50 protein-coding genes, 8 tRNA genes and 1 pseudogene (2 of these 59 only partly in view) are annotated in these 56,171 nt (G+C 73.2%); 16 read left to right on the top strand and 43 right to left on the bottom strand.

What is annotated here, in order from left to right; all coding sequences use genetic code 11:
* The 11 genes from ruvB to pgsA all read right to left on the bottom strand — a co-directional run.
* Nucleotides 1-915, bottom strand: partial view of a Holliday junction branch migration DNA helicase RuvB gene (ruvB, locus tag BX285_RS16610; RefSeq protein WP_121175535.1) — the 5' portion only. It extends 171 nt beyond the left edge of the window; the window shows 915 of its 1,086 coding nt (coding positions 1-915); its start codon is at nt 913-915; its stop codon lies off the left edge, out of view.
* A gap of 91 nt (nt 916-1,006) precedes the next feature.
* The gene (gene ruvA / locus BX285_RS16605) at nt 1,007-1,618 is read right to left on the bottom strand and encodes a Holliday junction branch migration protein RuvA (RefSeq protein WP_097238686.1); all 612 of its coding nucleotides are present in this window, start codon (nt 1,616-1,618) and stop codon (nt 1,007-1,009) included.
* Nucleotides 1,615-2,190, bottom strand: a complete 576-nt coding sequence (gene ruvC, locus BX285_RS16600) for a crossover junction endodeoxyribonuclease RuvC (RefSeq protein ID WP_121177567.1) — start codon at nt 2,188-2,190, stop codon at nt 1,615-1,617. The genes ruvA and ruvC overlap by 4 nt, the downstream gene beginning before the upstream one ends.
* Nucleotides 2,191-2,349: 159 nt before the next feature.
* Nucleotides 2,350-3,108 carry a YebC/PmpR family DNA-binding transcriptional regulator gene (locus tag BX285_RS16595; protein ID WP_049651428.1) on the bottom strand — a complete coding sequence of 253 codons (759 nt, stop codon included), beginning with the start codon at nt 3,106-3,108 and terminating at the stop codon, nt 2,350-2,352.
* A gap of 78 nt (nt 3,109-3,186) precedes the next feature.
* Nucleotides 3,187-3,807, bottom strand: a complete 621-nt coding sequence (gene pdxT, locus BX285_RS16590) for a pyridoxal 5'-phosphate synthase glutaminase subunit PdxT (protein WP_097240361.1) — start codon at nt 3,805-3,807, stop codon at nt 3,187-3,189.
* A gap of 97 nt (nt 3,808-3,904) precedes the next feature.
* Entirely contained in the window at nt 3,905-4,816 is a 912-nt protein-coding gene (pdxS, locus tag BX285_RS16585; protein WP_063346811.1) for a pyridoxal 5'-phosphate synthase lyase subunit PdxS, read from the bottom strand.
* 129 nt (nt 4,817-4,945) lie between these two features.
* Complete coding sequence (locus BX285_RS16580; protein ID WP_257032868.1) at nt 4,946-5,491, bottom strand: hypothetical protein; 546 nt, start codon at nt 5,489-5,491, stop codon at nt 4,946-4,948.
* A 29-nt stretch (nt 5,492-5,520) separates the two neighbouring features.
* Nucleotides 5,521-5,886, bottom strand: a complete 366-nt coding sequence (locus tag BX285_RS16575) for a 5-carboxymethyl-2-hydroxymuconate Delta-isomerase (RefSeq protein ID WP_097238685.1) — start codon at nt 5,884-5,886, stop codon at nt 5,521-5,523.
* Nucleotides 5,887-5,947: 61 nt separating this feature from the next.
* Nucleotides 5,948-7,132, bottom strand: coding sequence for a glycosyltransferase family 4 protein (locus BX285_RS16570; RefSeq protein WP_097238684.1), 1,185 nt, complete (start codon nt 7,130-7,132; stop codon nt 5,948-5,950).
* Between the two features lie 68 nt (nt 7,133-7,200).
* The gene (locus tag BX285_RS16565) at nt 7,201-8,163 is read right to left on the bottom strand and encodes a phosphatidylinositol mannoside acyltransferase (protein WP_257032867.1); all 963 of its coding nucleotides are present in this window, start codon (nt 8,161-8,163) and stop codon (nt 7,201-7,203) included.
* A gap of 16 nt (nt 8,164-8,179) precedes the next feature.
* On the bottom strand, nt 8,180-8,827 hold the full coding sequence (gene pgsA / locus BX285_RS16560) for a phosphatidylinositol phosphate synthase (protein WP_097238683.1): 648 nt from the start codon (nt 8,825-8,827) through the stop codon (nt 8,180-8,182).
* Nucleotides 8,828-9,095: 268 nt separating this feature from the next.
* Between pgsA and BX285_RS16555 the strand changes: the two genes are divergently transcribed.
* Entirely contained in the window at nt 9,096-11,144 is a 2,049-nt protein-coding gene (locus tag BX285_RS16555) for an elongation factor G-like protein EF-G2 (protein ID WP_097238682.1), read from the top strand.
* Here the strand turns inward: BX285_RS16555 and BX285_RS16550 are convergent.
* Nucleotides 11,132-11,563 carry a thiol-disulfide oxidoreductase DCC family protein gene (locus tag BX285_RS16550; protein ID WP_097238681.1) on the bottom strand — a complete coding sequence of 144 codons (432 nt, stop codon included), beginning with the start codon at nt 11,561-11,563 and terminating at the stop codon, nt 11,132-11,134. The two genes, BX285_RS16555 and BX285_RS16550, sit on opposite strands and share 13 nt — an antisense overlap.
* Nucleotides 11,564-11,768: 205 nt before the next feature.
* Between BX285_RS16550 and BX285_RS16545 the strand changes: the two genes are divergently transcribed.
* On the top strand, nt 11,769-13,415 hold the full coding sequence (locus BX285_RS16545; RefSeq protein ID WP_097238680.1) for a hypothetical protein: 1,647 nt from the start codon (nt 11,769-11,771) through the stop codon (nt 13,413-13,415).
* Nucleotides 13,416-13,494: 79 nt separating this feature from the next.
* Here BX285_RS16545 and BX285_RS16540 read toward each other — a convergent pair whose 3' ends face one another.
* The 4 genes from BX285_RS16540 to BX285_RS16525 all read right to left on the bottom strand — a co-directional run bounded on the left by BX285_RS16540 (nt 13,495) and on the right by BX285_RS16525 (nt 18,020).
* Entirely contained in the window at nt 13,495-14,055 is a 561-nt protein-coding gene (locus BX285_RS16540; protein WP_097238679.1) for an HIT domain-containing protein, read from the bottom strand.
* A 146-nt stretch (nt 14,056-14,201) separates the two neighbouring features.
* On the bottom strand, nt 14,202-16,181 hold the full coding sequence (thrS, locus tag BX285_RS16535; RefSeq protein WP_097238678.1) for a threonine--tRNA ligase: 1,980 nt from the start codon (nt 16,179-16,181) through the stop codon (nt 14,202-14,204).
* Between the two features lie 88 nt (nt 16,182-16,269).
* Complete coding sequence (locus BX285_RS16530; RefSeq protein WP_097238677.1) at nt 16,270-17,433, bottom strand: hypothetical protein; 1,164 nt, start codon at nt 17,431-17,433, stop codon at nt 16,270-16,272.
* 32 nt (nt 17,434-17,465) lie between these two features.
* The gene (locus tag BX285_RS16525; protein ID WP_097238676.1) at nt 17,466-18,020 is read right to left on the bottom strand and encodes a DUF4365 domain-containing protein; all 555 of its coding nucleotides are present in this window, start codon (nt 18,018-18,020) and stop codon (nt 17,466-17,468) included.
* A gap of 172 nt (nt 18,021-18,192) precedes the next feature.
* On the opposite strand from BX285_RS16525, the gene BX285_RS16520 reads away from it, so the two are divergent.
* Nucleotides 18,193-18,960 (top strand): exonuclease domain-containing protein, encoded by a 768-nt coding sequence (locus tag BX285_RS16520; protein WP_097238675.1) that lies wholly within the window; start codon nt 18,193-18,195, stop codon nt 18,958-18,960.
* Nucleotides 18,961-19,042: 82 nt separating this feature from the next.
* On the opposite strand, the gene BX285_RS16515 is transcribed toward BX285_RS16520, so the two are convergent.
* The 3 genes from BX285_RS16515 to BX285_RS16505 all read right to left on the bottom strand — a co-directional run bounded on the left by BX285_RS16515 (nt 19,043) and on the right by BX285_RS16505 (nt 19,933).
* Nucleotides 19,043-19,114, bottom strand: a tRNA-Val gene (locus BX285_RS16515).
* 210 nt (nt 19,115-19,324) lie between these two features.
* A tRNA-Val gene (locus tag BX285_RS16510) sits at nt 19,325-19,396 on the bottom strand.
* A 78-nt stretch (nt 19,397-19,474) separates the two neighbouring features.
* Nucleotides 19,475-19,933, bottom strand: a complete 459-nt coding sequence (locus BX285_RS16505; protein WP_097238674.1) for a TIGR02611 family protein — start codon at nt 19,931-19,933, stop codon at nt 19,475-19,477.
* Between the two features lie 195 nt (nt 19,934-20,128).
* Between BX285_RS16505 and BX285_RS16500 the strand changes: the two genes are divergently transcribed.
* Complete coding sequence (locus BX285_RS16500; protein WP_030056266.1) at nt 20,129-20,542, top strand: SsgA family sporulation/cell division regulator; 414 nt, start codon at nt 20,129-20,131, stop codon at nt 20,540-20,542.
* A 427-nt stretch (nt 20,543-20,969) separates the two neighbouring features.
* Nucleotides 20,970-21,539, top strand: coding sequence for a CGNR zinc finger domain-containing protein (locus tag BX285_RS16495; RefSeq protein ID WP_097238673.1), 570 nt, complete (start codon nt 20,970-20,972; stop codon nt 21,537-21,539).
* A 19-nt stretch (nt 21,540-21,558) separates the two neighbouring features.
* On the opposite strand, the gene BX285_RS16490 is transcribed toward BX285_RS16495, so the two are convergent.
* Complete coding sequence (locus BX285_RS16490; RefSeq protein ID WP_121175534.1) at nt 21,559-22,026, bottom strand: hypothetical protein; 468 nt, start codon at nt 22,024-22,026, stop codon at nt 21,559-21,561.
* A gap of 110 nt (nt 22,027-22,136) precedes the next feature.
* On the opposite strand from BX285_RS16490, the gene BX285_RS16485 reads away from it, so the two are divergent.
* Complete coding sequence (locus BX285_RS16485; protein ID WP_121175533.1) at nt 22,137-22,637, top strand: DsbA family protein; 501 nt, start codon at nt 22,137-22,139, stop codon at nt 22,635-22,637.
* 12 nt (nt 22,638-22,649) lie between these two features.
* On the opposite strand, the gene BX285_RS16480 is transcribed toward BX285_RS16485, so the two are convergent.
* The 3 genes from BX285_RS16480 to BX285_RS16470 form a co-directional block, all read right to left on the bottom strand.
* Entirely contained in the window at nt 22,650-23,498 is an 849-nt protein-coding gene (locus tag BX285_RS16480; RefSeq protein ID WP_121175532.1) for a GNAT family N-acetyltransferase, read from the bottom strand.
* 80 nt (nt 23,499-23,578) lie between these two features.
* A complete protein-coding gene (locus BX285_RS16475) occupies nt 23,579-24,409 on the bottom strand; it encodes an aminotransferase class IV (protein WP_121175531.1) in 831 nt (276 codons plus the stop codon).
* A 26-nt stretch (nt 24,410-24,435) separates the two neighbouring features.
* Nucleotides 24,436-25,497 carry a chorismate-binding protein gene (locus BX285_RS16470; RefSeq protein WP_097238668.1) on the bottom strand — a complete coding sequence of 354 codons (1,062 nt, stop codon included), beginning with the start codon at nt 25,495-25,497 and terminating at the stop codon, nt 24,436-24,438.
* Between the two features lie 350 nt (nt 25,498-25,847).
* On the opposite strand from BX285_RS16470, the gene BX285_RS16465 reads away from it, so the two are divergent.
* The 6 genes from BX285_RS16465 to BX285_RS16440 all read left to right on the top strand — a co-directional run bounded on the left by BX285_RS16465 (nt 25,848) and on the right by BX285_RS16440 (nt 26,482).
* A tRNA-Gly gene (locus tag BX285_RS16465) sits at nt 25,848-25,920 on the top strand.
* A 40-nt stretch (nt 25,921-25,960) separates the two neighbouring features.
* Nucleotides 25,961-26,034: transfer RNA gene (locus BX285_RS16460), tRNA-Cys, on the top strand.
* Nucleotides 26,035-26,068: 34 nt separating this feature from the next.
* Nucleotides 26,069-26,140: transfer RNA gene (locus tag BX285_RS16455), tRNA-Val, on the top strand.
* Nucleotides 26,141-26,184: 44 nt separating this feature from the next.
* Nucleotides 26,185-26,256 (top strand) — tRNA-Val (locus tag BX285_RS16450).
* Between the two features lie 41 nt (nt 26,257-26,297).
* A tRNA-Val gene (locus BX285_RS16445) sits at nt 26,298-26,369 on the top strand.
* Between the two features lie 41 nt (nt 26,370-26,410).
* Nucleotides 26,411-26,482, top strand: a tRNA-Val gene (locus tag BX285_RS16440).
* A 292-nt stretch (nt 26,483-26,774) separates the two neighbouring features.
* On the opposite strand, the gene BX285_RS16435 is transcribed toward BX285_RS16440, so the two are convergent.
* Complete coding sequence (locus BX285_RS16435; RefSeq protein ID WP_121175530.1) at nt 26,775-26,975, bottom strand: hypothetical protein; 201 nt, start codon at nt 26,973-26,975, stop codon at nt 26,775-26,777.
* Between the two features lie 406 nt (nt 26,976-27,381).
* On the opposite strand from BX285_RS16435, the pseudogene BX285_RS16430 reads away from it, so the two are divergent.
* Nucleotides 27,382-28,740, top strand: a pseudogene (locus tag BX285_RS16430) (protein kinase); the annotation flags it as partial.
* 949 nt (nt 28,741-29,689) lie between these two features.
* Here the strand turns inward: BX285_RS16430 and BX285_RS16425 are convergent.
* On the bottom strand, nt 29,690-30,496 hold the full coding sequence (locus BX285_RS16425; protein WP_121175528.1) for an RNA methyltransferase: 807 nt from the start codon (nt 30,494-30,496) through the stop codon (nt 29,690-29,692).
* Nucleotides 30,497-30,585: 89 nt separating this feature from the next.
* Between BX285_RS16425 and BX285_RS16420 the strand changes: the two genes are divergently transcribed.
* Nucleotides 30,586-33,327 (top strand): SpoIIE family protein phosphatase, encoded by a 2,742-nt coding sequence (locus BX285_RS16420; RefSeq protein WP_121175527.1) that lies wholly within the window; start codon nt 30,586-30,588, stop codon nt 33,325-33,327.
* A gap of 41 nt (nt 33,328-33,368) precedes the next feature.
* On the opposite strand, the gene cobA is transcribed toward BX285_RS16420, so the two are convergent.
* The 16 genes from cobA to BX285_RS16340 all read right to left on the bottom strand — a co-directional run bounded on the left by cobA (nt 33,369) and on the right by BX285_RS16340 (nt 53,725).
* Nucleotides 33,369-34,616: a uroporphyrinogen-III C-methyltransferase gene (cobA, locus tag BX285_RS16415; RefSeq protein WP_097238663.1), complete on the bottom strand. Its 1,248-nt coding sequence runs from the start codon at nt 34,614-34,616 to the stop codon at nt 33,369-33,371.
* Nucleotides 34,617-34,726: 110 nt separating this feature from the next.
* Nucleotides 34,727-38,623, bottom strand: coding sequence for a nicotinate-nucleotide--dimethylbenzimidazole phosphoribosyltransferase (cobT, locus tag BX285_RS16410; protein ID WP_121175526.1), 3,897 nt, complete (start codon nt 38,621-38,623; stop codon nt 34,727-34,729).
* Between the two features lie 482 nt (nt 38,624-39,105).
* Nucleotides 39,106-40,362 (bottom strand): precorrin-6y C5,15-methyltransferase (decarboxylating) subunit CbiE, encoded by a 1,257-nt coding sequence (gene cbiE / locus BX285_RS16405; protein ID WP_121175525.1) that lies wholly within the window; start codon nt 40,360-40,362, stop codon nt 39,106-39,108.
* 130 nt (nt 40,363-40,492) lie between these two features.
* Nucleotides 40,493-41,158, bottom strand: a complete 666-nt coding sequence (locus BX285_RS16400) for a GNAT family N-acetyltransferase (protein WP_121175524.1) — start codon at nt 41,156-41,158, stop codon at nt 40,493-40,495.
* Nucleotides 41,159-41,401: 243 nt separating this feature from the next.
* Nucleotides 41,402-42,226 (bottom strand): MetQ/NlpA family ABC transporter substrate-binding protein, encoded by an 825-nt coding sequence (locus BX285_RS16395; protein ID WP_097238659.1) that lies wholly within the window; start codon nt 42,224-42,226, stop codon nt 41,402-41,404.
* Between the two features lie 57 nt (nt 42,227-42,283).
* Nucleotides 42,284-43,012: a methionine ABC transporter permease gene (locus tag BX285_RS16390; protein ID WP_097238658.1), complete on the bottom strand. Its 729-nt coding sequence runs from the start codon at nt 43,010-43,012 to the stop codon at nt 42,284-42,286.
* Entirely contained in the window at nt 43,009-44,034 is a 1,026-nt protein-coding gene (locus tag BX285_RS16385; RefSeq protein WP_097238657.1) for a methionine ABC transporter ATP-binding protein, read from the bottom strand. Before BX285_RS16385 ends, BX285_RS16390 begins: the two co-directional genes overlap by 4 nt.
* A gap of 558 nt (nt 44,035-44,592) precedes the next feature.
* On the bottom strand, nt 44,593-45,108 hold the full coding sequence (locus tag BX285_RS16380) for a GNAT family N-acetyltransferase (protein ID WP_121175523.1): 516 nt from the start codon (nt 45,106-45,108) through the stop codon (nt 44,593-44,595).
* 227 nt (nt 45,109-45,335) lie between these two features.
* A complete protein-coding gene (locus tag BX285_RS16375) occupies nt 45,336-45,593 on the bottom strand; it encodes a sigma-70 family RNA polymerase sigma factor (protein WP_097238655.1) in 258 nt (85 codons plus the stop codon).
* Between the two features lie 107 nt (nt 45,594-45,700).
* On the bottom strand, nt 45,701-47,125 hold the full coding sequence (gene argH / locus BX285_RS16370; RefSeq protein WP_121175521.1) for an argininosuccinate lyase: 1,425 nt from the start codon (nt 47,123-47,125) through the stop codon (nt 45,701-45,703).
* A gap of 171 nt (nt 47,126-47,296) precedes the next feature.
* Complete coding sequence (locus BX285_RS16365) at nt 47,297-47,845, bottom strand: arginine repressor (RefSeq protein WP_049652068.1); 549 nt, start codon at nt 47,843-47,845, stop codon at nt 47,297-47,299.
* A 23-nt stretch (nt 47,846-47,868) separates the two neighbouring features.
* The gene (locus BX285_RS16360; protein WP_121175520.1) at nt 47,869-49,074 is read right to left on the bottom strand and encodes an acetylornithine transaminase; all 1,206 of its coding nucleotides are present in this window, start codon (nt 49,072-49,074) and stop codon (nt 47,869-47,871) included.
* Nucleotides 49,071-49,946 (bottom strand): acetylglutamate kinase, encoded by an 876-nt coding sequence (gene argB, locus BX285_RS16355; protein WP_097240358.1) that lies wholly within the window; start codon nt 49,944-49,946, stop codon nt 49,071-49,073. Before argB ends, BX285_RS16360 begins: the two co-directional genes overlap by 4 nt.
* Nucleotides 49,947-50,143: 197 nt before the next feature.
* Entirely contained in the window at nt 50,144-51,316 is a 1,173-nt protein-coding gene (argJ, locus tag BX285_RS16350) for a bifunctional glutamate N-acetyltransferase/amino-acid acetyltransferase ArgJ (RefSeq protein ID WP_097238652.1), read from the bottom strand.
* A complete protein-coding gene (gene argC, locus BX285_RS16345) occupies nt 51,313-52,341 on the bottom strand; it encodes an N-acetyl-gamma-glutamyl-phosphate reductase (protein WP_121175519.1) in 1,029 nt (342 codons plus the stop codon). Before argC ends, argJ begins: the two co-directional genes overlap by 4 nt.
* Nucleotides 52,342-52,510: 169 nt before the next feature.
* Nucleotides 52,511-53,725 carry a methyltransferase gene (locus BX285_RS16340; RefSeq protein ID WP_121175518.1) on the bottom strand — a complete coding sequence of 405 codons (1,215 nt, stop codon included), beginning with the start codon at nt 53,723-53,725 and terminating at the stop codon, nt 52,511-52,513.
* A gap of 96 nt (nt 53,726-53,821) precedes the next feature.
* Between BX285_RS16340 and BX285_RS16335 the strand changes: the two genes are divergently transcribed.
* Together BX285_RS16335 and BX285_RS16330 are read left to right on the top strand one after the other, a co-directional pair.
* The gene (locus tag BX285_RS16335; RefSeq protein ID WP_097238649.1) at nt 53,822-54,226 is read left to right on the top strand and encodes a VOC family protein; all 405 of its coding nucleotides are present in this window, start codon (nt 53,822-53,824) and stop codon (nt 54,224-54,226) included.
* A 91-nt stretch (nt 54,227-54,317) separates the two neighbouring features.
* Nucleotides 54,318-54,692, top strand: coding sequence for an RNA-binding S4 domain-containing protein (locus BX285_RS16330; protein ID WP_097238648.1), 375 nt, complete (start codon nt 54,318-54,320; stop codon nt 54,690-54,692).
* Between the two features lie 21 nt (nt 54,693-54,713).
* Here the strand turns inward: BX285_RS16330 and BX285_RS16325 are convergent, their stop codons facing one another.
* Nucleotides 54,714-55,220 (bottom strand): FBP domain-containing protein, encoded by a 507-nt coding sequence (locus tag BX285_RS16325; RefSeq protein ID WP_097238647.1) that lies wholly within the window; start codon nt 55,218-55,220, stop codon nt 54,714-54,716.
* Between the two features lie 115 nt (nt 55,221-55,335).
* A protein-coding gene (locus tag BX285_RS16320) for an SAM-dependent methyltransferase (RefSeq protein ID WP_259470551.1) crosses the window boundary here: on the bottom strand, nt 55,336-56,171 show its 3' portion. 70 nt of this gene lie beyond the right edge of the window; only the last 836 of its 906 coding nucleotides appear in the window; its start codon lies beyond the right edge, outside the window; the stop codon is at nt 55,336-55,338.

Genomic DNA, 56,171 nt, shown 5'->3' with positions numbered 1-56,171 from the left:
CTCCGCCACCTCCTCGACCGTCTCGGACTCCTCCCCCACGGCGACCGCGAGTGTCGACAAACCGACCGGGCCGCCGCCGAACAGCCGCAGCAGCGCGTCCAGCACCGCACGGTCCAGCCGGTCCAGACCACGGGCGTCCACCTCGTAGACGTCCAGCGCCTGGGCGGCGATCTCGGGAGTGACCACGCCGTCGTGCCGCACCTGCGCGTAGTCGCGGACCCGGCGCAGCAGCCGGTTGGCGATGCGCGGCGTGCCACGCGAGCGCCCGGCGATCTCGGCGGCGCCGGCCGGGTCTATCTCGACGTCCAGCAGCGCGGCCGAGCGGTGCACCACCCGCTGCAGCTCGCTCGGGGCGTAGAACTCCATGTGCCCGGTGAAGCCGAAGCGGTCCCGCAGCGGGGGCGGCAGCAGGCCGGCCCGGGTGGTGGCGCCGACCAGGGTGAAGGGCGGCAGCTCCAGCGGGATGGCGGTCGCGCCCGGGCCCTTGCCGACGATCACGTCGACCCGGAAGTCCTCCATCGCCATGTAGAGCATCTCCTCGGCCGGCCGGGACATCCGGTGGATCTCGTCGAGGAAGAGCACCTCGCCCTCGGTGAGCGAGGAGAGGATCGCCGCGAGGTCCCCCGCGTGCTGGATGGCCGGGCCGGAGGTGATCCGGATCGGGGCGCCCAGCTCGGCGGCGATGATCATGGACAGGGTGGTCTTGCCCAGCCCGGGCGGCCCGCTCAGCAGCACGTGGTCGGGTGCGCTGCCGCGCTTGCGGGCGGCCTGGAGCACCAGGGACAGCTGCTCGCGCACCCGCTCCTGGCCGATGAACTCGTCCAGCAGCTTGGGGCGCAGCGCCGCCTCCACCGCCTGGTCCTCACCATCGGCGGCCGCCGTGACCAGCCGGTCGGCGGGTTCCGAGTCGTACATCGTCGCGGGCTCCCAAGTCTCCGTGGTCGACGTGGTCGACACGGTCGATACCGTCGATACGGTCGACAAATGGACAGATCGTCAGTTGGCCTCAGCGGGCCCGGTTGAGGCCGCGCAGCGCGAGCCGCAGCAGCGCCCCGACGTCCGGCGTCTGCTGCGCCTCCGCCTCCGGGGTGACGGCCGCGACCGCCTCGTCCGCCTCGCGCGGGGCGTAGCCGAGACCGGTCAGCGCGGAGTGCAGCTGCTCGCTCCACGGCGCCGGGCCGGCCGCGAGCGGCTTCTGCGCGGGCACCGCGCCGTGCGGGGCGCCGAGCTTGTCCTTGTATTCCAGCAGCAGCTTGGCCGCCTTGGCCTTGCCGATGCCGGGCACGGCGACCAGCGCCTTCTCGTCGCCGCCGGCGACCGCGGCCCGCAGCGCGTCGGGGCTGTGCACCCCGAGGATCGCCTGCGCCAGCTTGGGGCCGACGCCCGGCGCGGCCTGCAGGATCTCGAAGACGGCGCGCTCGTCGTCGTCCGCGAACCCGAAGAGGGTCAGCGAGTCCTCCCGGACCACCAGCGAGGTCGCCAGCCGGGCCGGCTCGCCCAGCCGCAGGCCGGCCAGGGTGTTCGGAGTGCACTGCACCGCCATGCCCACCCCGCCGACCTCGACCACCGCCGTCCCGGCGGAGATGGCTGCCACGGGCCCTTGCACGAAGGCGATCACCGGATTGTTCCTCTCAGGGGCGTGGAGCGCGGGGTGGAGCGGGGGGCGGAGCGGGGCGTGGCGCGGGCGGCCAGGACGGCAGCCTCAAGCCGGTTGGTCGCCCCGCCGCGCCAGATGTGGCAGATCGCCAGCGCCAGGGCGTCGGCGGCGTCCGCGGGCTTGGGCGGGGCGTCCAGCCGCAGCAGGCGCTGCACCATGGCCGTGACCTGGGCCTTGTCGGCCCGGCCGGAGCCGGTGACGGCTGCCTTGACCTCGCTCGGGGTGTGCAGGGTGACGGGGATGCCGCGGCGCGTCGCGCAGAGCATCGCGACCGCGCTGGCCTGCGCGGTGCCCATCACGGTGCGCACGTTGTGCTGGGCGAAGACCCGCTCGACGGCGACCAGGTCGGGCCGGTGCTCGTCCAGCCAGGCCTCGATCCCCTGCTCGACCAGGAGCAGCCGCTGCCCGATCTCGGCCTCGGCGGGCGTGCGCACCACGCCGACCCCGGCCATCCGCAACGGCCGGCCCGGCGCGCCCTCGACCACGCCGACCCCGCACCTGGTCAGCCCCGGGTCCACGCCCAGTACCCGCACCACAGCTCTGCCTCCCGTCGACTCGCCACTCACCGGAGTGACCTGCGCAGGCTATCGTTCGGGTCCGACAACGCGACCGACGACACCGGCCCGGCGGTCCTGGGACCACCGGGCCGGGCAGTGAGAACGATCACTCACCGTCGATCGATCGATGCCGTGTCACTCGGCGTCGAGCTGCGCACCGACCTCGTCGGAGATGTCGAAGTTGGCGAAGACGTTCTGCACGTCGTCGCTGTCCTCCAGGGCGTCGATCAGCTTGAGGATCTTGCGGGCGCCGTCGACGTCCAGCTCGACCTGCATGCTCGGGAGGAAGTTGGCCTCGGCCGAGTCGTAGTCGACGCCGGCGTCCACCAGCGCGGTGCGCACGGCGACCATCTTGGAGGCCTCGGAGACGATCTCGAACGAGTCGCCGAGGTCGTTGATCTCCTCGGGCTCCTGGTCGAGGACGACCTCGAAGAGCTTGTCCTCGTCCACGCCGTCGGCCTTGGGGACGATGACGACACCCTTGCGGGTGAACAGGTACGACACCGAGCCCGGGTCGGCCATCGAGCCGCCGTTGCGGGTCATCGCGACGCGCACGTCGGAGGCGGCGCGGTTGCGGTTGTCGGTGAGGCACTCGATCAGGACCGCGACGCCGTTCGGGCCGTAGCCCTCGTACATGATGGTCTGGTAGTCGGCGCCGCCGGCCTCCAGACCGCCACCGCGCTTGACGGCGCGGTTGATGTTGTCGATCGGGACCGAGCTCTTCTTCGCCTTCTGGATGGCGTCGTAGAGGGTCGGGTTGCCCGCCGGGTCGGGACCGCCGGTGCGCGCCGCCACCTCGATGTTCTTGATCATCTTGGCGAAGAGCTTGCCGCGCTTGGCGTCGATCACGGCCTTCTTGTGCTTGGTGGTAGCCCACTTAGAGTGGCCGGACATCGCCAGCTCCTTTACGTCGCCAAAGGGAAATGAACAGAAGAGATCTTACCGGTGTCGCCACCGGTGGTAGGACCGCCGTCACTTCGCGGCGCTGAGGTGCTCCTCGACCATCCGCACGAAGTACCCGTGCACCCGGTGGTCGCCGGTCAGCTCCGGGTGGAAGGAGGTGGCCAGCAGGTTGCCCTGGCGCACGGCGACGATCCGGCTCTCCGGGCCGTCCGCGGCGGGCAGCTCGGCCAGGACCTCGACGCCCGCGCCGACCGCCTCGACCCAGGGGGCGCGGATGAAGACGCCGTGCACCGGCGCGTCGTCCATGCCCTTGAAGGCGATCCCGGACTCGAAGGACTCGTTCTGCCGGCCGAAGGCGTTGCGGCGCACCGTCATGTCGATGCCGCCGACGGTCTCCTGGTCCTCGCGGCCGTCGAGGATCTTGTCCGCCAGCATGATCATGCCCGCGCAGGTGCCGTACACCGGCATCCCGGCGGCGACGCGCTCGCGCAGCGGGCCCATCACGCCGAACAGCAGCGCCAGCTTGGACATGGTGGTCGACTCCCCGCCGGGGATCACCAGCGCGTCGACCTCGGCCAGTTCCTCGGCACGGCGCACCGGGCGGGCGAGCGCGTCGGCCTCGGCCAGCGCCACGAGGTGCTCGCGGACGTCGCCCTGCAGGGCGAGGACGCCGATGACTGGAGTGCTCACGGTCTTCAACCTCAATCGATCGTTACTACGGGAGTACGTGGCGCGGCCCGCCGCAGGCGCCGAGGCGCTGCGGCGGGCCGACTCGGAAGCTGCGGGATTACCAGCCGCGGTTGGCGTAGCGCTCGGTCTCCGGCAGGGTGTCGCAGTTGATGCCGACCATGGCCTCGCCGAGGTTGCGGGAGGCGTCCGCGATGATCTTCGGGTCGTCGAAGAAGGTGGTGGCCTTCACGATGGCGGCGGCGCGCTTGGCCGGGTCGCCCGACTTGAAGATGCCGGAGCCGACGAAGACGCCCTCGGCGCCCAGCTGGCGCATCAGCGCGGCGTCGGCCGGGGTGGCCACGCCACCGGCGGAGAACAGCACGACCGGCAGCTTGCCGAGCTCGGCGACCTCCTTGACCAGCTCGTACGGGGCGCGCAGCTCCTTGGCGGCGGCGTACAGCTCGTTGTTGTCGAAGCCGCGCAGCTTGGCGATCTCGTTCTTGATCTGGCGCAGGTGGCGGACGGCCTCGACCACGTTGCCGGTGCCGGCCTCACCCTTCGAACGGATCATGGCCGCACCCTCGGCGATGCGGCGCAGGGCCTCGCCCAGGTTGGTGGCGCCGCAGACGAAGGGAGTGGTGAAGGCCCACTTGTCCGAGTGGTTGACCTCGTCGGCCGGGGTCAGCACCTCGGACTCGTCGATGTAGTCGACACCCAGCGACTGCAGGACCTGGGCCTCGACGAAGTGACCGATGCGGGACTTGGCCATCACCGGGATGGAGACCGCCTCGATGATCTCCTCGATCATGTTCGGGTCGGACATGCGGGCCACGCCGCCATCCTTGCGGATGTCGGCCGGAACCCGCTCAAGCGCCATGACGGCCACCGCGCCGGCGTCCTCGGCGATCTTGGCCTGCTCGGCGTTGACCACGTCCATGATCACACCGCCCTTGAGCTGCTCGGCCATGCCGCGCTTGACCCGGGCGGTGCCGATCTGCGGCTGGTCTGCGGTGGTGGGGGTGGTGGACACGTGAGACCTCACTCGAAGATGAACCAGTGCTATCGCCCTATGGTAGGCGGACGGAGTGGCACCTCCATGTGCCACCCAGTCCAGCCCGAACGACGGGACACGACAAACGGGCCGTATCCGTGGAACACCCTAAGCAGGCGCCCCCTCGGGCGTGAGGGCGGGCGGCGGGGCGTCGTCCATCTCGAAGGCCATCGGGAACGGGGCCTTCCCGGCCAACCGGAAATACCGCACCAACCGGTGCTCGCGCACCGCCCGCGCCGCCCGCACCGCGTCGTTGTGGAACCGCCGGGCCATCGGCACCCGGCGCACCGCGGCCGTCAGATCACGAACCGCGTCCTCGCCACCCGGCTCCGCCACCAGCGCCGCCACCTGCTCCGGCTCCTCCAGCACCGCCCGCAGCGCCAGGCTCAACTGGCTCTCCGCCACCTCGCGCTGCTCGTCGTCGGCCTGCCGGGCCGCGTGCGCCGCGTCCAGCAGCAGCAGCGAGGCCGCCGGGTCCAGCAGCGAGGACGTCGCCAGCTCCATCGCCACCGAGGCCCGACGCACCAGCTGCGCGTCCAGCGCCGCCCGCGCGGCGTCGATCCGGGCGTGCAGCCGGTCCAAGCGGCCGGCCGTCCAACTCAGGTACATGCCGAAGAGCACCACGGCCACGCCGGCCCAGATCCAGGTAGTCACGGGGCGCAACGCTACCGGGTGTCACCGGCTCAGCCTGCGGCGGTCGTGCTGCGGTAGCTCTCCCGATCGATGTCCGAGATGTTCACCGCGGTGTACAGCCGGGTGCCGGCCGCCGGCGCGACGTGCTCGGCCAGCAGCGCCAGCACGCCCTCGCTGAGCGCCGCCTTCGCCTCCGGCGTGCGGCCCGGGAAGATCTGGAACTCGACGTACACCTGCGCGGCGGGCTCCTCGGCCTCCCCCACCACGAAGTCGTCGCTCGCCCGGAACAGCGTCTTGCACGCCTCCGGCTTGGCGTCGATCGTCTTCACCGCGAGCCGGTTGATCGCCAGGCCCAGCGCCCGGCGGTCGAAGGAACCGGCCAGGCCGGACGAGTAGTCGACGGAGATCTGCGGCATCGTTGCCCCCATGGTTCACAGCGGTACGGTCGCCCGACCCTAACCCCGCGGACAGCCGGGGTCAGTCCCGGGCCAACCCGAACCGGCTCCACCGCCCGCTGCGCTCGTCCTCCTCGACCACCGCTGCGGCCCCCGCCGTGACCGTCTCGTACACCGCCAGGATGTCCGCGCCGACCGTCGACCAGTCGAACCGCCGCACGTGCCGCGAGGCCGCCTTCCGCAGCTCCTCCAGCCGCGCCGGATCGCCCAGCAACCGCAGCGCCGTACGGGCCAGCGCGTCCGCGTCCTCCACCGGGAACAGCTCGCCGGCGTCCCCGCCGTCGAGCACCTGCTTGAACGCGTCCAGGTCGCTCGCCAGCACCGGGGCGCCCGCCGACATCGCCTCGACCAGGATGATCCCGAAGCTCTCGCCCCCGGTGTTCGGCGCCACGTACAGGTCCACGCTGCGCAGCAGCCGGGCCTTCTCCTCGTCGCTCACCATCCCGAGGAACTCCACCTGCCGGCGCACCTCCGGCGCCAGGCCCGCGACGGCCTCCTCCTCGTCGCCCTTGCCCGCCACCAGCAGCCGCACCCCCGGACGCTCGGCCAGGATCCCGGGCAGCGCCGCCAGCAGCGTCGGCAGGCCCTTGCGCGGTTCGTTGATCCGGCCGATGAAGCCGATCGTGCCCGGCTCCCCCTTCGCCGCGTGGCCCATCCAGCGCCCGTCCGGCTCCGCGTCCGCGAAGAAGCCCACGTCCACGCCGTTGGGGATCACCACCGCGTCCCCGCCCAGGTGCTCCACCAGGGTCCGGCGGGCGTACTCCGACACCGCGATCCGGGCCCGCATCTTCTCCAGGCCGGGCTGCAGGATCGGCGAGGCCGCGATCATCGCCCGCGAGCGCGGGTTGGAGGTGTGGAAGGTCCCCACCATCGGCCCGGTCGCCGACCAGGCGGCCAGCATCGACAGGCTCGGCGAGGCCGGCTCGTGCACGTGCAGGATGTCGAAGCGCCCGTCGTGCAGCCACCGCCGCACCCGCGCCGCCGACAGGATGCCGAAGCTCAGCCGCGCCACCGACCCGTTGTACGGCACCGCCACCGCCCGCCCGGCCGAGACCACGTACGGCGGCAGCGCCTCGTCGTCCTCGGCCGGCGCCAGCACCGACACCTCGTGCCCCAGGCCGATCAGATGCTCGGCCAAGTCCCGGATGTGGAACTGGACCCCACCGGGGACGTCCCAGTCGTACGGGCAGACGATGCCGATCTTCACGGGTTCCTCAAGCTCCTTCGGACAGTCGTACCGGCTCAGCACCGGCCGGAACAGCGACCGGACGGGTTTCAGGACCCGGAGGCCTCGGCCGCCGGCTCCGGAGCCGCCTCCGTGCGCACCGCGGCCGCCTCCTTCACCGTCTCACGGACGGGAAGGTCGGCGAGCCAGAACTTCTGCAGCATGTGCCAGTCCTGCGGGTACTCGCGGATCCCGCGCTCCCACACGTCCGCCATCGCCTGGGTCATCGCCTGCGTGCGCTCCTTGCGGTTGCCCTCCTCGGGCACCGCCACCTCGGGGTGGATCCGCGCCCTCATCACCGGACCGTCGTACCAGAGCGTCACCGGCAGCAGCGCCGCCCCGGTCCGCTGGCACAGCGCCGCCGGACCGGCCGGCATCCGGGTCGCCTCGCCGAAGAACGACACCCCGATGCCCGCCTCCGACAGGTCCCGGTCCCCCACCAGGCACACCAGCCGGCCCTCGCGCAGCCGCCGCGCCAGCGTGCCGATCACGTTCACCCCGCCACCGGTCAACGCCAGGACCTCCATGCCCTGGCCCTCCCGGAACGCCACGAACCGGTCGAACAGCCGCTCCGGCTTCAACCGCTCGGCGACCGTGGTGAACGGGTAGCCCTGCTGCGCGACCCAGGTACCCGCCAGGTCCCAGTTCCCCATGTGCGGCAGCGCTATCACCGCGCCCCGCCCGGCCTCCATCGGCGCCCGCAGGTGCTCGAAGCCCTCCACCCGGACGTCCCGCGCCACCCGCTCCCGGCTCCACACCGGCAGCCGGAACGACTCCATCCAGTACCGCAGGTAGGAGCGCATCCCGGCCCGCGACAGCGACCGCAGCGCCGCCTCCTCCAGCCCCGGCCGGACCCGGCGCAGGTTCGCCTCCAGCTGCAGCACCCGCTTGCCGCGCTTGCGCCACGCGTAGTCCGCCAGCCGGTCGAACAGCCCCCGCGCCACCGGCTCCGGCAGGTGCTTCAGCACCCCCCAGCCCAGCGCGTACGCCCAGTACACCAGTCGGTCCGTCACCGCAGGACGCCCCCCATCAGCTCCCGGCCGCCGCTCGGTCGGCCTCGAACGCCTCGCGGCGCACGGTCAGCATCCGCTGGAACACCGTCACCAGGCTGCCCGCCGCGACCAGCCACAGCGCCACCGGCAGCAGCCACTCCACGTACGGCACACCGAACTTGTGCAGACCCGCGACCCCGGCCGCCACCAGGCTCGCCACCAGCCGCTCGGCCCGCTCCACCAGCCCCGACACATCACACGGCAGGCCCTGGCTCTCCGCCCGCGCCTTGGTGTACGACACCACCAGTCCGCTCGCCAGGCAGAAGATCGCCACCGCGCACAGCAGGTTGTCGTCACCCTTGCCCGCGTACCACATCGCCAGCCCGCCGAAGATCGCCGCATCCGCGACCCGGTCCAGCGTGGAGTCCAGGAACGCCCCCCACTTGCTGGTCCGGCCCAGCTGGCGGGCCATGTTCCCGTCCACCAGGTCGGAGAAGATGAACAGCGTGATCGTGATGGTGCCCCAGAAGAACTCCCCACGCGGGAAGAACACCAGCGCACCGGCCACCGAACCGGCGGTACCGATCAGCGTCACGGCGTCCGGGCTCACGCCCAGCCGGATCAGGAACGCGGCGAACGGGGTCAGAACACGTGTGAAGAAGGCACGCGCGTATTTGTTGAGCATGGCCTTCCCAGCCGCTCCGATCTACCGGATACCCGCCTGGCGCAGCACGCGCGGCAGACGGCCGAACGGATCAGCCCGTCCGGCGCACCCATCGTAGCCACGCCGACGACACGCTCCGCCGCACGCACCGCGGCGCACCGGCCCCCGCCCACCGCACGCATCCGTCCGGTCACCGAGTGGCCGACCGACCAGCCCTACGACACGCGCCGCCGTGACACCCGCCCCTAGACTGCGATGGACAGCCTCGGCGCCACGGGAGGAGACCCCGATGCCCGACCGCAGCACGGCACGAGCCGGCCAGGCACCCGCCGTCACCGGCCCCCGGGACCTGCGCAACGTCGTCCTGATCGGTTCCAGCGGTGTGGGCAAGACCACCCTCGCCGAATCCCTCGCCCTCGCCGCCGGCGCCACCGGCCGGGCCGGCCGCGTCACCGACGGCACCACCGTCTCCGACCACGAGGACATCGAGCACCAGCAGCAGCGTTCCGTCCAGCTCTCGCTGCTCCCGCTCGAATGGAAGGGCGTCAAGATCAACCTGCTCGACCCGCCCGGCCACCCCGACTTCACCGCCGACCTGCGCGCCGCCCTGCACGCCGCCGACGCCGCCGTCTTCGTCGTCTCCGCCACCGACCCGGTCACCGCCCCCACCCGCGCCCTGTGGCGCGAGTGCGCCGCCGAGGGCATCCCCCGCGCCGTCGCCGTCGCCAAACTCGACCTCGCCCGCACGAGCTTCGACGACATCCTCACCGCCTGCCACGACGCCTTCGACCTGGGCCCCGACACCCTCCGCCCGCTCTTCCTGCCCGTCCTCCACGACGGCCGGCCCGACGGCAGCGTCGACCTGCTCACCGGCGACACCTACGGCGACGCCAGCCCGCTCCCCGAGACCGGCCCCGCCCACGACAGCCTCGTCGAGGCCATCTCCGGCCAGGACGACACCCTCATGGAGCGCTACCTCGCCGGCGACACCCTCGACACCGACTCCCTCGAAGCCGGCCTGCGCCGCGAAGTCCTCGCCTGCGCCCTCCACCCCGCCGTCCCCACCAGCGAGAACGGCCTGGGCGCGACCGAACTCCTCGACCTCATCGCGCACACCTTCCCCGACCCCACCGAACGCACCCGCCCGGCCCCCGACTGCGACCCCGACGCCCCGCTCGCCGCCCAGGTCGTCCGCATCACCGGCGACGCCTACGTCGGCCGGATCAGCCTGCTGCGCCTGTACGCCGGCACCCTGCGCCCCGACACCAAGATCCACCTGCTCGGCCCGGCCCACACCGCCGGCCAGGACGGCGACGAACGCGTCACCGCCCTCACCAGCCCCTTCGGCAAGCTCCAGCGCCCCGTCCCGCACGCCGTCGCCGGCGACCTCGTCTGCGCCGCCAAACTCACCACCGCCCGGGCCGGCGACACCGTCCACGACCCCGGACACCCCGTCGAACTCGACGGCTGGACGCTCCCCGAACCCCTGCTCCCGATCGCCGTCGAAGCCCACAGCAAGGCCGACGACGACAAGCTCTCCCAGGCCCTCACCCGCCTCAGCGCCGAGGACCCGGCGCTACGCCTCGAACAGAACCCCGACACCCACCAGCTCGTCCTCTGGTGCACCGGCGAGGCCCACGCCGAGGTCGTCCTCGACCGCCTCCGCACCCGCCACGGCGTCCACGTCGACACCGTCGAACCCAAGGTCGCCCTGCGCGAGACCTTCGGCACCGCCGCCGCCGGCCACGGCCGCCTCGTCAAACAGTCCGGCGGCCACGGCCAGTACGCCATCTGCGACCTGGAGGTCGAACCCCTCCCGGCCGGCTCGGGCTTCGAGTTCCAGGAGCACGTCGTCGGCGGCGCCGTCCCCAAGCACTTCATCCCCTCCGTCGAGAAGGGCGTCCGCGCCCAGCTCGCCAAGGGCATCGCCACCGGACACCCGCTCGTCGACGTCCGGGTCACCCTCACCGACGGCAAGGCCCACTCCGTCGACTCCTCCGACGCGTCCTTCCAGAACGCCGCCGCCCTCGCCCTGCGCGACGCCGCCGAACACGCCGTCATCCGCCTGCTCGAACCCGTCGCCGCCGTCAGCGTCCTGCTGCCCGACGACTACCTCGGCGCCGTCCTCGGCGACCTCTCCGCCCGCCGCGGCCGCGTCCTCGGCACCGAGACCGGCGGCCACGGCCTCACCCTGCTGCGCGCCGAGGTCCCCGAACTCGAACTCGTCCGCTACCCGGTCGACCTGCGCTCCCTCACCCACGGCACCGCCGAGTTCTCCCGCGCCTACCTGCGCCACGAACCCATGCCCGCCGCCCTGGCCGAGCGCTACACCGACTGAGCAGCCCCGGGCCGGTTCGGCAGCGCGCACGCCGCCGTACCCCCCGGCAGCCGGTGCCGGTTGCGCGCCACCCACCGGTAGGCCAGCGCCGCCACCGGCCGCACCGGCGCCGCCGTCAACACCGCGCCCAGGTACGCCCACGCCCCGCCGGAGCGCATCAGCAGCCGCGCGACCGCCTGCGCGCCCCCGTACACCCGCCCGGTCGGCGTCACCCACAGCACCTCGCGCTCCGCCCGCTCGGCCGACACCTCACCCCGGCCGCCCGCGAGCGCGTCCAGCCCCGCCAGATCCGCGAACTGGAACGCCACCGCCTCCCAGCCCCCCGAGGCCAGCGTCTGCCGCAGGTACCGCTCGGCCCACCGCACACAGGACGAACAGAACGCGCAGTCCCCGTCGAAGACCAGCACCGGATCCTTCACCGCGGCTCCCCTTTCCTCGATTCCCCCACCATCCTCCTCCACCCCGTCCCGGCCCGCCCCGGCGGGTATCGACCGCCCTCCAACCGGGCATCATGCCTCCCGGGCCCGGCACGGCTCGATCGTGACGGTACTTCAGACGATCATCGGCGCCGGGGTGGCGCGGCACGGTAACCTGCCGCTGACAAGGGGAGGAGGGGACGCCACCGTGACCACGCTCGACATGACCCCGGGTGCGCAGATACCCCGAACGGACGCCGGCCCGCAGACCGCCGTCACCCAGGCGCTCTCCTCGGCCGCCTACCGCGACGGCGAGGTCGGCGCCTTCGTGGAGGCCGTCACCGACGCCACGGAGAAGAAGGGCCGCTTCGCCCTCTTCCGCCCCAACGCCGGCGAGGCCTTCAGCAAGGCGCTCGTCTCCCGCGCCCTCGGCAGCAAGCGCAAACCCCTCGTCCCGTCCTTCGGCGTCGACACCCGCCAGGTCGTCGAGCACTGCCTGGCCGCCGAGGAACTGCGCCACACCCGCGACCGCAAGCTCACCGGCATCACCCTCCTCACCGGCCTGCTCGCCCTGCCCGGCACCGTGCTCTGGCTCGCCGCCTTCCAGGTCCGGGCCTGGCTCAAGCGGGACAACCCGAAGAACGCGGCCGTCTACGGCGCCATCACCCTCGTGCTGGCCGCCGTCCTGGCCGTCATCCTCACGGTGCGCCCGCCGGCCACCGGCCCGCTGGGCGTCTACCTGCGGGTCACCATGCTCGCCCCGGTCATCGGCTGGTACCTCGCCCGCCGGGTGGTCCTGCGCTCCGCCAAGGACCTGCGCGCCCGCTGGCAGTCCCTGGTCGAGGGCAGCGCCGTGGCCGCCACCGTCGCCAAGGCCGTCCCGCGCGACGACCTCGACAAGAAGGCCGTCGACCTGCGCGACAAGCTGGGTCGGCTGGACGCCGAGCAGGAGACCAACGTCCAGCACTACGCCGTCCCCAAGGGCATCCTGGGCGCCGGCCGCCGCTGGGGCGAGTGGCGCCTGGCCGACACCCTCCACCCCGCCGAGGGTCACGCCGACTTCCGCGCCTTCCACCCCTGGGACCTGGTCCGCCGGATCTCCTCCCACCTCAAGGGCCTCGGCGTCAGCCACGTCGCCAACAGCGGCATCCCCAACGTGGCGATCAAGCAGTGGGTGGTCTTCGACATCGGCGCCGGCGCCGACGAGATCAGCCGCCCCGGCAACGCCGACATGGACGGCGACCGGATGCGCGACTTCGCCGTGCAGAGCATCGCCGACAAGCAGACCTTCCCGGGCGGCCCCCGGCACTACCTCGCCACCCAATTCATCACCCACGACGGCAAGCTGGTCATCACCTTCACCGTCACGGTCACCCTGCTCGCCAACGTGCTGACCATCTCGGTGGCCGGCTACGCGCTCGGCCCGGTCAAGGGCGTCTTCTTCGACAAGCCCAAGGACAAGGAGAAGACGGTCAACAAGACCGTGAAGTTCTGGGAGGAGCGGACGGTCAAGCTCCCCCTGATCGACAACGACGAGGTCGTCCGCCAGGCCGTCCGGGCCCCCTTCTACCGGATGCCCGGCCTGCTCGGCTGGCTCGGCGGCGGGCTCGGCCTGCCCGAGCCGTTCGGCCTGCGGCACGTCTGGGTCGGCCGTGCCTGGGACAGCCGCACCATGATCGACAACGCCATGAACGCCTCCGTGCCGGTCCTCAACGCGGTCCACACCGCCACGCTGGAGTTCCTGCAGGAGCACGACCTCGACGCCGACCGCTTCTTCAAGAACCGCACCTCGATCATCAAGTCCGAGGCGCAGGGCAGCCGGCCGTACGACGTCGACACCTTCAACGCCGGCTGAGCCCGTACGCACACCCGCACGCACGGAGAGGGGCCCGCCACCGAACGTCTCGGTGACGGGCCCCTCCTCGTACCCGGGGTCAGCCCTGCGGCCAGACCTCGGCCAGCATCTTGCGGGTGTCCGCCAGCAGCTGCGGCAGCACCTTGGTGTGGCCCACCACCGGCATGAAGTTGGTGTCACCGCCCCAGCGCGGCACCACGTGCTGGTGCAGGTGCGCCGCGATCCCGGCGCCGGCCGCGGCGCCCTGGTTCATCCCGATGTTGAACCCGTGCGCCCCGGAGGCCGCGCGCAGCGCGGTCATCGCCTTCTTGGTGAAGTCGGCCAGCTCGGCCGTCTCCGCCTCGTCCAGGTCGGTGTAGTCGGCCACGTGCCGGTACGGGACCACCATCAAGTGGCCGCCGTTGTACGGGTACAGGTTCAGCACCGCGAACACGGCGCTCCCCCGGGCGATGACGAGCCCGTCCTCGTCGCTCAGCGACGGGATCGAGCAGAACGGACAACCGTCGTCCGGAGCCGGGCCGGTGGGCTTGTTCTCACCCTGGATGTACGCCATCCGATGGGGGGTCCACAGGCGGCGGAAGCCGTCCGGCTCACCGACGCCCCGCTGCAGTTCCGGCTCAGTCGTCATGCTGATCAGCATATTCGCCCGACCGGGCTTGCAAAGCCGCGCGGGGCAGACTCATCGAGAGCCTGCCCCGCACATCCCCGCCAGGGCGGGGCCTGCCGCACCTGTCGGATCTCCACGATCCAACTCGACGGATTTCCCCCGCTCAGACAGGGACCACGTCACACCTGGACACGGCGCGCCACAGCATCGACGATTTCGGCGATGGCCTCGTCACGGGGCACGCCGTTCTTCTGCTCGCCGTTGCGGTAGCGGAAGGAGACCGCACCCGCCTCGACGTCGTCGTTGCCGGCGATCAGCATGAACGGGACCTTGGTCTTCTGCGCGTTGCGGATCTTCTTCTGCATGCGGTCGTCCGAGGTGTCGACCTCGACCCGGATCCCGTGCTTCTTGAGCTCGGCCGCAACCTCCAGCAGGTACGGCACGTGCTCGTCGGTGATCGGGATGCCGGTCACGGTGACCGGGGCCAGCCACGGCGGCATGGCGCCGGCGTAGTGCTCCAGCAGCACCGCGAAGAACCGCTCGATCGAGCCGAAGAGCGCGCGGTGGATCATGACCGGCCGCTGACGCGAGCCGTCCGCCGCCGTGTACTCAAGATCGAAACGTTCGGGCAGGTTGAAGTCCAGCTGAATCGTACTCATTTGCCACGTCCGGCCGATGGCGTCCCGCGCCTGCACCGAGATCTTCGGGCCGTAGAAGGCCGCGCCGCCCGGGTCCGGTACCAGCGGCAGCCCCTGCTTCTCGGCCACGCTCGCCAGGACGGCGGTGGCCTCCTCCCAGGTCTCGTCGCTGCCGACGTACTTGACCGGGTCCTTGGTCGACAGCTCCAGGTAGAAGTCGGTCAGACCGTAGTCGCGAAGGAGGTTGAGCACGAAGGTCAGCGTGGAGTCGAGCTCCTCCGCCATCTGCTCGCGGGTGCAGTAGATGTGAGCGTCGTCCTGCGTGAAGCCGCGGGCGCGGGTCAGGCCGTGCACGACGCCGGACTTCTCGTAGCGGTACACCGTCCCGAACTCGAAGAGGCGCAGCGGCAGTTCGCGGTAGGAGCGGCCGCGCGCATCGAAGATCAGATTGTGCATCGGGCAGTTCATCGGCTTGAGGTAGTAGTCCACGCCCTCGTCGAGCTGCATGGGCGGGTACATGCCGTCCGCATACCAGTCGAGGTGGCCGCTCTTCTCGAAGAGCTTCCCCTTGGTGGCGTGCGGGGTGTAGACGAACTCGTAGCCCTCTTCCTCGTGCCGCTTGCGCGAGTAGTCCTCCATCGCCCGGCGGATGATGCCGCCCTTGGGGTGGAAGACGGCGAGGCCGGAGCCGATCTCCTCGGGGATGGAGAAGAGGTCGAGCTCGTTGCCGAGCTTGCGGTGGTCGCGCTTCTCGGCCTCGACCAGGAAGTCGAGGTGGGCCTTCAGCTCGTCCTTGGTCGGCCAGGCGGTGCCGTAGATGCGCTGGAGCATCGGGTTCTTCTCGCTGCCGCGCCAGTAGGCGGCCGCGTTGCGCATCAGCTTGAACGCCGGGATGTGGCGGGTGCTGGGCAGGTGCGGGCCGCGGCAGAGGTCGCCCCAGCACTGCTCGCCGCTCTTGGCGTCCAGGTTGTCGTAGATGGTGAGCTCGCCCGCGCCGACCTCGACGTCGGCGCCCTCGCCGGCGGTGGCCGCGGAGCCCTTGAGGCCGATCAGCTCCAGCTTGTACGGCTCGGCGGCCAGCTCCTCGCGGGCGTCCTCGTCGGTGACCACGCGGCGGGAGAACTTCTGCCCGCGCTTGATGATCTCCTGCATCTTCTTCTCGATGGCCTTGAGGTCATCGGGGTGGAACGGCTTCTCGACGTCGAAGTCGTAGTAGAAGCCGTCCTTGACCGGCGGGCCGATGCCGAGCTTGGCCTCGGGGTAGAGCTGCTGCACGGCCTGGGCCATGACGTGCGCGGTGGAGTGGCGCAGGATGTCGAGGCCGTCCTTGCTGTCGATCGCGACCGGCTCGACCTCGTCGCCGTCCTGGACGGCGTACGCGAGGTCCTTGAGCTGGCCGCCGACGCGGGCGGCGATGATCGAGCGGTCGTCGGCGAAGAGCTCGGCGGCCGTGGTGCCCGTCGTCACCACGCGCTCTTCCCGATCGGGTTCGCGGCTGATGATTACCCGGACGTCCGTCACCGGTCTCTCCTGACGTGCTGGATTTCAGAGGACGCAACACTGCGCTGCGCGTGACGATGGTACCGAGAGCGCCGCCCCCACCGTCCACCTACGTCCCCGCTCCCCCTTCCTCGCCCGCCTCGCCGAGCGACTTCAGCAGCCGCTCCCGGTCGCCCTCCTCCCAGCCGCACAGTTCCAGGCCGTGCGCGCGGGTGAGCCGGCGGAAGCCGCCGTGCCGCTCCAGCCGCCCCGAGACCCGCACCGGCAGGCCCGCGAGATGGGCTTCGGCGGCCAGCCGGTAGTCGGGGTCGGGCAGGCGGAGCTTGAGGTCGCGGACCTCGGCGCCGCCGAGCACGCGCAGCCGGACCGAGCCGGGCCCGGCTGGGTCGTTGCGCTTGAGCCGGGTGACCACCCCGATCACGGTGACGGCGACGGCGGGCTCGATCCGCTCCAGCAGCTCGGCGGCCTCGGTGAGGGCGGGCAGATCCCCGGGGGAGAAGTCGAGGACGATCCGGCGGTCCCCGAAGCCGCCCGGGATCCCGGCGGCGGGCGACCAGGCGACGGAGAGCCGGGCCGCCGTGGCATCGCGGACCAGTTCCTCGACGGACTGGACGAGTTCCCGGCTGACCCCGGCCTGGACGGCGTTCTCGAAGGCCTCCGGCCCGCCGCTGACCCGGCGGTAGTCGACCGCGTCTCGCAGCGACTCCAGGGCGCGGACGAGGGTGGTGACGGCGGCGCGGCCCTCGGGGGCGGGGGTGTACGCAGTGAGGGCGGCGCCCTGTTCGACCACCAGGACGCGGTCCAGGAAGTCCCCGGCCAGGGCGTCCAGCCGGGCGCCGAAGTAGGCGGCCCGGGTGCGGGCAGCCTTGGCCCCGGCGGCGAGCATCCCGCGGGCCGCCTGCCGGAGCCGCTCGGCGTCGTCCCAGGAGGCGACGTCGGCGGGGCCGGGCGGTTCGCGGTGCCAGCGCAGTTCGTCGCCGGGGACGGCGAGGGCGAGCAGGATCGAGCGGGCGGAGGGGGTGCGGGAGCGGGAGAGCGCCGTGACGGCGTCGGCGAGGAGTTCGACCGCGTCGTCGAAGCCGTCGCCGGCCGGGACGAGCAGGCTGGTGCCCGGTTCGCCGTCGGGCGGGGTCCAGCGTCCGTACCGCGCCGCCGGGCCGCCGCGGCGGACCCAGCCGTGCCGGGCGAGCAGGGTGGCCAGCACCGCGGGGTCGACGGTGGCCGGGTCGGGCAGGGGGCGGGCCGGCTCGCCCGGTCCGTGCGGCGGTGTCATGGGGTCGACTCCTCGCTGCCTGGGCCGGGCCGTCACGGGCTGCCGCCCGCGCCGACCCTGGCCATGATGTCGCAGAGCGCCCGGTCGTCGAAGACCTTGTCGGTGGGCACCCGGACGTTGGTGCGCCGCTGTCCGGTGACCGGGTGGCCGGCCAGGTTGACCCAGTAGCAGCAGTGGCGCAGTTCCAGGGCGTCCGGGCGGGCCCGGAGCCAGTGGTCGACCCGGCTCGGCAGCAGCATCACGACCAGGATCCGGGGGACGGCGACCCGGGCCCGGGCGAGCTTGCGCAGGTGGTCGTTGTCCAGGGTGAAGCTGAAGAACCGTCCGGCCGGGTCGGGGGCGATCTGCTGGGTGGCCTTGAGCTGGATCTTGATGGTGACCTCGTCGTCCACCTGGTGCGCCCGGGAGCCGTGGTTGACCTGCCAGTCGATGCCGTTGTCCGGGAACGGCTGGGAGAGCGAGCAGCCGGCCGCGGCGGCGACCGCGTGCAGGTAGCCGACCTGCAGGGTCTCCATGCAGGCGGTGACCGCGAGGTTGCCCCGCAGGACGGCCGCCGCCCCCTCGGGCTGCGGCTGTGTCAGTGCCATCGCCCCCGTCGCCTCCCCCGGGCTCCGGGCCCGTCCGGATTCGAACGGCGCCAGTCATACGAAACGGGACGGTCATGGGCAGGATCCCCGGCGGGGCCTGGGCCAAACGGGTTGAAGCTGCGTCAGAACCGGGTATCAACAGGGCGCGGCAACGCTCGTCTGAGGGGCAGTCATGCAGCAGCTCTGGTACACCGGCCCACTCGCCTCCTTCGACACCGAGACCACCGGCGTGGACGTCGAGACCGATCGGATCGTCTCGGCCGCCCTGGTCGTCCAACTCGCCCCGGGCGCACCGGTGCGGACCACCACCTGGCTCGCCGATCCGGGCGTCCCGATCCCGGACGGCGCCCGCGCGGTGCACGGCATCTCCGACGAGCAGGTGCGCGCCCACGGCCGCCCGGCCCGGGCGGTGGTGGCGGAGGTCACCCGCGCGCTGGCGGCCGAGGCCCGGGCCGGGCATCCGCTGGTGGTGATGAACGCGCCGTACGATCTGACGCTGCTGGACCGGGAGTTGCGCCGCCATCACGGGCTGACGCTGGGCGGCGGGCTGGAGGGGTGCAGCCTGCTGGTGGTGGATCCGCGGGTGCTGGACAAGCACGTGGACCGCTACCGCAAGGGCCGCCGGACGCTGACCGACCTGTGCGCCCACTACGGCGTGGAGCTGGCCGGGGCGCATGACGCGGCGGCGGACGCGACGGCCTCGCTGACGCTGACCCGGCGGATAGGCGCCCGCTACCCGGCGGCGCTCGGCGGTCTGACGGCGGCCGAACTGCACCTGCGGCAGACGGTCTGGCACGCGGCGCAGGCGCGCGGGCTGCAGAGCTGGTTCGACCGCTCGGGCGCGACGGAGCGGGTGGACCTGTCCTGGCCGCTGCGACCGGCCCGGTGCGGCTGCGGGCGCCGGCTGGAGCAGGAGCACGTGTGCGAGGCGGCGGCCTAGCCGGGCGGCTCCCGGGCCTCCGGCCCCTGGACGCGCCGCAGGCCCTGACCGGTTTCCTGGTCAGGGCCTGCGTGCTGTCCGGTGGGCGATACTGGGATCGAACCAGTGACCCCTTCGGTGTGAACGAAGTGCTCTCCCGCTGAGCTAATCGCCCGGGCAACGAGAAGAACCATAGCACCATTCGGGGGTCGTCGTACAACTCGCCCCTTCCGGGGTGCGGCCGGCACATCCGCAGAACTCGCGCTCCACGCGGAAGATGACTGTGCCTCAGCCGATTACGGACGGCCCTTCAGGAGGATTCCGAAAATACACGTGAGGCCCAGCCGATAATCGGCTGGGCCTCACGTATCACAATGCATTCCGGTGGGCGATACTGGGATCGAACCAGTGACCCCTTCGGTGTGAACGAAGTGCTCTCCCGCTGAGCTAATCGCCCGGGTGCAGGGAAAACATTACCGCATCCCGGAGGGTGGTCCGAACACCCTCCCGGCCCACGGCCCCGGGCCCTGGCGGCTCACCTCTCGTCCAGCCTCCAGGGCACGACCAGGCCGTACCGGGCGAGGTACCAGCCGCCCGCGCCGACGAGGACGGCCAGCCCGATCGCGGTGACCGTCAGGTTGCGGCGGCGCACCCGCGGATCCATGGCCCGGTGGGCGGCCTCGGCGACCTTGCGGCGGGTCCAGCGCAGGACCAGCCGGGCCCAGGCGAACTCGGTGGCCCAGATCCCCATGCCCAGGAAGATCACCACCCAGCCGGGTCCGGGCAGCGGCAGCATGACCACGCCGAGCCCCACCACGGCGAGGCCGGCCAGGAACACCGCCACCTGCCAGGCCCGGTGCAGCGCCGGGGAGCGACGGACGAAGGCCGGAGCCCGCGAGCCCGCCGCCCGGCCACCGCCGACCGCCGCGTCATCCGCCGCAGCCGGTTCACCCGTTCTCGTGTTCCCGCCCGTCTTGTCGTTTCGCACAGTCATGCCAGGAAACTAACCAAGAAGTACCTCGCTAATGCCGGGCCCGGCCGCACCGCGGCGATTCCGCAATGCGCCGTAAGGGGTACGACTCGCGCCCGAATCGGGACAGAGGGGTTTACATCGGTCTTGGGGGTGGGATGGTCCGTTCGCCGACGTGCGATTCCCCGAGCGCACACTGAGCGAAAGGCCATGGCGCTTATGAACACCACGGTCAGCTGCGAGCTGCACCTGCGCCTCATCGTGTCCAGCGAGTCCTCACTGCCCGTCCCCGCGGGCCTGCGCTACGACACCGCCGACCCCTATGCCGTGCACGCCACGTTCCACACGGGCGCCGACGAGACCGTGGAGTGGGTGTTCGCCCGAGATCTCCTCGCGGAGGGGCTGCACCGACCCACCGGTACCGGCGACGTCCGGGTGTGGCCGTCGCGCAGCCACGGGCAAGGGGTGGTCTGCATCGCACTGAGCTCTCCGGAAGGAGAAGCCCTGCTGGAGGCCCCGGCCCGGGCGCTTGAGTCGTTCCTCAAGCGGACGGACGCCGCCGTGCCCCCCGGCACCGAACACCGTCACTTCGACCTCGACCGGGAGCTGTCCCACATCCTCGCCGAAAGCTGACCCCGCCCGGAGGCGGTCACGCCCCGCCGACGGCGGGGCCGCACCCCCTGCCGTCATCGCAGCCGTCCTACTCGGGGGCACGGCAGCGGACTCAGCCGCGCACGACGCGGTCTCGGGGCCCGGTGGCGGCCCGCTCCCACCGGAGCGGGTCCGCAGCACCGAAGGCGCCCGGCACCGAGGCCGGTCATCCGTACGGGTGGCCGGCCTCGGTGCCGGGCGCCGACGTCTTTCATGGGCCGCCCGCAGCCACCCGGTCGGCGCCGCTTCGAAACCGGGTGCCGGGGCGGCGCCCGGTTTCGGATGCTCTGCCGGGATCCCGCACAAGCCTTCGAAAGAACACGCCGCCCTTCTGGCACAAGGCCCGGTATGGTCTGGGGTAACCGTGGACGCGGGGTATCGGAGTCCCCCTGCGCGAGGAGCCCCCAACGTGCTGATCACCCATGACACCGAGTGCGCGCTGAGCATCCTCGTGGAGCTGCTCAACACCGCACCCGAGGTGTGCGGCGCCGAGCGGCTGCCGGACGTCGCCGCCCTGGACGCCTTCGTGGTCGGCCAGGAGATCAGCGAGATCGACTCGCTGACCGAGGACGACCTGCAGCGGGTGCACGAGCTGCGCACCCGGCTGCGCGAGGTGTTCCGGACGGAGTCCACCGAGGAGGCCGCCGAACTCGTCAACGCGATCGTCGCCGCCGCCGGCACCACGCCCCGGCTCACCGACCACGACGGCCACGACTGGCACATCCACTACTTCGCGCCGCACGCCGCGCTCGGCGACCACCTGGCGGCGGAGCTGGGCATGGCGCTGGCCTTCATCCTCATGGCGGGCGAGCGGGAGCGGCTGCGCCGGTGCGAGGCGCCGGACTGCGCGCGGGTCTTCGTCGACCTCTCCCGCAACCGCTCCCGGCGCTACTGCGACAGCCGCACCTGCGGCAACCGGCTGCACGTCGCCGCCTACCGGGCGCGGCAGCGCTCGGCGGAGGCCGTCCCCTCCGCCTGAGGGCCGGCCGGCCGCGCGCTCAGATCCCGCGCTTGCGGAGGATCTCCTCGATGTCGGCGAAGTCGCCGAGGCCGTCGTTCCGCTTGTCTCCGGCCTGCTTCCCGGCCGCCTTGGGCGCCTGGGGCTTCGGCGCCAGTGCGGGGCGATCGGGTGCCGGGCCGGCGGCCGCGGGGCGCTCGGGCGCGCTCTCCGGCGCGGTGCCGCGGCGGCCCACCCAGCGGGTGGTGACCAGCAGGAGCGCGGAGACGCCCAGCAGCACGATGCCGGACCACACCCGGGGGTCGAGGACCAGCTTCGCCGCCCAGTCGGTGAACGCCCGGCCGATCGTGCTCGCCAGCGGGAACAGGCCGGTCAGGTAGAGCCCGGCAGGCAGCAGGGCCACCGCGAACCAGCGGGTCGCCGAGAGGAAGCGCCGCCGGTAGGCCCGCAGGCCCGCGACGGCCACCCCGCCTGCCGTGAGGATGAAGCTGATCGTCGCACTCAGCACGAGGCCACCCCTTCGCGTCCGGTCTTCCTGGTCATCGGTGCCTCCCTGTCGGTCCGCCCGCGGGCGCACCGCCGGCCGGAGCGGACGCCCACAGGTGGAACACTGGGGGAATGATCGATGGTTCCCTCCCCCGCCTTGAGTTCTGGTGCGACCTCCAGTGCCCGGACTGCCGCACCGCGCTGGACGACGTACGGGCGCTGCGTGCGCAGTACGGCGACGCACTGCCCGTGGAGCTGCGGCACTTCCCGCTGGAGAAGCACAAGCACGCCTACGCCGCCGCCGAGGCGGCCGAGGAGGCGTTCGCCCAGGGGCTGGGCTGGCCGTTCGTGGAAGCCCTGCTGGCCCGGGTCGAGGAGCTGGACGCGCGCGGGCAGCAGGCGCTGCTGGACGTCGCCCGCGAGGTCGGGGCGGACGTCGAGGAGGTCGACACCGCGCTGATCGACGGCCGGCACATGCTGACCGTGGACGCCGACCAGGCCGAGGGGAAGGCGATCGGGGTCAGCGGCACGCCGACGTACGTGATCGGCGGCAAGCGGTTCGACGGCGGGCAGAGCCAGGACGGGCTGCGGGACGCGATCGTGGCCGTCATCGAGGCGGCGAAGGCTTCCTGACGTCATGTCAGGTCACAGCTGCTTGCCGTAGACGCGCTCGGTGACCCGGTAGCCGAGCGAGGTGTAGAGCCGGATGGCGCTCTGATTGCCGGGAAAGACGTTGAGGCCGACGTTGCGCACGCCGACGGCCAGGCACTCGCGTTCGGCGAGCAGCATCAGGGTGCGTCCGTGCCCCTGGCCCCGGCGGGCCGGGGGCACCTCGACCATCATCACCCAGGCGAGCGGTTCACCGTTCGGCAGGTCGCGCACGCGCAGCTGCACCCAGAGCGAACCGTACGACCCCTCGGCCGCATCGGCGCCGAAAAGGTGGCCGAGGACCACGCCGGGGGTGTCCGCACCCTGCGGCAGGAGGTTCTCCGGTCCGCCGGCCGCGCGGGCGCGGGCCTGCTCCTCGGTGAGGCCGGAGTTCACCAGCCAGCGGACGTACCGCTCGGTGGAGCGGTGGAGCCAGGCCTGGAGCTCGGCCGGCCGGTCGAAGGGGCGCACGCCCACCCCGGCGGGGAGGCCGGGGGCGGCGACCAGCTGCTTGGACATGATCAGGGCCCGCTCGACGTAGCCGAGGGTCACGGCGAGTGCGCGGGCCGTCGGCGCCGACTCGGGGATGTTGACGTCGACCCGGGTGCAGCCCCAGGTGCGCAGCACCTCCTCGGCGGCCAGCCCGCCGAAGGTGCCGCGCCCCCGACCGCGCCCCTCGGTGACCTCCAACTCGGATATTTTTCCCCCGAGTTGACTACCCAACGGATCGGCGGTGGTGCGCAGCGCACCGACCGGGTGGCCGTTGGACAGGATCCGCCAGCGTCTGGTGCGGCCGCCGGCCGCGGTGGGTGTCTCCGGGCCCTCGGGGCGCAGCGTGGTGGTCATGCGGTGGTCCTTTCCCCCTGCCGGGGAGGTTATCCACGGGCATGCCCACGCGGCCGGTCCGGCCTCCCGGAGCGTGCGGATCAGGGGTCGAGGTCGTCGCCGCTGCGCTCGGTGAAGACGGCCATGGCCTTGGCGGTGACGGGGCCGATGCCGGGCAGTTCGCGGTCGTCGACGCGGGTGACGGCCTGGACGTCGCGGGTGGTGGAGGTCAGGAAGATCTCCTCGGCGTCCTGGAGGACGTCGAGCGGGAGGTCGGCCTCCTCGGCGTCGCACCAGTCGATGACGAGCTGCCGGGTGATGCCGGCCAGGCAGCCGGAGCCGAGGGTGGGGGTGAGCAGACGGCCGTCGATGACCACGAAGACGTTGGAGCCGGTGCCCTCGCAGAGCCGGCCGGCGGTGTTGGCGAACAGGGCCTCGGAGGCGCCGGCGCGGTGGGCGGCGGCCAGGGCGACGACGTTCTCGGCGTACGAGGTGGTCTTGAGGCCGGCGACGGCGCTGTGCTCGTTGCGGCGCCAGGGGACGACGGCGGCGGCGGTCTCGTCCGGTCGGCGGTTGAGGGCGCCGAGGGCGACGACCAGGGTGGGGCCGTCGGTGCCGCGCTCGGAGCCGAGCGGGGCGTTGCCGCCGGTGTAGGTGACCCGCAGGCGCCCGAGCGGCTCGGGGTTGGCGGCGAGGACCTGGGCGCAGGCCTCGCGGACCAGGTCGTGGTCGGGGTCGGGCAGGCCGAGGCCGCGGGCGGAGCGGGTGAGCCGGTCGAGGTGGCGGGTGACCGCGAAGGCCTCGCCGTCGACGGCCTTCATGGTCTCGAAGACGCCGTCGCCGGTGGTGAGGCCGTGGTCGAGGACCGAGACGGCGGCGTCGGCGGAGTCGACGAGAGTGCCGTTGACCCAGCTCGTGGTGCGCTTGTGCATCGGGGGCTGCTCCTCAGCGGTGGGGCTCACGACCCGGTCGGGTCGGGTTCGCTGCCCGACGCTATCGCGACCAGGCGGGCGGCCTTCAGTTCGGTTTCCGCCCACTCGCGTTCGGGGTCGGAGCCCCAGGTGATGCCGGCGCCGGTCCCGAAGCGCAGGACGGGCGCACCGGGGTCCGTCCGGTCGAGCCAGAAGGTGCGGATGCCGACGGCGAGTTCGGCCTCGCCGCGGTCGGCGTCGACCCAGCCGACGGCGCCGCAGTAGGGGCCGCGCGGGGCGGTCTCCAGGGCCTCGATGATCCGCAGGGCGCTGGACTTGGGGGCGCCGGTGACGGAGCCGGGCGGGAAGGTGGCGGCGAGGAGTTCGGGCCAGCCGGCGTCCTCGCGCAGGGTGCCCTCGACGGTGGAGACCAGGTGGACCAGGCCGGGGTGCTTCTCGACGGCGCAGAGGTCGGGGACGGTGACGCTGCCGGTCTCGCAGACCCGGCCGAGGTCGTTGCGGACGAGGTCCACGATCATCACGTTCTCGGCGTGGTCCTTGTCGAGGAGGTCGTGCTCGGTGCGGCCGGTGCCCTTGATCGGTCCGGAGGAGACGGTGCGGCCGGTGCGGCGCAGGTAGAGCTCGGGTGAGGCGGTGGCGATCTCGACGCCGTGGGCGGGCAGGCGGATGGTGCCGGCGTACGGGGCGGGGTTGCCGTGGGCGAGGAGGCCGGTGAGGGCGTCGATGTCGCTCAGGGCCGGGTCGGGCAGCGGCGCGGACAGGACGCGGCAGAGGTTGGCCTGGTAGACCTCACCGGTGGCTATGTACTCGCGGATGCGGCGCACGCCCGCGGTGTAGGCGGTGCGGTCCATGGAGCTGTGCCAGCTGCCGGCGTCCGGGCCGCGCCAGCCGGCGCCGGAGGGCGGGGCGGGGGCGGGGCGGACCTCGTCGAAGCGGGCGCAGGTCAGTCGGCCCTCGAAGTCGTAGGCGACGGCCCAGTGGCCGGAGGAGTCGAGGGCGGCCGGGTCCGAGGTGACGTCGCGCAGTCCGGTGGCCAGGCGGCCGCCGAAACGGGCGAGCGGGGTTCTGGGGTCGGGGTGGCCGGACACGGTTCTCCTGCGCGGTGGTGCTGGGCGGCGGTGCCTGAAGTGTAGGTCGGGGGCGCGGAGCCGGCTCGGGCGCCGCCTCGCGCGCCGCCTCGCGCGACCGGGTGCGGGCGCGGGGCGTGAGCAGTTCCGGACGTCGCCCGGGTGTGCGCCGGGGGGCCTGCGGATGATCGTCCGGGAGCGCCGCAGGTGGCAGCCGGTGACCGCCCGGGAGGGCTGACGGAACGGCACGCGACGGGCACCCCCTCGGCACGCTGCGGGAACGGATTTTTAGCTGGCCCGGGAATCCGCTAGAGTTCAACACGTCGCCAGGGAGCGCAGCCGGGAAAAACGGCGAAGACCCCGGGAGACAGGCGGACGTGGCTCAGTTGGTAGAGCATCACCTTGCCAAGGTGAGGGTCGCGAGTTCGAATCTCGTCGTCCGCTCGATGGAGAACAGTGTAAGATCGTTCTTCATGTGTTGCCTGGTGGAGTGGCCGAGAGGCGAGGCAACGGCCTGCAAAGCCGTGTACACGGGTTCAAATCCCGTCTCCACCTCCAAGAGGCTCACCCGGTTCGTCCGGGAGACCTCCCCGCGCGATTAGCTCAGCGGGAGAGCACTACCTTGACACGGTAGGGGTCACTGGTTCAATCCCAGTATCGCGCACAGTAACGGGCCCTTCGAGGCCTGCTGCAAGACTGCCTCACCAGGCGCGATTAGCTCAGCGGGAGAGCACTACCTTGACACGGTAGGGGTCACTGGTTCAATCCCAGTATCGCGCACGTCGGATCCTCCGGGATCTGCTGCAGGACCGCCTTACCAGGCGCGATTAGCTCAGCGGGAGAGCACTACCTTGACACGGTAGGGGTCACTGGTTCAATCCCAGTATCGCGCACGTCGGGCCCTCCGGGGCCTGCTGCAGGACCGCCTCACCAGGCGCGATTAGCTCAGCGGGAGAGCACTACCTTGACACGGTAGGGGTCACTGGTTCAATCCCAGTATCGCGCACAGTAACGGCCGGGGCCGTGATCCGTCGGGATCACGGCCCCGGCCCTTTTGCGTCGGCTTCTCGTACAGGTGCCGGACGTACGGACGTAGACGTGGAAGAGCCGCGTACGGACGCCCTCACCGACGTCCGTACGCGGCATCTCCGCCTGCCGGGGCGCTCTGCGTACCGCTCTCGCCCGTCCGCGTGTCATCGCGGCCGCGGCCTCCCCGGCGGCACCGCTCCCCGTCCCCAGGGGACCGGTGCCCGTTCTGTGGCCGCCCCGGAGGGACGGCGTCCTTCTGCAGCTCCTCGTCAGCGGCTGATCATGTCCGCGACGGCCTGGGCCTGGTTCGCCATCTGCTCCCATCCTCCGAAGAGGAGCACCAGGAGCACCGCGCACGGCAGGGCCATGGCCAGCGCCACCGCGGGGTGCCGGGTGGGCTGCTCGGTGGTGGACCGGGACTGGAGGGAGGCCGGCCGACGGCGGGACGTTCCCGTGATCTGCGGTGCCATGCCCTTACTCCTGATCCGGTCGAGTCTGGCGCGGTGGACGGCTTACCTCGGGGGACGAGCTCCCCGTCCACCGCTGGACACAACGCTATTGGCCAGGGGGTCCTCCGGACGTCATGCCGTCGTACTGTTCCTCGGACGTCCCGGAGGATGACGCCCGGACGCGGGGACTACTACCGCAGGGGGAGGGAGGGTTGACCCGACCCCCGGGGGAACCCTGAGGGGTAACCCCGAGAGGCGATCCGACACCCCTCTGACCTGCGGGTCAACGCAAGATCAGACAATCCCACGGCGGCTTGAGGTGTTGCGTATCAGCACACCGCAGCGGGCAGTCCGTAAGCTGTGCCAGACAGGAACTGACGACGGCCCAACCGACGGGGCCTCACCCACAGGCTGACGGGGACGGAACATGGCGATGATGCGGCTGAGGCGTGAGGACCCCCGCATCGTCGGGCCGTACCGCCTGCACCGGAGACTGGGCGCCGGCGGCATGGGCGTGGTGTACCTCGGCTCCGACCGCCGCGGGCAGCGCGTCGCCCTCAAGCTGATCCGCGCCGAACTCGCCGAGGACCTGGAGTTCCGCACCCGCTTCGCCCGCGAGATCGCCGCCGCCTCCCGGATCCGGGGCGGCTGCACCGCCCGCGTCGTCGGCTCGGACATCGAGGCCGACCGGCCCTGGCTGGCCACCGCCTACGTGCCCGGGCCCTCGCTCTACAAGCAGGTCGGCGACGAAGGGCCGCTGAGCTGGCCCGAGGCCGCCCGGATCGGGGCCGCTCTCGCCGACGGGCTGGTCAAGGTGCACGAGGCGGGCGTCGTCCACCGGGACCTCAAGCCGTCCAACATCCTGCTCTCCCCCCGCGGCCCGCGGATCATCGACTTCGGCATCGCGTGGTCGCGCGGCGCCAGCACCCTCACCCACGTCGGAACGGCCGTCGGCTCCCCCGGCTTCCTCGCACCCGAGCAGGTGCGCGGGGCCGCCGTCACGCCCGCCACCGACGTCTTCGCCTTCGGCGCCACGCTCGCGTACGCCCTCACCGGGGACACCCCGTTCGGATCCGGGGCCTCCTCCGAGGTGATGCTGTACCGGGTCGTCCACGAGGAGCCCGACCTGTCGGCAGTACCGCCGCAGCTGGCGCCGCTGATCCGGGCCTGCCTGGCCAAGGAGCCCGCCGAACGGCCCGGGGCAGCAGCCCTGCACGAGCGGCTCAGCGAGCTGGCAGCGCGCGGGGCGGCGGCGGGGGCTGTCGGTGGCGCGACGCGAACGGCGCGTCCGGGCCGCGGGGCGTCCGCGCCCGCCCCCCAGGACGGTGCCCGCCAGAACGTTCCGGCGCCCGGGCGCTCGCCCGAGCCGCCCGCCTCGGCGCGAGCCCGGGCGGCGGCCGGTCGACCGGGGGCGCAGGCGTCCGGCGGCGCGGGACGGCGTCCCCAGGGAATGGGCGCACCGCTCCCCCGGCCCGAGCCGACGCCGGTGACCCGTCCGCTGCGGACGGACCGTCCGGACCGATCGCAGACGCCGCCCTCCGCGCGCCCCGGCACCCGCGACCGGGCCCGGCCCCGGGAGCGCCAGCACACCCCCGCCCCCGGCGGGCGGCCCGGCAGCGCGCGGCAGCGGCTGCTGCGCCAGCGGCTGGTGGTCTTCGTCACGGTGACGATCGGGGTGGCGCTGGCCATCGCGGCGGCGCAGGGGTGCGAGAACCGGAGCGACCAGGGGCTGCGGCCGCCGGCCGGGGCGGTCGCGAGCGCGAAGGCCGGGACGGGCGGTGGCGGCGAGCAGGCGGTGCCGGGGACCTCGGTGGACGTCGCCCCGCCGCCCTCGGTCCCTCAGCCCCCGGTCCCTCAGCCCTCGGCCACGCCGCTCCCCGTTGCGGCGCGCAGCGGCGCGGCTGCGGACGGCGCGTTGACGCCACCGCAGGGGCCGGTGCCGGCGGTCGACTGGCCGAACCGCAGCTACCCCGACGGGGCGGGCGGGCCCGCCATCGCGCTGAAGGACGGACACTCCGTCGGAGCCGGGCCCCAGGTCGCGCTCAGCGCGGTGCTGCCGGCCCGGTACAAGAGCCTGCCGGCCGCAGTCGTCGTCCTGCGGCGAGCAGAGGGGTCGGCGCCGGTCGACCTCGTCCAGCTCTACACCTTCGCCGGGGACACCCCGGTCGCCACCACCTCCCGCACCTCGGCGGCCGACCCGCAGGCGACGGCCGCCTGGCGGCTCGACGGCAGCACGGTCGTCCGTGAGGAGCGCGTGGCCGCCACCGGCGCGGTCACCTCCACCCGCTACACCGTCCGCGCCGACGGCACCCTCGACGAGTCCTGGCCCGGCGCAGGCGCAGGAGCCTCCGGCGGCCTCACCCCGCCGCCTGCCGCCGCCCCGGCCCCGCCCACGGCAGCCGCGGGCTGAGCTGCGGAGCAGGAAGTCGGATCGGCCGACTTCTGGTGGTACCCGGACTCCCTGGGGGGAGCCGAAGACAGCATGGCGACCCGGAGCGGGCTGGGCCTGCACCAGAAGTCGGGGTGGGCGGCTTCTGCGGACGTGATGGCGGCGGGCGGGGCCGGTGGCCGGGAGAGGTCGGCAGGCCCTGGCTGCGTAGGAGGTCGGATCGGCCGACTTCTGGTGGTGCTCGGGTACCCGGAGCGGCTGAAGGCAGCAGCATGGCGGTCCGGAGCGGGCGAAGCCTGCGCCGGAAGTCGGGGTGCGCGACTTCTGGGTGGCAGGGGTCGGGGGGTCAGGGGGTGGTGACGGCGTAGAAGGCTACGGCGGCGGCGGCGCCTACGTTGAGGGAGTCGATGCCGTGGGCCATGGGGATGCGGACGGGGTGGTGGGCGGCGGAGATGGCCTGGGGGGTGAGGCCGTCGCCCTCCGCGCCGAGCATCAGGGCGGCCTTGGGGAGGCGGTGCGGGGTGAGGGTGGCGAGGTCGACGGCGTTGTCGGCGGGGGTGAGGGCGAGCAGGGTGAAGCCGGCGGCGCGGACCGTGTCGAGGGCGGCGGGCCAGGGGTCGAGGCGGGCGTACGGGACCGCGAAGACGGCGCCCATGGAGACCTTGACGGCGCGCCGGTAGAGCGGGTCGGCGCAGTCGGGTGAGAGCAGGACGGCGTCCATGCCGAGGGCGGCGGCGCTGCGGAAGATCGCGCCGAGGTTGGTGTGGTCGACCAAGCCCTCCAGGACGGCGACCCGCCGGGCCCCGGTGAGGAGGTCGGCGGCCTCGGGGAGGGGCTTGCGTTCCATCGAGGCGAGGGCGCCGCGGTGGACGTGGTAGCCGGTGACGGCTTCGGCGAGCCCGGGTTCGACCACGTGGACCGGTGCGTCGGCCTCGGCGATGACATCGGCCATCACGTCGAGCCACTTGGCGGTGAGCAGCATCGACCGCATCCGGTAGCCGGCGGCGAGGGCGCGGCGGATGACCTTCTCCCCTTCGGCGATGAACAGGCCCTCGGCGGGTTCGCGGCGGCGGCGCAGTTCGACGTCGGTGAGGCCGGTGTAGTCGGCGAGGCGGGGGTCGGCCGGGTCGGTGATGGTGCTGGGTTCGGACATCCTGCGATCTTGCCAAGCCGGGGTGGTGATGGCCAAACGGCCGATGGGACGGGGTGGTCCCGGGCTGGCGGGAGTGCAAATATGACCGTATGGCCCGTTATCCGGGCCGATCCTGGGTTCCGTCGGCCTCTGGCGCCACTGGCTCCACCGGCTCCACCGGTGGGCGCCCACACGGTCGGCCACAGCTGCCGCGCGCTAGGCGACGGTGGCCGGTGTGGCACCGGTCGGTGGCCGGGCAGGTGTTCGCGCTGCAGATCCTGGTTGTGCTGCTGCTGGTCGCGGCGGCCGTGGTGGCGCTGGTGGTGCAGTCGCACCGGGACGCCGACAACGAGGCGCGCAACCGGTCCGTGGCGGTCGCGCAGACCTTCGCCCACTCGCCGGGCATGGTCGAGGCGCTGCGCTCCCCCGACCCGACCGCGATCCTGCAGCCGAAGGCGCAGTCCGCGCGGGTCGCCTCGGGTGTCGACTTCATCGTGGTGCTGAACAACCAGGGGATCCGCTACACCCACCCGAACCCGGCCCGGATCGGCCAGAAGTTCGTCGGCAACTACGAGCCGGCGCTGCACGGCCAGGTGGTGACCGAGCACATCAACGGCACGCTCGGGCCGCTGGTGCAGGCGGTGGTGCCGGTGTACGCGCCGGACGGCCAGGTGGTCGGGCTGGTCTCGGCGGGCGTCACGCTGGCGCACGTCAGCACGGCGAGCGAGCGCCAGCTGCCGGTGGTGCTGGGTGCGGCGGCGGGTGCGATCGGGCTGGCCACGCTCGGTTCGGCACTGATCAGCCGTCGGTTGCGGCGGCAGACGCACGGGCTGGGCCCGGTCGAGATGACCCGGATGTACGAGCACCACGCGGCCGTGCTGCACGCGGTGCGCGAGGGCGTGATGATCGTCGGCGGGGACGGGCTGCTGCTGCTCTGCAACGACGAGGCGCGGCGGCTGCTGGACCTGCCGCCGGACGCCGAGGGCCGCCCGGTGACCGAGCTGGGCCTGGAGCCGGCGCCGCTGGAGCTGCTGACCGGCAACCGCCAGGTGACCGACGAGGTGGTGCTGTCCGGGGAGCGGCTGCTGGCGGTGAACGTCCGGCTGACCGACCGGGCGGGCGGACCGCCCGGCTGCGTGGCCACGCTGCGTGACTCCACCGAGCTGCTGGCGCTGGCCGGCCGGGCCGAAGGCGCCCAGCGGCGGCTGCGCCTGCTGTACGACGCCGGGGTGACGGTGGGCAGCACGCTGGACGTGACGCGGACGGCCGAGGAGCTGGCGCAGGTCGCGGTGCCGCGGTTCGCGGACATCGTCACGGTCGACCTCGCGGAGCAGGTCCTGGCGGGTGAGGAGCCTCCGGCGGGCGCGCTGCTGGGGCAGATGCGGCGGGCGGCCTGCGCCGCGGTCCGGGACGACGCGCCGTTCTACCCGGTCGGCACCGTGCTGGAGGTGGTGCCCGAGACCCCGCTGGCCGGGGCCCTGAACAGCGGCGAGCCGGTCCTGGAGCCGCACCTGTCCGAGGCTCAGGAGTGGCGCCAGCAGGATCCCGAGGGGGCGGCTCGGGCGCTGGCGTACGGGGTGCACTCGCTGGTGCGGGTGCCGCTGCGGGCGCGCGGAGTGCTGCTGGGGGTGGCCCGGTTCTGGCGGGCGCAGCGGGCGGAGCCGTTCGAGGCGGACGACCTGGCGCTGGCGGAGGAGCTGGTCGCGCACGCGGCCGTGTGCATCGACAACGCCCGGCGCTACACCCGGGAGCACGCGATGGCGGTGACGCTGCAGCACAGCCTGCTGCCGCGCAGCCTGCCGGTGCAGAACGCGCTGGACGTGGCGCACCGCTACCTGCCGGCCCAGGCCGGGGTGGGCGGGGACTGGTTCGACGTGATCCCGCTGCCGGGCGCGCGGGTGGCGCTGGTGGTCGGGGACGTGGTGGGGCACGGGCTGCACGCGGCGGCAACGATGGGCCGGCTGCGCACGGCGATCCACAACTTCTCGACCCTGGACCTGCCGCCGGACGAGCTGCTGGGGCACCTGGACGAGCTGGTGAACCGGATCGACCAGGACGAGGCGGCGGGCGGGGACAGCGCCGGGCTGACCGGGGCGACCTGCCTGTACGCGATCTACGACCCGGTGTCGCGGCGCTGCACGCTGGCCAGCGCCGGGCACCCGCCGCCGGCCGTGGTGGACCCGCAGGGCCGGGTGGTGTTCCCGGAGCTGCCGACCGGGCCGCCGCTGGGGCTGGCGGTGCTGCCGTTCGAGACCGCGGACCTGGAGCTGGCGGAGGGCAGCCGGCTGGTGCTGTACACGGACGGCCTGGTGGAGGACCGCGAGCGGGACATCGACGAGGGGCTGGACCTGCTGAGCTCGGCGCTGTCCGGGCCGTCGCGCACGCCCGAGCAGACCTGTGCGGACGTGCTCGGGGCGCTGCTGCCGGCGCATCCGCAGGACGACATCGCGCTGCTGGTGGCGCAGACCAGGGTGCTGGCGCCGGACCGGGTGGCGGAATGGGACGTGCCGTCGGACCCGGCGGCGGTGGGGGCCGTCCGGGCGGAGGTGGCGCGGCAGCTGGAGGGCTGGGGACTGGACGAGGCCGCGTTCGTCACCGAGCTGATCCTGAGCGAACTGGTGACCAATGCGATCCGGTACGGCTCCGGGCCGATCCGGGTGCGGCTGCTGCGGGACCGTGCGCTGATCTGCGAGGTGTCGGACGGCAGCAGCACCTCGCCGCACCTGCGGTACGCGGCGACCGAGGACGAGGGCGGGCGCGGGCTGTTCCTGGTCGCGCAGTTCGCGGACCGCTGGGGGACGCGGTACACGGCGACGGGGAAGGTCATCTGGACGGAGCAGCCGCTGGAGTAGGAAGTCGGACGGGCCGACTTCCCACTCCGAAGGCGCTCCCGCTACTGCTGGAAGGCGGCGGCCAGGACGTTGACCACGTCGCCGATGACGATGACCGCCGGGGGCTTGACGCCCTCGGCCTCGACCACGGCGGCGACGGTGCCCAGGGTGGCGTCCACCCGGCGCTGGGCGGCGGTGGTGCCCTCCTGGACGATCGCGACCGGGGTGTCCGCCGAGCGGCCGTACTCGACCAGCCGGGCGGCTATCGCGCCGATCTTGTCCACGGCCATCAGCAGCACCAGGGTGCCGCTCATCTTCGCCGCGGCCTCCCAGTTGGTCAGCGAACGCTCGTCGTCCGGGCCGACGTGGCCGGAGATCACGGTGAACTCGTGCGTCATCCCGCGGTGGGTGACCGGGACGCCGGCCGAGGCGGGGACGCTGATCGAGCTGGAGATCCCGGGCACCACGGTGACCGGGAGGCCGGCCTCGGCGCAGGCCAGCAGTTCCTCGCCGCCGCGCCCGAAGACGTACGGGTCGCCGCCCTTGAGCCGGACCACGAACTTGCCGGCCTTGGCGTGCTCGATCAGCGTGCGGTTGATCGCCTCCTGGGCCATGAACCGGCCGTACGGGATCTTCGAGGCGTCGATCACCTCGACGTGCTCGGGCAGTTCGGCGAGCAGCTCGCGCGGGGCGAGGCGGTCGGCGACCACCACGTCGGCGTCGGCGAGCAGGCGGCGGCCGCGCACCGTGATCAGGTCAGGGTCGCCGGGGCCGCCGCCGACCAGGGCGACGCCGGCGCCGTGCGAGCGGTACTGGCGGGCGGCCAGCGAGCCGTCCCGCAGGCCGTCCACGATGGCGTCGCGCAGGGCGGCGGAGTGGCGCGGGTCGCCGGTGAGGACGGCCACGGTGGCGCCGGCGTCGCGGCCGCTGGCCGGGGTCCAGGCGGTGGCGGCGGAAGCGTCGTCGCTGCGGGAGCAGAACACCCGCTCGCGCTCGGCCTCCGCGCTGACGGCCGTGTTGACCGTCGGGTCGTCGGTGGCGACCAGGGCGTACCAGGCACCGGTCAGGTCGCCGTCCCGGTACGGGCGGGCGTGCCAGGTGAGCTCGCCCGCGTCGGCCATGGCCTGGACGGCCGGGGTGGTCGACGGGGAGATCAGGTGGAGGTCGGCCCCGGTGGCGATCAGGGCGGGCAGCCGCCGCTGCGCGACCTGACCGCCACCGACCACGATGACGCGGCGGCCGGCCAGCAGCAGTCCGACCGGGTAAGGGGTACGGCCCTCGGTGCTCGGGTGCGGGTTGGGCGCGGTCATCGGCGGTGCTCCTGATCGGGGGGTGCGGGTGTGGGGGGAGGGGAGGGCGAGACGCCGCTCCGCGGGCCGGCGCGCCCTCGGGCCGGTCCGCGGAGCGGTGACGGAGTGCGTCAGGCCTTCTCGGTGACCCCGGCGGAGTCGAAGGTGGCTACATCGTGCATCGCCCGGGCCGCGCTCTGCACCAGCGGCAGGGCCAGCAGGGCGCCGGTGCCCTCGCCGAGGCGCAGGTCCAGGTCGATCAGCGGACGCAGGCCGAGCTTCGCCAGCGCGGCCTGGTGACCGGGCTCGGCGGAGCGGTGGCCGGCGATGCAGGCGGCCAGGACCTCGGGGGCGATCGCCTTGGCGACCAGTGCGGCCGAACCGGCGATGACGCCGTCCAGGATCACCGGGGTGCGCAGCGAGGCGGCGCCCAGCAGGAAGCCCGCGATGGCCGCGTGCTCCAGGCCGCCGATGGCGGCGAGGACGCCGATCGGGTCGGCCGGGTCGGGCCGGTGCAGCGCCAGCGCGGCGCGGATGACCTCGATCTTGTGGGCGTGGGTCTCGTCGTCGATGCCGGTGCCGCGGCCGGTGACCTCGGCCGGGTCGAGGCCGGTGAACACCGAGATCAGGGCGGCCGAGGCGGTGGTGTTGGCGATGCCCATGTCGCCGGTGACCAGCGCCTTGTTGCCCGCCGCGACCAGGTCGCGGGCGGTCTCGATGCCGACCTCGATGGCCTGCAGGGCCTCCTCGCGGGTCATCGCCGGGCCCTGGGTCATGTCCCCCGTGCCGGGGCGGACCTTGCGCGGCAGCAGACCGGTGGCACGGCCCTGCTGGACGGCGTCCGGCAGCTCGGCGGCCACGCCGACGTCGACCACGCAGACCTCGGTGCCGATCTGCTTGGCGAAGGAGTTGATCACCGCTCCCCCGGCCAGGAAGTTGCCGACCATCTGGGCGGTCACCTCCTGCGGCCACGGGCTGACGCCCTGGGCGTGCACGCCGTGGTCACCGGCGAAGATCGCCACGCAGGCGGGCTCCGGGATCGGCGGCGGGCACTTGCGGGACAGGCCGCTCAGCTGGGCGGAGATGATCTCCAGCATGCCGAGCGAGCCGGCCGGCTTGGTCATCCGCTTCTGCCGGTCCCAGGCCTCGCCGAGCGCCTTGGCGTCCAGCGGGCGGATGCCGCGCAGGGTGTCGGCGAGCAGGCTCTGCGGCTCCTCGCCGGGCAGCGCGCGGTTGCCGTACTGCTCCTCGTGGACGACCCAGGACAGCGGGCGCTTCTTCGCCCAGCCCTGCTGCTCCAGCTCCGGCTCGCCCGGGAAGGAGTCGACGAAGCCGACGCACAGGTAGGCGACGACCTCCAGGTGCTCGGGCAGGCCGAGCTCGCGGACCAGCTCCTCGTCGTCGAAGAAGCTCACCCAGCCGACGCCCAGGCCCTCGGCGCGGGCCGCCAGCCAGAGGTTCTCGACGGCCAGGGCGGCCGAGTACGGGGCCATCTGCGGCTGGGTGTGCCGGCCCAGGGTGTGCCGGCCGCCGCGGGTGCGGTCGGCCGTCACCACGATGTTGACCGGGGTTTCGAGGATCGCCTCGATCTTGATTTCCTTGAACTGCTTCGCCCGACCCTTGGGCAGCGAGTCCGCGTACGCCTCGCGCTGGCGCTCGGCCAGGGCGTGCATGCGCTTGCGGGTCTTGCGCGAGCGGATCACCACGAAGTCCCAGGGCTGCGAGTAGCCGACGCTGGGCGCGGTGTGGGCGGCCTCCAGGACCCGGATCAGCACCTCGTGCGGGATCGGGTCCGGGCGGAAGCCGTTGCGGATGTCGCGGCGCTCGCGGATCACCTGGTGGACGGCCTCGCGGCCGGCCTCGTCGTAACCGGGGGCGGCCGGGCCGCGGGGCTCGGCGGGCTCCTCGGGGTGCGGCTGGTCCTGCGAGACCTGCTGGTCCTGCTGGTCCTGCGGCTCCGGCTGCTGCGGTTCCTCGGGCGAGGGCTGCTCGGCGGCGGGCTGCTCGGCCTGCTGGTCGGCGGGCTGCTCGGCCTGCGGCTCCTCGGCGGCGGAGGCCCCGGGGGCCTGCTCCTGGCCGGGCTCGACGGGCTCGACGGCCTCGGCGTTGTCGGCTGCCGCGATCGGCTCGGCCGCGGCTTCGACGGGGGCCTCGGTCGGCGCCTCGGCGGCGGGCTGGACCTGCTCGGCGACGGCCTCGGCCGGGGCCTGCTCGGCAACGGCCGCGGCGACGACCTCCGTGACGGCCTCGACGGGAGTCTCGGCAGCCGACTCGGCCGCAGCCTGCTCGGCCGCGGTCTCGGCCGACTCGGTGACGGCCTCCGGCGCGGTCTCGGCGACGGGCTGCTGCTCGGGCTCCTGCACGGCGGCCTCTGCGGCAGCCTCGGCAGCCGGCTCGGCCACAGCATCGGCGGGAGCCTGCTCCGCCTGAACCGTCTGCTCGGCCTGTACGGCCTGCTCGGTGACCGGCTCGACGGCGGTCTCCGCCGGGACGGCCTCCTGCTGCTGCGGCTGCTCGGCCTCCGTGCCGGACTCGCCGACGACCTGGCCGGACGGCATCTCGCCGGTGCCGGCGGCAGTCTCGGCCACCGGCGCGACGACGGCCTCGGACACGGCCTGGACGGCCTCGGCACCGGGAGCGGCCTGGGCCTCCTGGACCGCCTCGCCGCCCTCGGCGGCCTGCGGCGCGTCGGCGGCCGCTATGGGCGCGGGCTGCTGCGGCGCCGTCTCCTCGGCCGCCGGAGCCTGCCCGGTCGCCTCGACCTGGGGCAGGCCGTGCGGGGTGGGTGCGGCCAGGAAGGCGGAGATCCTGCGCGGCTGACCGGCCTGGGCGCCGGCCTCGGGCTGAGCGGCATCCTCGACGGCAGCACCCTCGGCGACAGCGCCCTCAGCAGCGCCACCCTCGACGGCGACCGGCTCGACGGCGACGGGCGCGGCCTGGGCGGCCTCCGCCACGGCCGGCTCGGCCACGGCGTCCTGCGGCGCGACAGCGACGGTGACAGCCTCCGAGACAGCCTCGATCATGGCCTCGGGCACCGTCGGGGCCGGGGCGGCGTGCGCGCCCTGGACGGCCTGGGCCGCGTCCGGCAGCTCCACGACCTCGACCACCTCGATCGCCCCGATCGTCTCGACGGCCATCACGGCCTCGACCGGCTGCGAGGCGAGCGGCACCTGCACCGCCTGCTGGGCGTCCTGCGGGTGCGGCAGCTGCTGCCCCTCCGTGACCGGAACGACCGACGGCACCGGGGCCGTCGGGGCCATCGGGGCCGCCGGAGCGGCCTGCGGCACGGCGGCCGGCGCCGGGGCGGCGGCCTCGGGCACCGGCGGCCGGCCGACGACAGGGATGCCGTGCGCGGGCGTGCCGCCCTGCGACGGGCCGCGGTCGGCCAGCGAGCGGACCGGGACCTGGCCGGTCATCAGCGACGGGTCCGGGATCGGCGGGCCGGCGTGCAGCGGGCGACGCGGCTGCTGAGCCTGCGTCATCGGCTGCTGCCCCGACGGCTGCACCTGGACGGGCTGCTGCAGGACGTGCTCGGCGCCGAGCACCGGCGGGTCCACCGGCGGCCAGGACGGCTCGACCGGCATGCCGTCCTGCTGCGGCGCGAGCGGCAGCTGGTCGGCCGGGACGGTCGCCACCGGCTCGCCCCAGGACCCCTGCGGGCCGGGCATCAGCAGCACGTCGTCCTCGTCGTCCAGGCCGTCCGGCTGGTCGAGGAAGTGGAAGGCCGGGCGCGGGGCCCCCTGGTCGAGGGCCCAGCCGTCGCCGGGGACCCCGGGAGAAGGCACGCCGGAGACACCGGGGACGGTGAAGCCGGGCTGGCCCTGCGGCGGGATGACGCCCGCGCCCTGGGGCACCGCGCCGGGCATGCCGCCGACCGGGACCGCCTGGCTCGGGATCGCACCGCCGTCGGTCGCGAGGCCCTGCAGGGGGGCAACGCCCGCGACGCCCTCCGGTCCGCCGAGCGGGGCGGGCCCGGTGTGCGGGTGCTCCGGCAGTCCCTCGCCCGGGACGTGGCCGCCATCGGTCATTGTCAAAGCTCCTTCCAGGCCGCTGCCGCGCCCTTGGCGACACGATCACCGACCGCAGCGCCCATCCGCACGGGCCGGGCCTGGCCGACCCGCCCCTCAACCACACGCGGCCGCCGCGCCGTGGCGCTGCGGCCCAAGTCCTTCGGGCGCGCTGCGGCACCCGGCCCGGCGCACCACCCCCAAGGGGCGGCACATCGTCTGAAACAACGACAACCCGGAGCAACCGGCACGACCGCACCGGACCCTACGGCATTCTCCAGGTCCGGCACGAGGCCCGTCGAATTGCCCACACTCCGAGCGGAATCGGGTTGCACCCCGTCAATAAGGTGACAAACCGACCGAATCGGGTGGGTCGCCGACCGCTGCAGCCGCCCAGGACGTCACACTACCGGCCCGGCGCTGTCACCTCTCGAATCGGTGTCCGGATGCGACCTGGATCACCGTCGCCGCCACCGGACGGCCCCGGCGCACGCCCCAGGCCTTCACACGATCTGCTCACCCCAGAGCACCAGCACGCCGGTACCGCCCGCCCCCAGCTCCAGTCCGCCGCCCTCCCCCGCAGGTCGCAGCGGGGTCGACTGCAGCAGCGCGCCGTCCGCCCGGTAGCCGGCCTCACCGATCGCCCGGCGGACCTCCTCCGCCTCGGTGAAGGTCCGGGGCAGCGCGACGAACCGCTCCGGCCTGCGGGCCAGCACCGCGCGCACGACGTCCGGGCCGCCGGACTCCACCACCGCCGCGTCCGGCTCGGGCAGGCCGCCCAGCACCTCGGGGCCGCTGCCGTACACGGCCTCCACCTCGACGCCGTACCGGCGGGCGTTGACGGTCAGCCGGGCGCAGGCCGAGCGGGAGCCCTCGACCGCGACCACCGCGGCGCCGAACCGCGCCGCCTCCACCGCGAGGGCGCCGCTGCCCGCACCGACCGACCAGACCAGGTCCCCCGGACGTGCACCCAGACGGGCCAGCACCAGGGCGCGCACGTGCGCGGGGAGCGCCTCCGACGCGCCCGCCTCACCCCCCGTGCGCCCGGCGCCCGCGTAGGCGTCACCGGGGAGCGCCCAGCCGCGTTCCGCGCCGGGGTAGCCCACCGGGCGCCCCGCCAGCCAGCCGGCCGCCTGGTCCACCGCGGCGGCCTGGGCGGCGCCGCCGATCACCAGCACCACGTTCGGGTCGCGCCAGACGTGGTCGGCGATCCGGTCGGAGGTGAGGACGGTGACGTCCTCCTCCGGGGTGCCGAGGGCTTCGCAGACCACGAAGGTCCGGTGCACCCCGCGCAGCATCAGGGCGAGTTCGGCGGGCCCGGCGCCCGGGGCGGTGAGCACCGCGACCTTCGGGTGGGCCCGGCAGATGTTGGCCGCGCGTCGCAGTCGCCCGCCGTGGGCGCTGACCACCTGGGCGTCCTCCCAGGGCATGCCGGCCCGGGCGAAGGCGGTGGCGACGGAGGAGACGGCGGGGAGCACCTCCAGCTCCAGGCCGTACTCGGGGCGGCGCAGGGTGCGCACCACCCCGAAGAAGCCCGGGTCGCCCTCGGCGACCACGACGGCGGCACCGCGGTGCTCGGCGATCCGGCGGGCGGCGTGCCGGATGTCGCCGAGGGCGATCCGCTCGGCCGCCTCCGGCACCGGGAGGGCGTTCAGTTGGTAGGGGGCGCCGGCCACCAGGGTCGCCGCGGCGAGGGCCGCACCGGCGGCCTCGGTCAGCGGCGTGCCGTCCCACCCGATGACCGTGATCCGGTCAGCCATCTGCGGCCGTTCTCCCTCGACTCGGTGCGCCACTCGGTGCGCCGTCGTTGCGGCGCCGGTGGAGAGGCTACCGGGTGTCGTCCCCCGGACGCCGACATCTCGTACAGATGTCCGTACGGCCGGGGGCGGGTCAGTCCCGCAGCACGTAGCGGTGGTCGCCGTGCCAGCCGTCGCGGTGCAGTTCGGGCGACTCCAGGTCCTCCGGGAGCAGGCTCCACAGGATGAGGTCGCTGCGGCTCTCTCCCCCGGCCTGGCGGCTGGGAGGTGCCCCCACCAGCAGCTCGCCGGACTCGCCGCGCACTATCCAGGCGCTGCGCAGCACGCCCTCGCTGATGCCGCCGACCTTCTGGGCGACCTGCTGGGCGGCGGTGTTCCCGGCGGCGGTGCGCAGTTCCAGGCGCAGGAAGCCGCGGTCCTCGAACAGCCACTGGGCGACGCCGAGGACGGCCTCCGGGGCGTACCCCTCGCCGCGGGCCCAGGCGGCGGTGACGTAGGAGATCTCGGTGCTGCGCAGGCGCCAGTCGGTGTTGCGCAGCTCGACCAGGCCGACCAGGCGCTGGGTCAGGTGCTCGGTGACGGCGAGGACGATGCCGCGGCCGGCGGCCCGGTGGGCGGGGGCGAGGGCGCGGGCGAGTTCGGCCGCGTACTCCTCGGTGAAGGGGTGCGGGAGGTCCGTCCAGGCCCGCACGAGGTCGTCGGCCATCATCGTGGCCAGACCGGGGGCGTCGTCCTCCGCAAGGGGTCGCAGCAGCAGCCGTTCGGTGCTGATGGCGGTCTCGGGGAAGCTCGCTGCCATGCCGTCTCTCCTCGCCGGGTCGTGAACACAACACCGTACGCCTCCGTCGCGCTCCGGGTACCACCCGGTGCGCCGCCCGCACGACGGTACGTCAGAACGCCGTCGCCCGGGGCGTCCCGGGTGCATACTGCCCGACCGGGCCCCCGCCGAGGTGCGGCGGGGGCCCGGTCGTCGGGGCGTATCGCGGTACGACGGAGCGGTGCGAGGGAGCGGTACGCCCGAGCGGTCCGGCGGATCGGCGGATCAGAAGGCCGGGATGACCGAGCCCTGGAAGGTGTCGTTGATGTACTTCTTGACCTCGTCGGAGTGCAGCAGCTCGGCGAGCTTCTTGACCCGCGGGTCGTCCTCCTTGCCCTTCTTGACGGCGAGGATGTTGGCGTACGGGTTGCCGTCGGCCTTCTCCAGCACCAGCGCGTCGGTGGCCGGCTTCAGACCGGAGTCGAGCGCGTAGTTGCCGTTGATGACGGCGGCGTCGAGGTCGGCGACGGAGCGGGGCAGCTGGGCGGCCTCCAGCTCCTTCCACTTGAGGTTCTTCGGGTTGCCCGTCACGTCGGCCGGGGTGGCGGTGGTGGTGACGCCGTCCTTGAGGGTGATCAGCTTGTTGTCGGCGAGCAGCTTGAGCGCCCGGCCCTCGTTCGTGGCGTCGTTGGGCAGGCCGATGGTGGCGCCGTCCGGCAGGTCGGTGATCGCCTTGACCTTCTTGGAGTACAGGCCCAGCGGCTCCAGGTGCACGGGCTCGACCGAGACGATGGTCGTACCGTGCTTCTTGTTGAAGTCCTCCAGGTACGGCACGTGCTGGAAGTAGTTGGCGTCGGCCGAACCGTCCTGCACCGCCGTGTTGGGGGTCACGTAGTCGGTGACCTCCTTGATGTCGAGCTTGAGGCCGGCCTTGTCCGCGAGGTTGTCCTTGACGAACTTCAGGATCTGCCCGTGCGGGGTGGGGCTGGCCACGACCTTCAGCGGCGCGTTCGGGTCCGAGGAGGACGAACCGGAGCTGCTGCAGGCGGCCAGCGAGAAGGCGAGGCCGGCGGTGGCGAGGACACTGGTGAACTTCACAACGGTGCGCACGAAAAGTGCCTTTCTGCGTGATTCGGGGAGCCGCGTCCGGAGTCGGACGAGGGAGGTCTAGGAGCCGACGAGGTCCTTGTCGGGAGTCGTCGGGGTGCGGCCCAGCAGGCGGGTCCGGCCGCCGGAACGGCCGCGGTTGGCCAGGCTGCGGACGGCGAAGTCGCCGATCAGCTGGACGGCGGTGACGATGATCACCAGCTCGGCCACGATGACCCACATGAAGGCCGTCTCGAAGCGCTGGTAGCCGTAGTTGACGGCGAGGGTGCCGAGGCCGCCGCCGCCGACCGTGCCGGCCATCGCGGAGTAGCTGACCAGCGTGATGACCGTGGTGGTGATCGAGGCCACGATGCCGGGCAGCGCCTCGGGCAGCAGGGTCTTGCGGACGATCGTCCGGGTGCTGCCGCCCATCGACTGGACCGCCTCGACCAGGCCGCGGTCGACCTCGCGGACGGAGGTCTCGACCAGGCGGGCGAAGAACGGGATGGCGCCGATGGTCAGCGGCACGGTCGCCGCCTGCCAGCCGATCGAGGTGCCGACCAGCCAGCGGGTGAAGGAGATCAGGGCGATCATCAGGATGATGAACGGCACCGAGCGGGCGATGTTCACCACGAAGCCGATGGCCTTGTTGACGGCGCGGTTGGCCAGCAGGCCGCCCTTGTCGGTGAGCACCAGCAGGACGCCCAGCGGCAGGCCGAGCAGCACGGTGACGAACGCGGACACGCCGACCATCTGGAAGGTCTCCTGCGTGGCCGGCCCCATCAGGGCCCACATCTGGTCCCAGGTCATGCCACCGCTCCGTTCGCCGCGCCGATCACGTCCACCTGCAGGCCCTGCTCGCGCAGGTAGCCGATCGGCACCACGTTGTCCTGGTGGCCGCCGGACAGCTCGACCCGCATCCGACCGACCATCCGGCCGGCGATGGTCTCCACCGCGGCGCCGAGGATGTTGATGTCGATCTGGTAGGTGCGGGCCAGCTGGGAGACGAACGGCTGGGCCGAGGTGTCGCCCTGGAAGGTGATCTCCAGCACGGTGGAGCCGGGGTGGCCGGTACCGAACTCGCTGAGCGGGAACAGCTCGCGGGCCAGCTCGGAGCCGGGCTCGGCAAGCAGCTCGGTGAGCTCGCCGGACTCGACCACCCGGCCACCGCGCATCAGGGCGGCGGAGTCGCAGACGGACTTGATGACGTCCATCTCGTGGGTGATCAGCAGGACGGTGAGGCCGAGCTGCTGGTTGAGGTCGCGCAGCAGCTTGAGGATCGAGCGGGTGGTCTCCGGGTCGAGCGCCGAGGTGGCCTCGTCGGAGAGCAGCACCTTGGGGTCGCCGGCCAGGGCGCGGGCGATGCCGACGCGCTGCTTCTGGCCGCCGGAGAGCTGGTTGGGGTAGCTGCGGGCCTTGTCGCCCAGGCCGACCAGGTCCAGCAGTTCGGCGGCCTTGCGGCGGCGCTGGGTGCGGTCCAGGCCGATGATCTCCAGCGGCAGCTCGACGTTCTGCTGCACCGTCCGCGAGGACAGCAGGTTGAAATGCTGGAAGACCATGCCGATCCGGCGGCGCGCCTCGCGCAGTTCCCGTCCCGCCCGGTTCTCGCCGCCGGACAGCGCGGTGAGCTCGACCCCGTCCACGGTGACGGTGCCGGAGGTCGGACGCTCCAGCATGTTCACGCAGCGGATGAGGGTGGACTTGCCGGCACCGCTGGTGCCGACGACTCCGTAGACCTCGCCCGGGCGGACGTGCAGGTCGACACCGGCGAGGGCGGTCACCTCGCGGCCTCGGGAGCGGTAGACCTTCGTGAGGTCCGTGGTGGTGATCACAGCGGCTTCCGTGGGTCGGGGGCGGGCGGCGTGGGTCGACCGGCCGACCGGATTGCGGTCGGCGGTGTCCTACGGCGCTTCGCCAGGAGGATCCGGACCTGCCACCCCTTGATCGTGACCGTTGGACGGCCGGGCCGCGCGACGGCGTGGCCCTTACGAGTCACCGGCGCCCGCGGGTGGGCGGGCACGGCAAGGGGAGGGGTCCGGAGAGGAAGGGCGCGCTCGCACGGGCGGGAGCGACGCCGGAGTCTCGCTTCGGGGCGCGAGGGGAAGGCACCTCAGGGGGCGCCGGGGGCGATGGCCCTCAGCAGTGACACATTCGACGGCACATGGCACGCTCACCTGCCGGCAGCGTGCCGGTGGGGGTCCAGTTCGTCGTCGCAGTCATGTGAGCCAGTAAAACAGATGGGCGGAAGTACGCCCAATTGTTTGACGCCGCTGTCCGCAATGCGGACACCTGTGGCCCTGACCAGCGAGGATACGGCTCGACGCCGCCACCGGATCGTCCGGATGGTGGCGGCGCCGAGGGGCGTGGTGCGGGCGGCGGGGCGGGCGGGCTCAGGCCGTCGCGGCAAGCGGGGTGTCGGCGAGCGGCGTGGCGACGGGCTTCTCCAGGTGGACGAAGCTGAGCCGGCTGCTGACCTGCTCGACCCGGGTCTGCCGGTAGCCCTGACGGGCGTACAGGCGCAGGTTGCCCAGGCTGCGGTGGCCGGTGTGCAGGCGGTAGGCGCTCACCGGACCCTCCTCGGCCAGGCGGCGCTCCAGCGCGTCCAGGAGGCGGCCGCCGAGGCCGTGACGCTGCATCCGCGGGTGGACGACCAGACGCCCTATCCGACCGACGCCGTCGGCACCGATTCGGCCGCGGACGGTGCCGACCACCTCGTCGCCCAGCCGGGCGACCAGGAAGTGCTGCTCGGCCAGTTCGGCGCGCAGGCTCTCCAGGCTCTGTGTCAGGGGCTCCAGGGCCCAGTCTCCGTACAGCTCGGCCTCGGGTTGGTAGCCGAGGTACTGGAGCTTGAGGATCTGCTCCGCATCGTCGGCCTCCGCGGCCGAGATGATCACGCTCATGCCCATGTGGAGGGGCCTCCCCAGTCGTCGTGCCCGGCGCGCAGAGGGTGGCGCGCTCACGCTCAGTATCCGAGCGATCGCGTCACCGTCAAGAGCTGCGTTCGCCAGCGCTCTACCCGGGTGTCAGCTTCCCTCAACCTTCGGAGGGTCGGACGTGGCGAGGGTCACTCGGGGACGGAGGGGGCGGAGGGGGCTGATGAGGTGGAAGAGGGGCCGGGCCGCGGCCCCGGGGGTCATGGATAGCGCTCCGCGTGGAGCAGGGTCCGCAGGCAGGCCAGGCAGCGGGAGCGGGTGGGGCCGATGGAGCCGCGGGGCATGCCGAGGCGTTCGGAGAGCTCGCGGTAGGTGGGCGGCGGGTCCTCGGCGAGGGCGGCGATCAGCTCCGGGCAGCGGCCGGGCAGCGCGGCGACGGTCTCGCGGACCGCGCGGCGGCGGCATTCGGCGAGGTAGACGTCCTCGGCGGAGGGAGCGGCGGGAAGGGTGGTGCACACACCGTGCATGACGGCCCGGGGCTGGGCCGGTTACGCCCGGGCCGGGGCGCGGACGCCGGAGGGGCGCGCCGGTCGGACCGCCGCGCCCCATCCGTGCCGACCTCCGGTCAGCCCCGGGCCCATTCCTGCTGCCGCGCCAGGTCCGCCTTCACCTCGGCGAGCTGGACCGCGACGGCCGAGGGGGCGGTGCCGCCGCGCCCGTTGCGGGAGGCGATGGCGCCGTGCACGCTGAGCACCGACCGGACCTCGGGGGTCAGGTGTTCGGAGATCGCGGCGAACTGCTCGTCCGTCAGGTCGGACAGTTCGATGCCCTCCGCCTCGCAGACCTTGACGCAGGCCCCGGCCACCTCGTGCGCGACCCGGAACGGCACGCCCTGCTTGACCAGCCACTCGGCGATGTCGGTGGCGAGCGAGAAGCCGGCCGGGGCCAGCTCCTCCAGCCGCTCCCGGTGCACGGTGAGGGTGGCCATCATCCCGGTGAACGCGGGCAGCAGCACCTCCAGCGTGTCGCAGGAGTCGAAGACCGGCTCCTTGTCCTCCTGGAGGTCCCGGTTGTAGGCCAGCGGCAGCGCCTTGAGGGTGGCGAGCAGGCCGGTCAGGTTGCCGATCAGGCGGCCGGACTTGCCGCGGGCGAGCTCGGCGATGTCCGGGTTCTTCTTCTGCGGCATGATCGAGGAGCCGGTGGAGAAGGCGTCGTGCAGCGTGATGAAGCCGAACTCCTTGGTGTTCCAGATGATCACCTCCTCCGCGATCCGGGAGAGGTTGATGCCGATCATCGCGGTCACGAAGGCGAACTCGGCGACGAAGTCGCGCGAGGCCGTGCCGTCGATGGAGTTGCCGACCGAGCCGCCCTCGAAGCCGAGGTCGGCGGCGACGGCCTGCGGGTCGAGGCCGAGCGAGGAGCCGGCCAGCGCCCCGGAGCCGTACGGGGAGACGGCGGTGCGGGCGTCCCACTGGCGCAGCCGCTCGGCGTCCCGGCCGAGGGCCTGCACGTGCGCGAGGACGTGGTGGGCGAAGAGCACCGGCTGGGCGTGCTGGAGGTGGGTGCGGCCGGGCATCGCGGTGTCCGGGTGCGCCTCGGCGAGGTCGACCAGGGCCTGCTGGAGGTCGAGCAGCAGGGCGCCGATGGTCCTGGCGTGGTCCCGCAGGTACATCCGGAAGAGCGTGGCGATCTGGTCGTTGCGCGAGCGCCCGGCCCGCAGCTTGCCGCCGAGGTCGGGGCCGAGGCGCTCCAGCAGGCCGCGCTCCAGGGCGGTGTGGACGTCCTCGTCGGCGACGGTGCCGGTGAAGGTGCCCGCCTCGACGTCGGCGAGCAGCTGGTCCAGGCCGGCCAGCATGCCGGCGAGCTCGTCGTCGGAGAGCAGGCCCGCCTTGTGCAGCACCCGGGCGTGGGCCTTGGAGCCGGCGATGTCGTACGGCGCGAGGCGCCAGTCGAAGTGGACCGAGGCGGAGAGCTTGGCCAGCGCCTCGGAGGGGCCGTCGGCGAAGCGCGCGCCCCAGAGGCGGACGTCGGCGGACTGGTCGGCGGTCATCGCGTCGAGCTCCTTACGAGGGGACGTGCAGGCGTACAGGTTTACGGCGTTGGGCATAAGTATGCACGAGGGTGCATGAAACGCCAACCCCGGCCGGTGGACGGGGTCGGCGCTCGGTGGACGCTGTCGGTGGTGCGGGCTGCTGCCCGTGGGTGCTACTGCCGGTGCGGGCTACTGGGCCTTGGCCTGGGCGAGTTGCATGAGGTGGTCGGCGAGCGCCTGGCCGCCGGCCGGGTCGCGGCTGATCAGCAGGACGGTGTCGTCGCCGGCGATGGTGCCGATGATCTCGAACACCTCGGCCTGGTCGATCGCCGAGGCCAGGAACTGGGCGGCGCCCGGCGGGGTGCGCAGCACCACCAGGTTGCCGGAGGCCGTCGCGGAGACCATGAGCTCGCCGGCCAGCCGGGCCATTCGGCCCTCGCTGGCCGACTCCCCCATCGGTGCGCGCGGCGTGCGGTCGCCGCCCTCGGCCGGGACGGCGTAGATCAGCGCGCCGTCCCGGTTGCGGATCTTGACCGCGCCCAGCTCGTCCAGGTCCCGGGAGAGGGTGGCCTGGGTGACCACGAGTCCGTCGTCGGCGAGCAGCTTGGCGAGCTGGCTCTGCGAACGCACGGGCTGGCGGGTGAGCAGGTCCACGATCCGCCGGTGGCGCGCCGTGCGGGTCTGCGGGACCTGCGGCGTCGGGCCGGCGGCGGAGGGGCCTGAGTGGGAAGCGGTCATGTGATTATTCTCCCGGACGACCGTCAACTCGCATCGGCCGGGGCGCCCTCGCGCACCGTCCGGAGGATGCCCGGCAGTGCCGCGAGGAAGGCGTCCGCCTCCTGCTCGGTCAGCACCAGCGGCGGAGCCAGCCGGACGGCGTCCGGGACGGCCGCGTTGACCAGGAAGCCCGCGTCCTGGGCCGCAACCTGGATCGCGGCCGAGACCGGCTCGGTGAGCACGATGCCGAGCAGCAGTCCGGCCCCGCGCACGTGCGAGACCAGCGGGTCGCCGATCGCCTCGACGCCCTGGCGCAGCCGCTCGCCGAGCTTGCGGACGTGCTCCAGCAGGCCCTCGGACTCGATGGTGTCCAGCACCGCGAGCCCGGCCGCGGCGGCCACCGGGTTGCCGCCGAAGGTGGTGCCGTGCTGGCCCGGGGTGAGCAGGTCGGCGGCCTCGCCGAAGGCGAGCACGGCGCCCATCGGCAGACCGCCGCCGAGCGCCTTGGCGAGGGTGACGACGTCCGGCTCGACGCCCTCGAACGCCTGGTGGGCGTACCAGTGGCCGGTGCGGCCGACGCCGGTCTGGATCTCGTCCAGGACCAGCAGGGTGCCGGTGGCCCGGGTGATCTCGCGGGCCGCCCTGAGGTAGCCGTCCGGCAGCGGGATCGCGCCGTTCTCGCCCTGGATCGGCTCCAGGAAGACGGCGGCGGTCTCGGTGGTGACGGCCGCGCGCAGCGCCTCGACGTCGCCGAACGGGACGTGGGTGACGTCACCGGGCAGCGGGCGGAACGGGTCCTGCTTGGCGGGCTGGCCGGTCAGCGCGAGGGCGCCCATGGTCCGGCCGTGGAAGGCGCCCTGGAGGGCGACCAGGTGGGTGCGGCCGGTCCGCCGGCTGATCTTGAACGCGGCCTCGTTGGCCTCCGCGCCGGAGTTGCAGAAGAACACCCGGCCGTCCTCCCGGCCGTCCAGCGCCAGCAGCCGCTCGGCGAGGGCGATGGTGGGCTCGGCCATGAAGAGGTTGGAGACGTGGCCGAGGGTGGCGATCTGCCGGCTCACCGCCTCGACGACGGCCGGGTGGGCGGTGCCCAGGGCGTTGACGGCGATGCCGCCGAGCAGGTCGGTGTACTCCTTGCCGTCGGCGTCCCAGAGCTTGCTGCCCGCGCCGCGCACCAGCGGGATCCGCGGGGTGCCGTAGTTGTCGGTGAAGGTGTGCTGCCACCGGCCGGTGAGCTGCTCGTTGTGCGTCATGCCAGTCCCCCGGTCACGGTCGGTTCGTCGTCCGGCACGACCATCGTGCCGATGCCCTCGTCGGTGAAGATCTCCAGCAGCAGGCTGTGCTGCACCCGACCGTCCAGCACGCGGGCGGTGCCCACGCCGGAGCGGACGGCGCGCAGGCAGCCCTCCATCTTGGGGAGCATGCCGCTGGCCAGCTCGGGCAGCAGCTCCTCCAGTTCGCTCGCGTTGAGCTGGCTGATCACGTCGTCGGAGTGCGGCCAGTCCTTGTAGAGGCCCTCGACGTCGGTGAGGACGACGAGCATCTCGGCGCCGAGCGCGACCGCCAGGGCGGAGGCCGCGGTGTCGGCGTTGATGTTGTAGACGTGGCCGTCGGCGCCGCGCGCGATCGAGGAGATGACCGGGATCCGGCCGTCGGCGATCAGCGCCTTCACCGCGCCGGCCTCGATGTTGACGATGTCCCCGACCAGGCCGATGTCCACCTGCTCGCCGTCGACGACCGCGTAGCGCTTGACGGCCGTCATGGTGTGCGCGTCCTCGCCGGTCATGCCGACGGCGAACGGGCCGTGCTCGTTGAGCAGGCCGACCAGCTCGCGCTGCACCTGGCCGGCCAGCACCATCCGGACCACGTCCATGGTCTCGGGGGTGGTCACCCGCAGCCCGTTGGTGAAGTTGGACTCCAGGCCGAGCTTGTCCAGCTGGGCGCTGATCTGCGGGCCGCCGCCGTGCACCACGACCGGGTGGAGGCCGGCGTAGCGCAGGAAGACGACGTCCTGGGCGAAGGCCGACTTGAGGCTGTCGTCCACCATGGCGTTGCCGCCGAACTTGATCACGACGGTCTTGCCGTGGAAGCGCTCCAGCCACGGCAGCGCCTCGATCAGCGTCATGGCCTTGGGCAACGCGGTGTTGTTGCGGGCCTGTTCGCCCTTGGGTGCGATCTGCACGGGGTTCCCTCGTCGATGGGGTCCCCCGGCCGGAGGCTGGGGGAGGAAGTCGCGGACCGGGTGCGCAGCCGGCCTGTCGTGACCGGTTGGTCGCGGCCGGCCTGTCGCGGCTCAGGATGCCGCGGACGAAGTGACGCGGATCAGGTCGAGTAGGCGCTGTTCTCGTGAACGTAGTCGGCGGTGAGGTCGTTGGTCCACAGCGAGGCGCTCGCCGTACCGGCGTTGAGGTTCGCGGTGATGACGACCTCGCGGCCCTTCATGTCCACCAGGTCGCGGTCCTCGGCCACGCCGCCGTCCCGGCAGACCCAGACGCCGTTGATGGCGACGTCCAGCCGGTTCGGGTCGAAGGCGGCGGTGGTGGTGCCGATCGCGGCCAGCACCCGGCCCCAGTTGGGGTCCTCGCCGTGGATGGCGCACTTGAGCAGGTTGTTGCGGCTGATCGTCCGGGCGACGTCGACGGCCTCGTCCTCGGTGGCGGCGCCGGTGACGTCGATCCGGATGTCCTTGCTGGCGCCTTCGGCGTCGCCGATCAGCTGGCGGGCCAGGTCGGCGCTGACCGTGCGGACGGCCTCGGCGAACTCGGCCGGGTCCGGGGTGAGACCGGTGGCGCCGGAGGCGAGCAGCAGCACGGTGTCGTTGGTCGACATGCAGCCGTCGGAGTCGATCCGGTCGAAGGTGGTGCGGGTGGCGCCGCGCAGCGCGTCGTCCAGGCCGGCGCTGTCCACGGCGGCGTCGGTGGTGAGCACGACCAGCATGGTGGCGAGGCTCGGGGCGAGCATGCCCGCGCCCTTGGCCATGCCGCCGACCGTCCAGCCGGCCGGGCTGGTGACCTGGGCGGTCTTGTGCACGGTGTCGGTGGTCTTGATGGCGATCGCGGCGGCCTCGCCGCCGGTCTCGCTGAGCTCCCCGACAGCCAGGGTGACGCCGGGCAGCAGGACGTCCATCGGCAGCCGCTGGCCGATCAGGCCGGTGGAGGCCACGGCGACCTCGCCGGCGTTGAGCTCCAGCTCCGCGGCGACCTTCTCGGCGGTGGCGTGGGTGTCCTGGAAGCCGAGCGGGCCGGTGCAGGCGTTGGCGCCACCGGAGTTGAGGACGACGGCGGAGACCTGGCCGCCCTTGAGGACCTGCTCGGACCAGAGCACGGGCGCGGCCTTGACCCGGTTCGCGGTGAAGACGCCGGCGGCGGCGAGCGAGGGGCCGTCGTTGACCACCAGGGCGAGGTCGGGGGTGCCGGAGGCCTTGATGCCCGCGGTCACGCCGGCGGCCCGGAAGCCCTTGGCGGCGGTGACTCCGAGGTTGTCGGGACTGGTCACGGTGCGACTCCGTTCACGGGAAGGCCCAGCTCCTCGGGCAGGCCCAGGGCGATGTTCATGCTCTGCACCGCGCCGCCGGCGGTGCCCTTGACGAGGTTGTCGATCGCGCTGATCGCGACGATCCGCCCGGCGGTGGCGTCCAGGGCGACCTGGACCAGGGCGGTGTTGGCGCCGTAGACGCTGCTGGTCTGCGGCCACTGCCCCTCGGGCAGCAGGTGGACGAAGGGCTCGTCCGCGAACGCCTCGGCGTAGGCGGCGCGCAGGCTCTCGGCACTCACCCCGGGCCGGGCCTTGGCCGAGCAGGTGGCGAGGATGCCGCGCGGCATCGGGACGAGGGTGGGGGTGAAGGAGACGGTGACCGGCTCGCCCGCGAGCGGGGTGAGGTTCTGCACCATCTCCGGGGTGTGCCGGTGGACGCCGCCGACGCCGTACGGGCTGACGCTGCCCATCACCTCGCTGCCCAGCAGGTGCGGCTTGGCGGCCTTGCCGGCGCCGGAGGTGCCGGAGGCGGCGACCACGACGGCCTCCGGCTCGGCGAGACCGGCCGCGTAGGCGGGGAACAGCGCCAGGGAGACCGCGGTCGGGTAGCAGCCGGGTACGGCGATCCGGTTGCTGCCCTTCAACGCGGCGCGGTGGCCGGGGAGTTCGGGCAGGCCGTAGGGCCAGGTGCCGGCGTGCGCGGAGCCGTAGAACTGCTCCCAGTCAGCGGCGGCCCTGAGCCGAAAGTCGGCGCCGCAGTCGACCACCAGGACGTTCTCGCCGAGGGCTTCGGCAACGGCGGCGGACTGGCCGTGCGGGAGCGCCAGGAACACCACGTCGTGGTCGGCCAGCACCTCGGGGGTGGTGGGTTCGAGCACGCGGTCGGCGAGCGGGATCAGGTGCGGCTGCAGTGCGCCCAGCCTGGTGCCCGCGTTCGAGCCGCCGGTCAGCGCTCCGATCTCCACCTCGGGGTGGCCGAGCAGCAGGCGCAGCACCTCGCCGCCCGCGTATCCGCTCGCGCCGGCGACGGCGACTCGCAATGCCATGGCGTTCCTCCTTTGTCGTGGCATGAATATACGCGTGAGGGAAAATCCATGCAAGGAGTATGCGTGGAAGCCCCGACCCGGGGGTGAACCCCCGGTCGGCGCTTGACGGCGCGCGGCACCCGGCGCCCCACACGCTGCTCGGCACTCGGCGCCCGGCGGCGCCCGGCACTCAGCGCTTGACGGCGCGCAGCACCACGAACTTGGGGTTCCCGGCCACGAGTTGGCAGTTGCCGAAGAGGCGGCGCAGCTTGACGTGGTACCCGAGGTGGCGGTTGCCGACCACCCAGAGTTCACCGCCGGGCCGCAGCGCCCGCTTCGATCCGGTGAACATCCGCCAGGCGGTGGCGTCGGTGGTGGCCTGATGGGAGTGGAACGGCGGGTTGTTGAGCACCAGGTCCACCGAGCCCGGGGCGATCACGTCCGCCGCGAGCGCGTCGGCGGCCAGGAACTCGGCCCGGGCGTCGGGGCCCAGGTTGGTGCGGAAGGTCTCCTCGGCGGAGGCCACCGCCTGGTGCGACTCGTCCACGAACAGCAGCTCGGCGCCCGGCCCGGCCAGCGCGGCGGCCGTCCCGACCACACCGTTGCCGCAGCCCAGGTCCACCACCCGGTCGCCGGGGGCGGGGGTCGGCAGGTGGGCGAGGAGGAACCGGGTGCCGATGTCGAGCCGCTCGGCGCAGAACGTCCCGGCGTGGTTGACGACCGTACGGCCGGAGGCGGGGCCGATGCCCGACGGCAGCACGTAGCGGTGCGGCCACGGGCTGGGACCGGGGGCGAGCGCCGGGTCCGGTGTACAGAGGATCAGCCGGGCCTTGCGGACGGCCAGCGAGGTGCGGGTCGGACCGAGGATCCGCTCGAAGAGCCGGAGCGTGGAGGTGTGGATCTCGGTCACCATGCCGGAGCCCACCACCACGGTGCCCTCGTGGACGGCGGGGGCGAGCCGGTGCAGCTGGTCCTCCAGCAGGGCCAGGCTCTTCGGGACGCGCACCAGCAGGACGTCGATCCGCTCCGGCGGGCTGTCCCGGGTGGTGAGCAGCCGGGCCTCGTCGACGGCGGCGCCGGCCCGGGCCAGGTTGGCCGCGGTGGCCTTCCGGCCGAGGTGGGAGTCGCTGATCTGGAGCGGCCGGTGCTCGGCGAGTGCGGTGGTCAGTGCGCCCCAGCGGTCGCCGAGGACGGCGATCCGGCGGCCGGCCAGCTCGGTGGCGGCGCCGGCCGCGCTGTCCGTCTCGCCCGCGAGGTGGCGCAGCAGGTACTCGTCGGCGGCGTCCCAGGCCCGCAGCCGCTCGCGCGGGTCCTCGGGGAAGCGGGTGAGGTCGAAGGTGCCCCACGGGGTGGCGAACGGGGTCGCGGCGGGCGGCGCCGCGGCGGGCGTGGTCTGCGGATTCATCGTGTTCTCAGGCTATCGGACGGGCTCCGGGGAACAGTTTTGGATGGAAGCCGCCGGACGGATACTGGAAGTGCCCGACCGAGAGGGGTGAGGGCGATGGACTGGAAGCTCGAAGTCGTGGTGGTCCCGGTGTCCGACGTGGACCGCGCGAAGCTCTTCTACGAGGAGCAGGCCGGCTTCACGGTCGACCACGACACCCGGCTGCGGGACGGACTCCGGGTGGTCCAGCTGACTCCTCCCGGATCGCGCTGCTCGATCGTGGTCGGCAAGGGCGTGATCGACTCGCCGCCCGGCTCGGTCAAGGGGCTCCAGCTGGTGGTGGCCGACATCGAGAAGGCGCACGCCGAACTCGCCGCGCGGGGCGTGCAGGTCAGCCCCATCCAGCACTTCGTGGCGGGAACCCGGGTCGACGGCCACGGCGAGGCGTGGAACAACTTCGTCTTCTTCAACGACCCGGACGGCAACGGCTGGGCCGTCCAGGAGGCGCCGGCCGCGGCGTAGGCCTCCGGCGTGGGCGCCGGGCACGGGGCTCCGCCGTGGGCTCGGGCCCAGGCCTCCGGCTTCCGTCCGGGCCCTTGGGTAGGCTCCGAGGATGGCTGAACACGAGGGAAGCGTGCGGGTGGACAGCTGGATCTGGTCGGTCCGGCTGGTCAAGACGCGGGCGCTGGCGGCGGCCGCCTGCCGGGCCGGGCACGTCCGGGTGAACGGCGAACGGGCCAAGCCGGCCCAGGCGCTGAAGCCCGGGGACGAAGTGCGGGTCCGCGAGGAGGGGTACGAGCGGGTCGTGGTCGTACGGCAGCTGATCCGCAAGCGCGTCGGCGCCGCGGCCGCGGCGGAGTGCGTGGTCGACAACAGCCCGCCGCGGCCGCCGCGCGAGTTCGTCGCAGCGGCCGGGCAGCGGGACCGCGGGACGGGACGCCCCACCAAGCGGGAGCGCCGCGACCTGGACCAGCTGCGCGGGCACTGACGCTCCCCCGCCGGGACTCGGCTACGCGGCGGTGTCGGTGAGCACCTTGGCCAGGAAGGCGTCGAGGTTGCCCACCGTACGGGCGATCTGCTGCTCCAGCGGCAGCGACTCGTCGGGCCTGGTCACCAGGGTGGACTTCTTCAACCCGCGCACGTAGAGGGAGCAGGCGAGGTCGGCGCAGATGTACGTCCCGACCGTGTTGCCCTCGCGGCCGGCCACCCCGGCCCGGCGGGCGGCGAGCAGCGCGACGCCGGTACCGGCGTGGGTGGTGATGCACAGCGAGCACACGTTGCTCTTGGTGAGGCTGCGCCGCACCGTCGGCACCCGCAGCGTCACCCCGACCGGCTCACCGCCGTGCACGGCCACCAGGTAGGCGCGGTCGGGCGCGCCCTGGTCCCGCCAGCCGAGGAAGTCCAGGTTCTCCCACGGCAGTTCGGCCAGACCCCGGGGCAGGTTGAGCCGACGGGCCTCGCCCTTGGAGCAGTTGACGAAGGACGCGCGGATCTCGTTCTCACTCAGGGGTTCCATGGCGCGGAAGCTAACACCGCCGCCCGCGGCCTGTCGCGTCAATTTCTCCCGGTACGTACCGGGTCATCCGGGCGGGCGCGGGCTCGCCGGTGGGCCTGGGTCCGCCCCGGGCTGCCTACGGCTTGAAGGCGACGCCCGCGTAGGCGGAGACGTCCTGCCAGCCCTCGGGGAGTTCGGTGGTGGGGACGTGGCCGGGGGTGGGGCGCCAGAGCGGGAGTTGGACGAGGCCGGGGCCGGCGAACTCGAAGTCGCCGAAGAAGGGTTCGACGCCGGCCCGGGGGCGCAGGACGAGGGGGGCGCTGGCGCTCTTGTAGATGTGGGTGCCCTCGGCGGCGCTCTCCCGGGAGGCGAAGTCGGGGCTGCCGTGGGAGAGGATCAGCGCGCTGCCCGGCGCGAGCGCGTCGCGCAGGGCGCGGACGATCTGCTGCGCACCGTCCTCGTCGCGGATGAAGTGCAGGACGGCGACCAGCATCAGCGCGACCGGCTGGGAGAGGTCGACGGCGGCGGCCAGCGCGGGGTGGCCGAGGATCGTGGCCGGGTCGCGCAGGTCGGCCTCGATCACCGAGGTGTGCCCGGTGGGGTGGCCGGCGAGCAGGGCGCGGGCGTGGGTGGCCACGATCGGGTCGTTGTCCACGTACACCACGCGGGCGTCCGGGGCGACCCGCTGGGCGACCTCGCTGGTGGAGCCGACGGCGGGGATGCCGGTGCCGATGTCGACGAACTGGCGGATGCCCCGGCCGGCCACGAACTCCACGGCGCGGCCGAGGAACTGCCGGTTGGTGCGGGCGAGCAGCGGCAGTGCGGGGTAGGCGGCTATCGCGGCCTGGGCGGCCTTGCGGTCGGCCTCGAAGTTGTCCTTGCCGCCCAGGTAGTAGTCGTACATCCGGGCCGTGTGCGGGATGCCGGTGTCCAGTTCGCTCGGCGGCTGCCAGTCGTCCGCTCTGACCCAGT

The sequence above is a fragment of the Streptomyces sp. 1114.5 genome (genome assembly GCF_003635085.1).
Classification (GTDB): domain Bacteria; phylum Actinomycetota; class Actinomycetes; order Streptomycetales; family Streptomycetaceae; genus Kitasatospora.
The sequence above is the reverse complement of the archived record's forward strand: the minus strand, read 5'-3'. Positions and strand labels throughout refer to the sequence as shown.

Excerpts from the sequence above, each read along its gene's own strand:
- BX285_RS16480 (WP_121175532.1), bottom strand. The coding sequence starts at position 23,498 with ATGACCACCACGCTGCGCCCCGAGGGCCCGGAGACACCCACCGCGGCC.
- BX285_RS16505 (WP_097238674.1), bottom strand. The coding sequence starts at position 19,933 with ATGACTGTGCGAAACGACAAGACGGGCGGGAACACGAGAACGGGTGAA.
- BX285_RS16340 (WP_121175518.1), bottom strand. The coding sequence starts at position 53,725 with ATGAATCCGCAGACCACGCCCGCCGCGGCGCCGCCCGCCGCGACCCCG.
- BX285_RS16425 (WP_121175528.1), bottom strand. The coding sequence starts at position 30,496 with ATGTCCGAACCCAGCACCATCACCGACCCGGCCGACCCCCGCCTCGCC.
- BX285_RS16525 (WP_097238676.1), bottom strand. The coding sequence starts at position 18,020 with ATGGCACTGACACAGCCGCAGCCCGAGGGGGCGGCGGCCGTCCTGCGG.
- pgsA (WP_097238683.1), bottom strand. The coding sequence starts at position 8,827 with ATGCTCAACAAATACGCGCGTGCCTTCTTCACACGTGTTCTGACCCCG.
- cbiE (WP_121175525.1), bottom strand. The coding sequence starts at position 40,362 with ATGGCTGACCGGATCACGGTCATCGGGTGGGACGGCACGCCGCTGACC.
- BX285_RS16435 (WP_121175530.1), bottom strand. The coding sequence starts at position 26,975 with ATGGCACCGCAGATCACGGGAACGTCCCGCCGTCGGCCGGCCTCCCTC.
- cobA (WP_097238663.1), bottom strand. The coding sequence starts at position 34,616 with ATGACCGCGCCCAACCCGCACCCGAGCACCGAGGGCCGTACCCCTTAC.
- BX285_RS16330 (WP_097238648.1), top strand. The coding sequence starts at position 54,318 with ATGGCTGAACACGAGGGAAGCGTGCGGGTGGACAGCTGGATCTGGTCG.
- BX285_RS16390 (WP_097238658.1), bottom strand. The coding sequence starts at position 43,012 with ATGACCTGGGACCAGATGTGGGCCCTGATGGGGCCGGCCACGCAGGAG.
- BX285_RS16555 (WP_097238682.1), top strand. The coding sequence starts at position 9,096 with ATGCCCGACCGCAGCACGGCACGAGCCGGCCAGGCACCCGCCGTCACC.
- argC (WP_121175519.1), bottom strand. The coding sequence starts at position 52,341 with ATGGCATTGCGAGTCGCCGTCGCCGGCGCGAGCGGATACGCGGGCGGC.
- BX285_RS16380 (WP_121175523.1), bottom strand. The coding sequence starts at position 45,108 with ATGGGCATGAGCGTGATCATCTCGGCCGCGGAGGCCGACGATGCGGAG.
- BX285_RS16485 (WP_121175533.1), top strand. The coding sequence starts at position 22,137 with ATGATCGATGGTTCCCTCCCCCGCCTTGAGTTCTGGTGCGACCTCCAG.
- cobT (WP_121175526.1), bottom strand. The coding sequence starts at position 38,623 with ATGACCGATGGCGGCCACGTCCCGGGCGAGGGACTGCCGGAGCACCCG.
- BX285_RS16500 (WP_030056266.1), top strand. The coding sequence starts at position 20,129 with ATGAACACCACGGTCAGCTGCGAGCTGCACCTGCGCCTCATCGTGTCC.
- argH (WP_121175521.1), bottom strand. The coding sequence starts at position 47,125 with ATGACCGCCGACCAGTCCGCCGACGTCCGCCTCTGGGGCGCGCGCTTC.
- BX285_RS16420 (WP_121175527.1), top strand. The coding sequence starts at position 30,586 with ATGGCCCGTTATCCGGGCCGATCCTGGGTTCCGTCGGCCTCTGGCGCC.
- BX285_RS16540 (WP_097238679.1), bottom strand. The coding sequence starts at position 14,055 with ATGCTGATCAGCATGACGACTGAGCCGGAACTGCAGCGGGGCGTCGGT.
- BX285_RS16365 (WP_049652068.1), bottom strand. The coding sequence starts at position 47,845 with ATGACCGCTTCCCACTCAGGCCCCTCCGCCGCCGGCCCGACGCCGCAG.
- BX285_RS16520 (WP_097238675.1), top strand. The coding sequence starts at position 18,193 with ATGCAGCAGCTCTGGTACACCGGCCCACTCGCCTCCTTCGACACCGAG.
- BX285_RS16595 (WP_049651428.1), bottom strand. The coding sequence starts at position 3,108 with ATGTCCGGCCACTCTAAGTGGGCTACCACCAAGCACAAGAAGGCCGTG.
- argB (WP_097240358.1), bottom strand. The coding sequence starts at position 49,946 with ATGACGCTGATCGAGGCGCTGCCGTGGCTGGAGCGCTTCCACGGCAAG.
- BX285_RS16360 (WP_121175520.1), bottom strand. The coding sequence starts at position 49,074 with ATGACGCACAACGAGCAGCTCACCGGCCGGTGGCAGCACACCTTCACC.
- BX285_RS16400 (WP_121175524.1), bottom strand. The coding sequence starts at position 41,158 with ATGGCAGCGAGCTTCCCCGAGACCGCCATCAGCACCGAACGGCTGCTG.
- BX285_RS16575 (WP_097238685.1), bottom strand. The coding sequence starts at position 5,886 with ATGCCGCAGATCTCCGTCGACTACTCGTCCGGCCTGGCCGGTTCCTTC.
- BX285_RS16335 (WP_097238649.1), top strand. The coding sequence starts at position 53,822 with ATGGACTGGAAGCTCGAAGTCGTGGTGGTCCCGGTGTCCGACGTGGAC.
- BX285_RS16530 (WP_097238677.1), bottom strand. The coding sequence starts at position 17,433 with ATGACACCGCCGCACGGACCGGGCGAGCCGGCCCGCCCCCTGCCCGAC.
- BX285_RS16325 (WP_097238647.1), bottom strand. The coding sequence starts at position 55,220 with ATGGAACCCCTGAGTGAGAACGAGATCCGCGCGTCCTTCGTCAACTGC.
- BX285_RS16475 (WP_121175531.1), bottom strand. The coding sequence starts at position 24,409 with ATGCACAAGCGCACCACGAGCTGGGTCAACGGCACTCTCGTCGACTCC.